52 protein-coding genes and 1 riboswitch (1 of these 53 only partly in view) are annotated in these 56,850 nt (G+C 65.3%); of the genes, 23 read left to right on the forward strand and 29 right to left on the reverse strand.

Annotated elements, in window-relative coordinates; translation table 11 throughout:
- The coding region (locus GEV06_02040) for a Tat pathway signal protein (protein ID MPZ16685.1) at positions 1–784 on the reverse strand (784 nt) is incomplete at its 3' end.
- Positions 785–1,007: 223 nt separating this feature from the next.
- Between GEV06_02040 and GEV06_02045 the strand changes: the two genes are divergently transcribed.
- The gene (locus GEV06_02045; GenBank protein MPZ16686.1) at positions 1,008–2,444 is read left to right on the forward strand and encodes a hypothetical protein; all 1,437 of its coding nucleotides are present in this window, start codon (positions 1,008–1,010) and stop codon (positions 2,442–2,444) included.
- Positions 2,445–2,621: 177 nt separating this feature from the next.
- Here GEV06_02045 and mqnE read toward each other — a convergent pair whose 3' ends face one another.
- Entirely contained in the window at positions 2,622–3,719 is a 1,098-nt protein-coding gene (gene mqnE / locus GEV06_02050; protein MPZ16687.1) for an aminofutalosine synthase MqnE, read from the reverse strand.
- Between the two features lie 196 nt (positions 3,720–3,915).
- A riboswitch (cobalamin riboswitch) is annotated at positions 3,916–4,180 on the forward strand.
- Between the two features lie 61 nt (positions 4,181–4,241).
- On the opposite strand from mqnE, the gene GEV06_02055 reads away from it, so the two are divergent.
- The 5 genes from GEV06_02055 to GEV06_02075 all read left to right on the forward strand — a co-directional run bounded on the left by GEV06_02055 (position 4,242) and on the right by GEV06_02075 (position 10,222).
- Positions 4,242–6,539: a TonB-dependent receptor gene (locus tag GEV06_02055; protein MPZ16688.1), complete on the forward strand. Its 2,298-nt coding sequence runs from the start codon at positions 4,242–4,244 to the stop codon at positions 6,537–6,539.
- Entirely contained in the window at positions 6,539–7,354 is an 816-nt protein-coding gene (locus GEV06_02060; GenBank protein MPZ16689.1) for an ATP-binding cassette domain-containing protein, read from the forward strand. Before GEV06_02055 ends, GEV06_02060 begins: the two co-directional genes overlap by 1 nt.
- Positions 7,183–8,370, forward strand: coding sequence for an iron chelate uptake ABC transporter family permease subunit (locus GEV06_02065; protein MPZ16690.1), 1,188 nt, complete (start codon positions 7,183–7,185; stop codon positions 8,368–8,370). The genes GEV06_02060 and GEV06_02065 overlap by 172 nt, the downstream gene beginning before the upstream one ends.
- Before the next feature lie 170 nt (positions 8,371–8,540).
- Positions 8,541–9,515, forward strand: a complete 975-nt coding sequence (locus GEV06_02070; protein MPZ16691.1) for an ABC transporter substrate-binding protein — start codon at positions 8,541–8,543, stop codon at positions 9,513–9,515.
- Positions 9,512–10,222: an ATP-binding protein gene (locus GEV06_02075; protein ID MPZ16692.1), complete on the forward strand. Its 711-nt coding sequence runs from the start codon at positions 9,512–9,514 to the stop codon at positions 10,220–10,222. The genes GEV06_02070 and GEV06_02075 overlap by 4 nt, the downstream gene beginning before the upstream one ends.
- Here the strand turns inward: GEV06_02075 and GEV06_02080 are convergent.
- From GEV06_02080 to GEV06_02090, 3 genes are read right to left on the reverse strand one after another with little or no spacing between them, the layout of a single operon-like run.
- Complete coding sequence (locus GEV06_02080) at positions 10,185–11,012, reverse strand: ABC transporter substrate-binding protein (protein ID MPZ16693.1); 828 nt, start codon at positions 11,010–11,012, stop codon at positions 10,185–10,187. The two genes, GEV06_02075 and GEV06_02080, sit on opposite strands and share 38 nt — an antisense overlap.
- A gap of 26 nt (positions 11,013–11,038) precedes the next feature.
- Positions 11,039–12,799, reverse strand: coding sequence for a CBS domain-containing protein (locus GEV06_02085; protein ID MPZ16694.1), 1,761 nt, complete (start codon positions 12,797–12,799; stop codon positions 11,039–11,041).
- The gene (locus GEV06_02090) at positions 12,796–14,088 is read right to left on the reverse strand and encodes a hypothetical protein (protein ID MPZ16695.1); all 1,293 of its coding nucleotides are present in this window, start codon (positions 14,086–14,088) and stop codon (positions 12,796–12,798) included. The genes GEV06_02085 and GEV06_02090 overlap by 4 nt, the downstream gene beginning before the upstream one ends.
- Before the next feature lie 55 nt (positions 14,089–14,143).
- Here GEV06_02090 and GEV06_02095 point away from each other — a divergent pair, with 55 nt between their 5' ends.
- From GEV06_02095 to GEV06_02110, 4 genes are all read left to right on the forward strand, one after another.
- Positions 14,144–15,481: a PDZ domain-containing protein gene (locus GEV06_02095; GenBank protein MPZ16696.1), complete on the forward strand. Its 1,338-nt coding sequence runs from the start codon at positions 14,144–14,146 to the stop codon at positions 15,479–15,481.
- Positions 15,482–15,507: 26 nt separating this feature from the next.
- Positions 15,508–16,734: a hypothetical protein gene (locus tag GEV06_02100; protein MPZ16697.1), complete on the forward strand. Its 1,227-nt coding sequence runs from the start codon at positions 15,508–15,510 to the stop codon at positions 16,732–16,734.
- A complete protein-coding gene (locus GEV06_02105; GenBank protein ID MPZ16698.1) occupies positions 16,731–18,077 on the forward strand; it encodes a transporter in 1,347 nt (448 codons plus the stop codon). The genes GEV06_02100 and GEV06_02105 overlap by 4 nt, the downstream gene beginning before the upstream one ends.
- A gap of 153 nt (positions 18,078–18,230) precedes the next feature.
- Positions 18,231–19,505, forward strand: coding sequence for a BamA/TamA family outer membrane protein (locus GEV06_02110; protein MPZ16699.1), 1,275 nt, complete (start codon positions 18,231–18,233; stop codon positions 19,503–19,505).
- Between the two features lie 51 nt (positions 19,506–19,556).
- Here the strand turns inward: GEV06_02110 and GEV06_02115 are convergent, their stop codons facing one another.
- Entirely contained in the window at positions 19,557–20,054 is a 498-nt protein-coding gene (locus tag GEV06_02115; GenBank protein ID MPZ16700.1) for a hypothetical protein, read from the reverse strand.
- Positions 20,055–20,092: 38 nt separating this feature from the next.
- On the reverse strand, positions 20,093–20,419 hold the full coding sequence (locus GEV06_02120; GenBank protein ID MPZ16701.1) for an iron-sulfur cluster assembly accessory protein: 327 nt from the start codon (positions 20,417–20,419) through the stop codon (positions 20,093–20,095).
- A 121-nt stretch (positions 20,420–20,540) separates the two neighbouring features.
- Between GEV06_02120 and GEV06_02125 the strand changes: the two genes are divergently transcribed.
- Complete coding sequence (locus tag GEV06_02125; GenBank protein MPZ16702.1) at positions 20,541–20,843, forward strand: hypothetical protein; 303 nt, start codon at positions 20,541–20,543, stop codon at positions 20,841–20,843.
- Between the two features lie 6 nt (positions 20,844–20,849).
- On the opposite strand, the gene GEV06_02130 is transcribed toward GEV06_02125, so the two are convergent.
- From GEV06_02130 to GEV06_02145, 4 genes are all read right to left on the reverse strand, one after another.
- On the reverse strand, positions 20,850–22,037 hold the full coding sequence (locus GEV06_02130) for an aminotransferase class V-fold PLP-dependent enzyme (GenBank protein ID MPZ16703.1): 1,188 nt from the start codon (positions 22,035–22,037) through the stop codon (positions 20,850–20,852).
- An 81-nt stretch (positions 22,038–22,118) separates the two neighbouring features.
- Positions 22,119–22,604, reverse strand: coding sequence for an Rrf2 family transcriptional regulator (locus GEV06_02135; GenBank protein MPZ16704.1), 486 nt, complete (start codon positions 22,602–22,604; stop codon positions 22,119–22,121).
- A gap of 222 nt (positions 22,605–22,826) precedes the next feature.
- The gene (gene moeB / locus GEV06_02140) at positions 22,827–24,290 is read right to left on the reverse strand and encodes a molybdopterin-synthase adenylyltransferase MoeB (GenBank protein MPZ16705.1); all 1,464 of its coding nucleotides are present in this window, start codon (positions 24,288–24,290) and stop codon (positions 22,827–22,829) included.
- A 117-nt stretch (positions 24,291–24,407) separates the two neighbouring features.
- Positions 24,408–24,851, reverse strand: coding sequence for a hypothetical protein (locus GEV06_02145; GenBank protein ID MPZ16706.1), 444 nt, complete (start codon positions 24,849–24,851; stop codon positions 24,408–24,410).
- A 112-nt stretch (positions 24,852–24,963) separates the two neighbouring features.
- Here GEV06_02145 and GEV06_02150 point away from each other — a divergent pair, with 112 nt between their 5' ends.
- Positions 24,964–27,600, forward strand: a complete 2,637-nt coding sequence (locus GEV06_02150) for a TonB-dependent receptor (GenBank protein MPZ16707.1) — start codon at positions 24,964–24,966, stop codon at positions 27,598–27,600.
- Between the two features lie 16 nt (positions 27,601–27,616).
- Here the strand turns inward: GEV06_02150 and rmuC are convergent, their stop codons facing one another.
- From rmuC to GEV06_02170, 4 genes are all read right to left on the reverse strand, one after another.
- Complete coding sequence (rmuC, locus tag GEV06_02155; GenBank protein MPZ16708.1) at positions 27,617–29,002, reverse strand: DNA recombination protein RmuC; 1,386 nt, start codon at positions 29,000–29,002, stop codon at positions 27,617–27,619.
- A 45-nt stretch (positions 29,003–29,047) separates the two neighbouring features.
- Positions 29,048–29,815: a DUF541 domain-containing protein gene (locus GEV06_02160; protein ID MPZ16709.1), complete on the reverse strand. Its 768-nt coding sequence runs from the start codon at positions 29,813–29,815 to the stop codon at positions 29,048–29,050.
- A 27-nt stretch (positions 29,816–29,842) separates the two neighbouring features.
- Positions 29,843–30,265, reverse strand: coding sequence for a hypothetical protein (locus tag GEV06_02165; protein ID MPZ16710.1), 423 nt, complete (start codon positions 30,263–30,265; stop codon positions 29,843–29,845).
- An 82-nt stretch (positions 30,266–30,347) separates the two neighbouring features.
- Positions 30,348–31,247 (reverse strand): methyltransferase domain-containing protein, encoded by a 900-nt coding sequence (locus tag GEV06_02170; protein ID MPZ16711.1) that lies wholly within the window; start codon positions 31,245–31,247, stop codon positions 30,348–30,350.
- A gap of 1 nt (position 31,248) precedes the next feature.
- Between GEV06_02170 and GEV06_02175 the strand changes: the two genes are divergently transcribed.
- Entirely contained in the window at positions 31,249–31,917 is a 669-nt protein-coding gene (locus tag GEV06_02175) for a metal-dependent transcriptional regulator (GenBank protein ID MPZ16712.1), read from the forward strand.
- 193 nt (positions 31,918–32,110) lie between these two features.
- Here GEV06_02175 and GEV06_02180 read toward each other — a convergent pair whose 3' ends face one another.
- Positions 32,111–32,794, reverse strand: coding sequence for an HAD-IA family hydrolase (locus GEV06_02180; protein ID MPZ16713.1), 684 nt, complete (start codon positions 32,792–32,794; stop codon positions 32,111–32,113).
- Positions 32,795–32,842: 48 nt separating this feature from the next.
- Here GEV06_02180 and GEV06_02185 point away from each other — a divergent pair, with 48 nt between their 5' ends.
- Positions 32,843–33,505, forward strand: a complete 663-nt coding sequence (locus GEV06_02185; GenBank protein ID MPZ16714.1) for a 7-cyano-7-deazaguanine synthase — start codon at positions 32,843–32,845, stop codon at positions 33,503–33,505.
- 27 nt (positions 33,506–33,532) lie between these two features.
- Here GEV06_02185 and GEV06_02190 read toward each other — a convergent pair whose 3' ends face one another.
- The 3 genes from GEV06_02190 to GEV06_02200 all read right to left on the reverse strand — a co-directional run bounded on the left by GEV06_02190 (position 33,533) and on the right by GEV06_02200 (position 36,193).
- The gene (locus GEV06_02190; GenBank protein MPZ16715.1) at positions 33,533–34,456 is read right to left on the reverse strand and encodes a DUF4097 family beta strand repeat protein; all 924 of its coding nucleotides are present in this window, start codon (positions 34,454–34,456) and stop codon (positions 33,533–33,535) included.
- A gap of 82 nt (positions 34,457–34,538) precedes the next feature.
- The gene (gene nagA, locus GEV06_02195) at positions 34,539–35,735 is read right to left on the reverse strand and encodes an N-acetylglucosamine-6-phosphate deacetylase (protein ID MPZ16716.1); all 1,197 of its coding nucleotides are present in this window, start codon (positions 35,733–35,735) and stop codon (positions 34,539–34,541) included.
- Complete coding sequence (locus tag GEV06_02200) at positions 35,732–36,193, reverse strand: hypothetical protein (protein ID MPZ16717.1); 462 nt, start codon at positions 36,191–36,193, stop codon at positions 35,732–35,734. Before GEV06_02200 ends, nagA begins: the two co-directional genes overlap by 4 nt.
- Positions 36,194–36,289: 96 nt before the next feature.
- Between GEV06_02200 and GEV06_02205 the strand changes: the two genes are divergently transcribed.
- Together GEV06_02205 and GEV06_02210 are read left to right on the forward strand one after the other, a co-directional pair.
- Entirely contained in the window at positions 36,290–36,730 is a 441-nt protein-coding gene (locus tag GEV06_02205; GenBank protein MPZ16718.1) for a hypothetical protein, read from the forward strand.
- On the forward strand, positions 36,723–37,451 hold the full coding sequence (locus GEV06_02210; GenBank protein MPZ16719.1) for a hypothetical protein: 729 nt from the start codon (positions 36,723–36,725) through the stop codon (positions 37,449–37,451). The genes GEV06_02205 and GEV06_02210 overlap by 8 nt, the downstream gene beginning before the upstream one ends.
- Before the next feature lie 11 nt (positions 37,452–37,462).
- Here the strand turns inward: GEV06_02210 and GEV06_02215 are convergent, their stop codons facing one another.
- From GEV06_02215 to GEV06_02245, 7 genes are all read right to left on the reverse strand, one after another.
- Positions 37,463–37,765 carry a BON domain-containing protein gene (locus tag GEV06_02215; GenBank protein ID MPZ16720.1) on the reverse strand — a complete coding sequence of 101 codons (303 nt, stop codon included), beginning with the start codon at positions 37,763–37,765 and terminating at the stop codon, positions 37,463–37,465.
- Positions 37,766–37,810: 45 nt separating this feature from the next.
- On the reverse strand, positions 37,811–38,587 hold the full coding sequence (locus GEV06_02220) for an SDR family oxidoreductase (protein MPZ16721.1): 777 nt from the start codon (positions 38,585–38,587) through the stop codon (positions 37,811–37,813).
- Between the two features lie 147 nt (positions 38,588–38,734).
- Positions 38,735–39,451: a hypothetical protein gene (locus tag GEV06_02225; protein MPZ16722.1), complete on the reverse strand. Its 717-nt coding sequence runs from the start codon at positions 39,449–39,451 to the stop codon at positions 38,735–38,737.
- Between the two features lie 219 nt (positions 39,452–39,670).
- A complete protein-coding gene (locus GEV06_02230) occupies positions 39,671–42,982 on the reverse strand; it encodes a glycosyl hydrolase (GenBank protein ID MPZ16723.1) in 3,312 nt (1,103 codons plus the stop codon).
- Positions 42,983–43,250: 268 nt separating this feature from the next.
- Positions 43,251–44,639, reverse strand: a complete 1,389-nt coding sequence (argH, locus tag GEV06_02235) for an argininosuccinate lyase (protein ID MPZ16724.1) — start codon at positions 44,637–44,639, stop codon at positions 43,251–43,253.
- Positions 44,640–44,901: 262 nt separating this feature from the next.
- Entirely contained in the window at positions 44,902–45,933 is a 1,032-nt protein-coding gene (locus tag GEV06_02240) for a hypothetical protein (GenBank protein MPZ16725.1), read from the reverse strand.
- A 33-nt stretch (positions 45,934–45,966) separates the two neighbouring features.
- Complete coding sequence (locus GEV06_02245; GenBank protein ID MPZ16726.1) at positions 45,967–46,485, reverse strand: arginine repressor; 519 nt, start codon at positions 46,483–46,485, stop codon at positions 45,967–45,969.
- 220 nt (positions 46,486–46,705) lie between these two features.
- Here GEV06_02245 and argC point away from each other — a divergent pair, with 220 nt between their 5' ends.
- From argC to argF, 6 genes are all read left to right on the forward strand, one after another.
- Entirely contained in the window at positions 46,706–47,707 is a 1,002-nt protein-coding gene (gene argC / locus GEV06_02250; protein MPZ16727.1) for an N-acetyl-gamma-glutamyl-phosphate reductase, read from the forward strand.
- Positions 47,676–48,566, forward strand: coding sequence for an acetylglutamate kinase (gene argB, locus GEV06_02255; protein MPZ16728.1), 891 nt, complete (start codon positions 47,676–47,678; stop codon positions 48,564–48,566). Before argC ends, argB begins: the two co-directional genes overlap by 32 nt.
- A 93-nt stretch (positions 48,567–48,659) precedes the next feature.
- Positions 48,660–50,000 carry an acetylornithine/succinylornithine family transaminase gene (locus GEV06_02260; GenBank protein ID MPZ16729.1) on the forward strand — a complete coding sequence of 447 codons (1,341 nt, stop codon included), beginning with the start codon at positions 48,660–48,662 and terminating at the stop codon, positions 49,998–50,000.
- The gene (locus tag GEV06_02265; GenBank protein MPZ16730.1) at positions 50,000–50,713 is read left to right on the forward strand and encodes a GNAT family N-acetyltransferase; all 714 of its coding nucleotides are present in this window, start codon (positions 50,000–50,002) and stop codon (positions 50,711–50,713) included. Before GEV06_02260 ends, GEV06_02265 begins: the two co-directional genes overlap by 1 nt.
- On the forward strand, positions 50,710–51,912 hold the full coding sequence (gene argJ, locus GEV06_02270; GenBank protein MPZ16731.1) for a bifunctional glutamate N-acetyltransferase/amino-acid acetyltransferase ArgJ: 1,203 nt from the start codon (positions 50,710–50,712) through the stop codon (positions 51,910–51,912). Before GEV06_02265 ends, argJ begins: the two co-directional genes overlap by 4 nt.
- A gap of 11 nt (positions 51,913–51,923) precedes the next feature.
- Entirely contained in the window at positions 51,924–52,940 is a 1,017-nt protein-coding gene (gene argF, locus GEV06_02275) for an ornithine carbamoyltransferase (GenBank protein MPZ16732.1), read from the forward strand.
- A 12-nt stretch (positions 52,941–52,952) separates the two neighbouring features.
- Here argF and GEV06_02280 read toward each other — a convergent pair whose 3' ends face one another.
- From GEV06_02280 to GEV06_02290, 3 genes are all read right to left on the reverse strand, one after another.
- A complete protein-coding gene (locus GEV06_02280; protein MPZ16733.1) occupies positions 52,953–54,230 on the reverse strand; it encodes an MFS transporter in 1,278 nt (425 codons plus the stop codon).
- A 306-nt stretch (positions 54,231–54,536) separates the two neighbouring features.
- Positions 54,537–55,670, reverse strand: a complete 1,134-nt coding sequence (locus tag GEV06_02285; protein ID MPZ16734.1) for a DGQHR domain-containing protein — start codon at positions 55,668–55,670, stop codon at positions 54,537–54,539.
- Positions 55,671–56,188: 518 nt separating this feature from the next.
- Positions 56,189–56,668 (reverse strand): hypothetical protein, encoded by a 480-nt coding sequence (locus GEV06_02290; GenBank protein MPZ16735.1) that lies wholly within the window; start codon positions 56,666–56,668, stop codon positions 56,189–56,191.
- A gap of 142 nt (positions 56,669–56,810) precedes the next feature.
- Here GEV06_02290 and GEV06_02295 point away from each other — a divergent pair, with 142 nt between their 5' ends.
- Positions 56,811–56,850, forward strand: partial view of a hypothetical protein gene (locus tag GEV06_02295; GenBank protein MPZ16736.1) — the beginning only. The gene runs 302 nt beyond the window's last position; only the first 40 of its 342 coding nucleotides appear in the window; it begins with the start codon at positions 56,811–56,813; its stop codon lies beyond the right edge, outside the window.

Here is a 56,850-nt window from a genome sequence, read left to right on the forward strand (position 1 = left end):
GGTAGGTATATCCGTACACGACTTTCGTGATCTTTCCGTTCTCCACCTTGGCGGATCGATGCCACGTCTGGACAATGAACTTGTCGGTCGCCTCGACGTCGCCAAACACGATGTGCTCGATGTAGGACTGAGGGGAGAGCTCGATCACGGTGCGGGCGGCTGGCATCCAGCCACCCACCAGACCTGCGGAGCGCTTCTCCTGCTGTTGTTGCCGTTGGCCGGGAACGGGTCGGAGCTCCGGAAAGTGCTGAGACGGTAACCAGGTGCGAGTGGAACCGGCAGCATAGACCGGCGTGACATCGTGGGCTTCCTTGGTGCCGACAAACGTGGTCCATCTGCCGCGGCCCCGCTCTTGTTGCGGCGCAGACCCTTGGGGCGGCGCCGCCGATCGCACCTGGACGGGATCCGGATCATTGCCACCCGCCAAGAGCTTGTCGGCGAGCAGGTCTGGACCGGAGAGGCCGATGTCGTCCATGCTCAGTCCGAGGTGTGGCGGTTCCGCTTCGGCGAAGCCGGCCTCGGTGCTCTTCGGCATGACGCGGGTCGTGCCCGTTGACGACACGAACGTCATGACGCCGTCGCGCGTGCGCAGATCCTCATAGGCCTTCCACGCCCGGTTGTTCTGCTCGAACTCGCAAATCAGTGTGTGGCCCTCGACGCTGACAGGTGCTGATCCACCGCTCGTGTCGCCCGCTGTCGCCTGAGCGGCCGGTGTCACCGGAGTCAAGGCCTTGACCGTTGCCGCCGCCGTCGCCAAATTCTGCAAGAAGCTTCGACGATCCATTGGTCTCTCTCCAGTTTTCGCGCGGCCTGAAGGCCGCGCGCTACGTACGAGGAAATGTGGGCCTAAAAGGCCGCGCCCTACGTATGAGGAAATGTCGAAACTTCACCTCCCGGTCAAGCGAATTGAAGTAATAGGACCATTAGCCCTTTTTCATCCCCTGACGGGCACTCGCGGTCGCCTAAAGAATCTGACAGCGGCGTGTGCCGCGAACACCCGATGATCCATGAGTTCACGGGAGCTCCGCGTGCGCCTGCACGATTTCGAAGGGGGAGGTATGCGACAGAGATCTTCGATCCCGTTCGTTTCCGCGGCCCATCTCGCGGTCAGGTCGACACCCGCGCGACTGTTCGTAGCGGCCGCAGCGTTGGTGGTTGGCGTTGACTCCGGCGGAAGCTTTGAGGCGTCTGAACAGGAGAAGCAGACCAACTACGTCGTCAAGAACCTGCCGTCGCTCGGCGGAACGAACAGCCGGGGCAGCAGCATCAACAACCTGGGTTGGATAGGAGGCTACTCCAACCTGGCGGAGGACACGAGCCGCCATGCCACGCTGTGGCTATACGGATTCGAATTCGATCTTGATACCCTCGGCGGCCCCAACAGCAGCGTGGCTTGGTCGTCGGCGATGAACAACCGGGGGCTGATCGCGGGGATCTCGCAGACGACCACACCCGAGCCGCTTGGACAACGGTTCAGCTGCTGGGTATTTTTCCCAGGGCCTAACAATTTCGGCCCTACCTGTCGTGGAGTCGTCTGGGAATGGGGCGAGATACGGCCGCTTCCGTTGCTCGACGGCGGCTACAACAGCTTTGCCACGGCGGTCAACAATCGTGGCGAGGTGACTGGATGGTCGGAGAACGGCGTCGTGGATCCAGAATGCGACCCGGAATCAACGCAGGTTTTGCAGTTCCGCCCGGTCATTTGGGGCCCTGGCAGAGACCAGATTCGGGAGATGCCGCTCTTCGGCGACGACACCTCAGGGACCGTCAACGCGATCAACGACCGCGGCCAGGCAGTCGGCATCTCGGGTGTCTGCGACCAGGCCGTGGGCAGGCACAGCGCCAAGCACGCGGTGCTCTGGGAGAACGGCACCGTCCGGGATATCGGCAACATCGGAGGTGACTGGTGGAACACGCCGACGGCCATCAACCAGCGGGGCGATATCGTCGGATTCCTCGGCCACCCGGACGATCCCGAGGGCGCACTGCAAGCGTTTCTGTGGACCAAGCATGGAGGCATGCAGCCCCTGGGCGTGCTTCCAGGACAAACGCCGGAGCACGTTCGGAGCGAAGCGTACGGCATCAACGAACGGGGCCAGGTGGTGGGCTTGTCCTGCGATGCGGAGTTCAATTGCCGCGCCTTCTTGTGGGAAGACGGTGTAATGAAAGACCTCACGATGCTGGCGCCTGGCTATGACGGTGTTCTCGTGCATGCTAGGGATATCAATGATCTCGGCATGATCTCGGGCATCGCCTTCGATCCCGACACCGAGGAGAGCGTGGCCTACTGGGCAATCCCCCGCCACCATCGGCGTGGCCACCACGCGACTTCGTCATTCGCATCTGGCCGCAGCCGTGCGACATCGCGTGTCGTCTTGCCGGATGATGTGAAGCGAGAAATGCTGCATCCACTGAGCTCTGGTCACGCGACGCCAGCTCGATAGTGCGTCACCGCCTGTAGTTGCGAGGGGCTTTTAGGCCTGGTTTCAACCACGAAGACACGAAGAGTCCACCACGAAGGACACGAAGAAGACCAATTGATTTGCTTCTTCGTGTCCTTCTTTACTTCGTGTCCTTCGTGTTCTTCGTGGTGAGATCTTCGTGTTCTTCGTCGTTCCGAGTCAGCTGGCGCGAAGGACCTTGTACATCGTGTCGCGCTCGCACGGCTCGAAGCCGGCGGCGGTGATGAGGCGGCGGATTTGGTCGGTCGAGAGGATGAAGGGTGTGTCGGACCCTGCCATGTGATAGATGCGCTCTTCTTGCACTGTGCCGTCGAGATCGTCCGCACCAAACCACAGCGCCGCCTGCGCCACATCGACGCCCGTCGCCACCCAGAACGCCTTGATGTGATCGATGTTGTCGAGAACGAGGCGCGACACTGCATGCGTACGCAGCGTGTCGGCGGCAGTCGGCGCGGGCAGCTTGCGCATGCGGTTGCCGTCCGGATGGAACGCAAGCGGAATGAATGCCTGAAAGCCGTTGGTCTCATCCTGCAAGGCACGAGCACGGAGCATGTGATCCACACGCTCGTCGTACCGCTCGATGTGCCCGTACAGCATGGTTACATTGCTCTTGATCCCGAGCCGATGCGCCACACGGTGGATGCTCAAGTATCGCTCACTGCCACATTTGTCCGAGGCGATCTTCCGTCGCACACGCTCGGCAAAGATCTCGGCGCCCCCGCCCGGCAGCGCTTCCAGACCAGCTTCCATGAGACGCTGGAGCACCTGCTCGTCGGTCATGCCATAGAGATCTGCGAAGAATGCGATTTCGACCGCGGTGAACGCCTTGAGCGTGACATCTGGTCGAATGCGCTTGAAGCCGCGGAGTAGCTCTGTGTAGTAGCTGAACGGCAGGTTCGGGTGCAATCCGTTGACGATGTGAATCTCGGTGATGGGCTGATCGGCGCGCTCGCGCAGCTTGTTCCACGCCTGATCGAGTGACATCGTGTAGGCGTCAGGATTACCTTCCTCGAGTCGGGCAAACGAACAGAACAAACAGGACGCAACGCAGACGTTGGTGGCCTCGAGACGGAGGTTGTGATTGAAATAGGTCCGGCGACCGTGACGACGCTGGCGCGCTCGATTCGCCAGCCATCCAAGCGCAAATAGGTCTCTGCACTCGAACAGCCTGACACCATCCTCCAAACCGAGACGCTCGCCCGCACGCAGCTTGTCGTCGATGTCGTCGATCCCCGCGGCAACAAGGCGGTCGCGCATAGCTCATTTGGATGGTACGTCATTGGAGAGCGGCGCGGCAACCGAGGCAAGAACAGTGGTCAGTGGTCAGTGGTCAGTGGTCAGTGATTCCCGGGCAGGTTTTTACCGTGGTGGCCGAAGGCGCCGGCCAGGGGTCCGGACGGAGGCGAGGCGTCCCTACCGCCCCTCTGGTAGGGCGCGTTCGCCGAACGCGCCGTGCTAGAATCCGTCTGCCAGTCCCGCTTGCCCGGGGAACGTAGGGAAGCTGGGTGAAAGTCCCACACGGTCCCGCCACTGTGAGCGGCGTAGGCTCGTCGCAGGACAACGGTCCCGCCACTGTGCTTCTTGCCCGGCCGAAGCTCGCTGCAAGCGAGCGAAGTCCGGCGGTATGGGAAGGCGCGATGAGCCGATCCCTGGTGCGGCTGTCCCGCATCCGGTGGATCCGCCGCAAGTCAGGAAACCTTGGCCCCGGTCGGCACTCACTCTGCGGACGGCTTTCTCGTCCGCAGTGCTCGGCGCGTGGAGACGCCGACAGGAGGCCAGATGTTCTTCGCGGCTCGCTCGCCTTCGATATCGCTGGTGTTTGCGTGCACGATTGTGGCAACCGCGCCAAGCGTCGTGCACGGTGCAACGTCACAGGCAGCCAACGACACACATCCAAAAGGCGGAAGCGTCCACGGCGGCGTCGTCGATCCGGACAATCGGCCGGTCGGCGGCGTTCGCGTCGTTCTCGACCGCGACGCCGCGCCGAATATCACCGACATGACCGACGCGCGTGGGCATTTTGCCTTCGACGGGCTCGACGCGGGCCACTACGAGCTGCGCGCGTTTGCCGACGGCTTCGCAGCACGACCGGTGTCACTCACGCTCCGCGGCGACGAGACGCGTGAGCTGACGGTCCGACTTCGCATCAGTCCAATCAACGAGTCGATGATCGTGTCGGCCAGCCAGGTCGAGCAGCCGCGCTCGGAGATCGGCGACAGCGTCAGCAGCTTCACCGATCTCGAGCTGCGCGCGCGACAGATCGACAGCGTCGCCGGCGCGCTGCGGCTCGTGCCGGGGGTCACGGTCGCACAGAGCGGCGGTCATGGCAGCGTCACGTCTCTCTTTCCGCGCGGTGGAGAATCGAACTACACGCTGGTGCTCGTCGACGGCGTACGGGTGAACGACTTCGGCGGGGCCTTTGATTTTGCGCACGTCGGCGTCACGGCGGTCGAGCGCCTGGAGGTGGTACGTGGGCCGCAGAGCGCATTGTTCGGCAGCGACGCTATCGGGGGTGTCGTACAGATTGTCACCAAGCGCGGCGGTCCGACGCGCGCGGCCGGAAGCTATGAGCATGGAACCCTCGACACGCGGCGGTTCGCGGCCGACGCGGCCGGCTCCGTAGGCACGTGGCGCTGGGGCGGCGGCGTGGAGCGGCAGTCGAGCGACGGCTTCACCGGCACGGCGCCGGCGACCGGCGAGCGTGTGAGTAACGATGACTACACGCGCACGATGCTGACCGCAAGCGGGAGTTATCACACGCGCCGGGATCAGGTGACGCTCGTGGGACACTGGGGTGAGAACGAGCGCGGCTTTCCGGGACCCTACGGGTCGGATCCGAATGAGACCTATCCCGGCATCGACCGAATCTCGCGCGGCGACAACGACACGTACGGCGCGGCGGTGGCGGCATCGCGGGCCTGGACGCCGGCGCTCAGAACCCGCGGAGAGCTATCGATGAGCGCGCGCGCGAGCGGCTTCGTCAGCCCATTTGGCACTTCCGCTTCGGACAACCGACTCACAAGCGTACGCCTCCAAAGCGACTATGTGATGAGCGCAGATCTGGCGCTCAGCGCCGGCGCGGAGATGCAGCTCGAGCGCGCCGGTAGCTCCTTCATCACCGGCCGCGCCGGTCAGCCAGTGGATGTCGATCGGCGCGAGACGGGTCTCTTCGGCGAGCTTCGCTGGACGACTGGTCCCGTCTCGCTCACCGCGGGCGTTCGCGGTGATCACTTCCATCGCGAACGGCTCGAAGGCAGCAACGACCCGTTCGAGCCGAGGCCAGGCTTTGACACGGACACACTTGTGTCGGTCAATCCCAAGGTTGCGCTCTCGTACCTGGTCCACGCATCGCCGGATGCCTGGACGCGTCTCCGAGGCAGCGCGGGCACCGGGATTCGGCCGCCCGACGCGTTCGAGATTGCGTTTACCGACAACCCGGCCCTGCGACCGGAGCGGAGTCGGAGCGCCGATGTCGGGATCGAGCAAGGTCTCGCCGGCGGGCGCCTCGTCATCGATGCCGCACTGTTCGTCAATCGCTACGACGACCTCATCATTCCGGTGGGCCGCTCGTTCCAAGACGCGAGCCAATTCCGGACCGATAACATCTCGAACGCCCGGGCCCATGGCGTGGAGCTGTCGGTGGCAACACGGCCCTCCGCGGGGTTTTCCGTCCGCGCGGGCTACACATGGCTCGACTCCGCTATCCTCGCGTCCGACGGCTCGAGCGGCGAGGCGCCGTCCCCATTCAACGTCGGTGACCGCCTGCCGCGACGCCCACGGCATCGAGGCTTTCTCGACATGGTGTACTCTGCCGGCCGGGTCGCGGCGTTCGCACGCCTCGATGCTCGGGGTGAATTGCTGGACGTCGACCCCACGAATGGTGCGTTCGGCGGTACCCTGAGCGCGGCCGGCTACGGTGTGTTCGATACGGGCGCAAGTTTCACGCTCTGGCGCGGCGTCGACCTGCTGGGGCGGTTCACGAACCTGTTCGATCGAGAGTACGAAGAGATTCTCGGCTTTCCCGCGCTCGGTCGCAGCTTGACCATGGGCGTGCGTGTCGATATTGGAACACGTTGATGCTGCAAGCTGCAGGCGTCTCATTCGGCTATCGCGAGATTCCCGTGGTCACAGACGTCTCGCTCACGGTCGAGTCTGGTCGCGTGCTCGGACTGCTTGGTCCAAACGGCGCGGGAAAGAGCACGCTCCTCAAGCTGCTCGCGGGCATTCTGAAACCCACCTTTGGCGCGGTCACGCTAGACGGGCTGCCGCTTGCCGCTTACTCGCGACGGCGACTGGCACGCCGGCTCGCGGTGGTGCCGCAAGAAACGCATCCGGCGTTCAGCTTCAGCGTGCTCGAGCTGGCGCTGATGGGTCGCTACCCTCATCTGGATGCATTCGAGCTCGAAGGGCCGGAGGATGTGGCAATGGCGCGCGCGGCGCTCGAGGCGACCGGCACGGCGCACCTGGAGGCGCGCGCATTCGCCACATTGAGTGGTGGTGAGAAGCAGCGCGTTGTGATCGCCAGCGCGCTCGCGCAGTTCGGGAATCAGGAGACGGGAAACAGAAGTCGTGTGGGCGAGCTATTGCTGCTCGATGAGCCGACGTCTTCACTCGATCTGCGCTATCAACTCGAAATTGCCGCCCTTCTGGTGCGTCTGAATCGGGAGCGCGGGACCACCCTCGTCCTGACGACCCACGACCTCGGCTTTGCGGCAAGCGTGTGTCAGGAGCTCTTGTTGCTGCGCGACGGGCGCCTGCTCGCCAGCGGGCCGACGGCCGCGGTTCTCACGCCAGCCAACGTGCGGGCGCTCTATGGCGTCGAAGTGGACGTTCGGTATCACGCAGACGCTGGCCACCTGATGGTAGTGCCGCTTGCCCTGAGCGGACCGTGACGACCGTCGCCTTCTCTCTTCGTCGACGCGCGCTCCTGGTGTACGGGGGGTTCGGTGCGCTGGCCCTCGCCGCGCAGCTCTTCGCTCCACTGATTGGATCGACGTCGATCAGCCTCACGCGCGCCCTGGACGGCTCGGTCCCCTTCGCGAGCAACGTGGATGCTCAGATCTTCTTCATCGCACGCCTGCCGCGGACACTCGCGGCCGGCCTGGTCGGCGCGTCGCTGGCGGGCTCGGGGGTGATGCTGCAGGCGCTGCTCCGAAACCCGCTGGCCGAGCCGTTCACGCTGGGCGTATCCGCCGGCTCCGCGCTGGGCGCCATGTCGGCGATGCTCCTCGCCCCGCCCATCCTGGTGCTCGGAGTGTCCGCGGTGCCGCTGGCAAGCTTTGCTGGAGCGGTGGGCGCGGTGGCCATCGTGTATGCGCTGGCCAGCGCCCGGCACCGCGGCTTCTCGACCGACGTCCTGCTGCTGACCGGCGTCACGCTGAACGCCTTCTTTTCGGCGATCATCCTCTTTCTGCAGTACCGTGCGGACCCGGCCGAGACCGTGCAGACGCTCCGTTGGCTCATGGGAGACCTCGACGTCAGCGGCTATGGGCCGATCGTCGTGGCATTACCGCTCATCGCCGCGGCCTTCGTGATCTTCTTGTGGATGCCGCGAGCGCTGAATCTGCTCACGATGGGATCCGAAAGCGCCGCTGCGCGCGGCGTCGACGTCCTCCGCGTACAACGACTGGCATTCTTCAGCGCGTCGATTGCCACCGGCGCCGCGGTGTCGCTGGCAGGTCCTATAGGATTCGTTGGCATTGTCGTCCCGCACGTCGTTCGGCTATTCGTGGGGTCTGACCATCGGCTGGTGTTGCCAGGCGCTGCGCTCTTCGGTGCGGCGTTTCTCGTCGGCTGCGACCTGGTTGCGCGGACGATCATGGCACCGCTGGAGCTGCCGGTCGGCATCATCACGGCGGTCATCGGTGGCCCCTTCTTTTTATGGCTCCTGTTCAGACGGGCACGATGATGATGCAGGTACGTGCGCAGGCCTTCCGCCTTCGCTAAAGCTTCGGCGGGCCGCCAGCCAGCACTGGCTTGTCGGGTCCCGACGGGACCCGACGGTGGCGGAGGCGGTCAGCCCTGCCAACATCGGTGCCGTACGACGAGCTTACCAGGGACCTCAGTGAGCACAACGTGGTGGTGAATCGTTCTCAGCGCGGTCGGGTGACGGTCGCGGGCCTTCTCCTCGTTGCCTTCATTGCAGCGGTTGCAGGCGGCCTCTGGTGGCTACAAACGAGCAGGCAGCCGGCGCGGCCGGGCCCGTTCTTTGAAGCGAGGCAGGAGGCAAGCCCGCAGTCGAGCTCGACGACCTCGGCTCGGCCGGCGCAGCGAGTGATCTCGCTCGTCCCAGCCGTGACGGAGATGCTGTTTGCGATCGAGGCGGGCCCGCAGGTCGTCGGTGTCAGTAGCTTCGACCACTATCCGGGGGCGGTTCAGCAGCTGCCTCGGGTCGGCGCTCTGGTCGATCCCGACCTCGAGCGTGTCCTCTCGCTCGAGCCCGATCTCGTCGTCACCTACGGCAGTCAGGAACAGTTGCAGCGGCAGCTCCAGCGCGCAGGCATCGACGCCTTGAGCTACCGCCATGGCGGTATTGGCCATGCGCTCGACACGATGCGCCTGTTGGGAGTGCGCACTGGCCACGACGAGGCGGCCATGCGAGCGACAGTCCGGATCAGCACCGCTCTTGCTGCCATTGGTCGGCGAGTCGCGGGCCGTCCGCGGCCGCGCACGCTGCTCGTGATTGCACGGGAGCCCTTCACGCTGCGCGGCATCTATGTCAGCGCCGCCCGGGGCTTCCTCCACGAGCTCCTCACGCTCGCCGGTGGTGACGATGTGATGGGGGACGTTCCGCGAGAGAGCGTTCAAGCCACGACCGAAGCGATCCTCGCGCGTGCCCCTGACGTCATTCTCGAGATTCACGGCGGCCCCAAGCCGGACGCCGCAACCATGGATCGCGAGCGACGCGTCTGGTCGAAACTGTCCGGCATACCGGCCGTGCGCACCGATCGCATTTACCTGCTCTATGACGATGGGCTGGTAGTACCGGGACCGCGCATGCCGTTCGCGGCGGAGCAGTTTGCGCGGGTCCTGCATCCAGGGGCGTTCCGATGAGTCGATCCCGTGTGCTGGTGTCGTGGAGCTCTGGCAAGGACAGCGCGTGGATGCTGCACGTCTTGCGTGAGCAGGGCGGGCTCGAGATTGGCGGGCTGCTCACGACGTTGAACGAAGCCTTCGAGCGGGTCGCGATGCACGGTGTCCGCCGGGTCCTCGTCGAAGCACAGGCCGCCGCGGCCCGCCTGCCACTGCGGCTCGTGCCGCTGCCCTGGCCGTGCACGAATGACATGTACGAGGCGCGCATGAGTGAGGCGCTTCGTGCGGCCGTGGCGGACGGCTTCACGCACGTCGCGTTTGGCGATCTCTTCTTGGAGGATGTCAAGCAGTATCGCGAGCGGCAACTTGCAGGCAGCGGCCTCTCGCCGATCTTTCCACTGTGGGGTCGCGACACCACCGAGTTGGCGCGTGAGATGCTCGACTCTGGGCTTCGCGCGCGGATCGTCTGCCTTGATCCGCGGGCCGTGCCGCGATCGCTCGCGGGCCGAGAGTACGATGACGCATTCCTATCGGCGCTTTCGGATGCGGGGACGATAGACCCATGCGGCGAGCGAGGCGAGTTCCACACCTTCGCCTACGCTGGTCCGATGTTCCACACTGCGGTGCCGCACGCGGTTGGCGAGACCGCCGAACGAGACGGTTTCGTGTTCTCCGATATCATGGCACCCACTACTCAGCGAACGCGGTCTCAACCGGACGCGGAATGAGCCTGAGCGCCCACGCTTCATCGAAGAAGCGCTGCACCGCGGCGCGCCCACGTTCACCGTAGTCGAGCGTCAGATCGTTCACATACATCCCGACGAAGGTGTCCGTGCGCTCGCGATCGAGGCCGCGACCAAACTGTTCCGCATACGCGATGGCTTCCGTGCGGTGGTCGAGCGCGTACGCAATGCTGTCACGCAGCAGCTTGGATACGCGGAGCATGTTGTCAGGACCGAGATCGCGACGAATGACGTTGCATCCGAGCGGCAGCGGCAAGCCGGCGGTCTTCTCTCTCCACCAGGCACCGAGATCGATGAGCTGACGCAAGCCGGCCTCCTCGTAGGTCAGCTGTCCCTCGTGGATGAGCAGACCGGCGTCCACCTTGCCATCGCGAACCGCTTCTAGAATCTGGTCGAAAGGTAGCACGCGATGCCTCAAGCCAGGTTGATACATCTGGAGGACCAGCCAGGCAGAAGTGCGCATGCCGGGAATCGCGACTTCCAAATCGTCCAACCGAGACGCTGCCTCCGCGCGAGTCACGACCATCGGTCCGTAGCCATCGCCCATACTGGCGCCATGCGGTAGCAACGCATACCGATCGCCAAGATAGGCGTAGGCATGAAAGGACACCGCGGTCACCTCGTAGCGTCCCTCGAGCGCCGCCTGATTCAATGATTCGATATCGGCAAGGACCTGGGTGACCTCGAGATCACCGGTATCAATCGCACCGGACGCGAGGCCGTAGAACATAAAAGCATCATCGGAATCAGGGCTATGTGCCACGGTTATCTTCATTGGGCTATTTTCTCATGAGTGGCCGTTCATCTTCGTCGCAACACCCGCTCGTAGATGCGCATGACATCCCGCCGTGAGACCACGCCAACAGGCATCGCGTCGGTCTCGCTGCGTACGACGACGAGCGCGTCGGAATCGGATTCGCTCAGCCGCGTGAGGGCCGTGACCAATCGGTCGGAGACCAGGATATTCGCCTCACTGGCGCGCGTCATGATGGCATCCAGCGACGCCGGACGCTTCTCTGCAACCGCGGCGGCCGAGAGCTGGTCCATGCTGACGACGCCGATGACACGGTGCTCGGCGTCGACCACTGGTAGCGCCGGTGCGCGTGCCTGCACCGCCACCGACAGGGCGCTCAGCACGCTCGTGCTGGGCGCCACAGCGGGCAAGTTCTTGCGCATCGCCTGCTCGACCGTGAATGCGTGCACGCGCTCGAGCTCCTGCCCGGCGTAATACGCGATGTTCTGCTGGCGAAGCTTGAGCGTGTAGATGGACTCGCCCACCAGACGGCGCGTCACGACAATGGCGACCACGGTCGCCAGCATGGAGGGCAGGATGATGCGGTAGTCGTCGGTCATCTCGAAGAGCAGGATGATCGCGGTGAGCGGCGCCAGCGCGGTGCCGCCGACGACCGCACCAATCCCCACGAGCGCGTATGCGCCGCTCCCGGCGGTGACCGTTGGAAACACCAAGTGGACCAGCCAGCCAAAGGCGCCACCCAGCACGGCGCCGATGTACATCGACGGGCCGAACACGCCTCCCGAACCGCCCGAGGCGAGCGTGAGTGACGTCGAGACGATCTTGAGCGGGACCAGGAGCGCGAGCAGCCACGCCGGGCCGAGCGTGCCCCATGTCGCACCCTGGATGGTCTCGCTACCGGTCCCGAAGATATCCGGCGCGAAGCGGCCAACGATCCCTACCATCAAGCCGCCAAGAGCGGGCTTCGACCACGCTGGCAGCTCCCATCGATCGAAGCGTTCCTCGAGCGCGTACAGCGTCCGAATGAAGCCGGTCGCGGCGAGCCCGGCCAACAGTCCCAGCAGGGCGTAGAACAGCATCTCCACATCGCTGACGACGTCGTACCGCGGAACGACGAACGAGGGATAGTTGCCGAACAGGCTGCGCGAGACCACCGTGGCACTGATGGATGACAGAATGACAGCGCCAAACGCCGGGGTCAGCTCGCCGGTGATGACCTCGAGCGCGAAAATGGCGCCGCCGATCGGTGCGTTGAACACCGCCGCGAGGCCGCCCGCGGCGCCGCAGGCCACGAACGTGCGCATGCGCTCCGCGGGAATACCGAGGCGATGGCCAAGCGCGGAGGCCAGCGAGGCGCCAATCTGCACCATCGGGCCTTCTTGGCCGGCCGATCCGCCCGAGCCAATCGAGATCGCCGAGGCCGCCGTCTTGACGACAGCGACGCGGCCCTGAATACGACCACCACGCGTCGCAACCGCCGTCATGACTTCAGGCACACCGTGCCCGCGTGCTTCCGGTGCAAACCGAGCGATCAAGGGGCCAACAATGAGCCCACCGAGCGCGGGAAGGAGTACGACGGCAGACGGGCCGAGCGCGCCAAGGCGTCCTGCCAAGGAATCGAAGAACAGGTGGTGGACGCCCCGCAAGGAGTACATGAACGCAGCCGAGCCCAGGCCTGCGAGGATCCCGACACCGATGGCCGCGAGGAGCAGATAGTTCTCCTCGGCCACGCGTGACAATCCCGTCAGCCGCAGGAAGGCGACCTGTACGCGCCGGCGCCACTGCCGCAGCCGGGCTCTCACCGTCATCGCTCGTCCTCCGCCTCGTTCGCGCCTTTCGTTCCCGTCACGCCAGCGGGACCGGAGAGGACGATGAAGTGACGCGTATCGCGCCGACGGACCGTCACCAGGTGTTGTCCGCCCTCGGCGAGCGCCCGAGCGAGGTCCGCTGCAGTCATGACCGGTTGCTTGTCGACCATTTCAACGATGTCGCCGGTCTCGAGCCCTGCGGTTGCAGCGTCGCTGCCCGGCAGCACGCGCACGGCCACGCCGACGGTTTCCGTGACGTCAACGCCCGCGTCATCATGCAAGAAAGTCCATGGCACCTGAAGATCCGCGATTTTGATCTCCACAGCATTCTCGTCGGACCCCGCACGCAGGAGTGTGAGACTGGCTGCGGCCGGCAGCGCATTGGCGACCGCCTCGGCTCGGTCGAGCGTCGCGTCGCCGACTCTGACCCCTTGCAGCACATCACCCGGCTGCAAACCTGCCTCGGCGGCCGGCGAGCCCGGGTCCACGTGAACGACGACGATGCGCCCCAGGGGAAACAGGGGCCGGAGCGCTTCGTCGATGGTTTGAAGGTCGGCACCAATCCAGGGATGACGATGCGAGCCGCCCTCGCCGAGGGCATCGAGGATCTCGTGAAGCAGCTCGACATCGAGTGGCTGTGCTTCGTCGACGCCGGAGGCGATGAAGCTCACCAGACCGCCGTCCAGGTCGACGACCGTGGCACCTGCCGGCACGCGATCTTGCCGAAGCCGTGTCCCGAGCTGCCATGCCGTGCCGGGCGCGGCAATGACGCGTGTGGAGGCCGTTCCCCCAGTCGGCTGAATCGCCAGAAACGGCCCCAGCTCGTCCGGGTCTTGGCGGGCCAACGCCACTCCCGCAACGTCGAACGGCTCGTTCGGCGTGAGCAGGAGCACGCCGTGCACGAGGTCGCGTCCTCGGACGGTGGCGCGCGCGACCCTGCCGTCGAGCGTTTGCACGGTCCAGCGCTCGCTCCCGCTCGTCGCGCCGACGAGCACGCCAAGGCTTTGTGCCAAGACAACGCCGCCGCTGGGCGCTCCGCTTGCGGGCGTCGCCAGAACCAGCGACGGCCGCAGCCCCTCCGCGAGGTGCGCGATGAACTCCGCTTGGTAAACGAGCGGCGTCTTGTCCAGTCCGCGCCGCGTCTCCGGAGCTTCGATGTTGAACGACTTGGCCGGCAGTGTAGGGAGCAGTGGCGGCGTATTGCGGGTCTGGCGCAGCACGTCGACGCCAATGACGATCAACGCACCAAGAGCCAACAGCCCCAGCAGCAGGCGCGTCCGGCGTGACATGTGACTAAGGGTATCGCGGTTGCATGGCGTGTGGAGCGCTGGATATGCTCGGGCGATGTCGCGGCTCTCCTTTCAGCGCGTCACGCGAGAGACCCGTCTGCTCGCCACCACGCTCGTCGTGTCGATTGTCGTGCTGTTCCTCCTGGCGCGCTTCCGGTATCCAGCGCCGGAACCGACCGGCGATGCCACTACACAACCGCTCGCTCGGCTGGCCGCCACCGCCTCCTACGAGGAGCTGGCCAACGCCATCGAGCGGCTCGGGCCGCGCGCCCTCCCGTTGCTCGTCACGCTGCGCGTCGATCCGGGTGAGACGCGCGACGATTTCGAGCCGTTCGCCTGGCGCGCACCAGCAGTCGATCTGCCCCGCTTCGTGCCTGCGCTGCGCGTTCGTGACGATCGTGCGATCGCCGTTCTGCCGCCGGGCGCACGCGTCCAGGGCATGATTGGCTCACGCGAGGTGCCAACCATCGTGAGCACCGACGCCATCCGGGGCGTGGTTCTACTCGAGGTAGCCAAGCAGTCTGCTGCCGTCATTTCGGTGTGGGACAGCGGCGCGCCGCTCGACACACCCCGGTATGTGGCAGCGGCGGAGGGCACGCGCGGTGGCCCGACACTGAGGCCGCTGTTCTTGGGGCGTACGGACCCCGTTCGCGACCTGCGGTGGAACACCGCCCTGCTGGCGCTGGGTGGAGCGGGCGCGGCGCCGATCGGCTCGTTCGTCTTCGCCCTCGACGGGCGCTTGGCCGGTGCGATCGTCGACACTGAAGGGGGTGCGGCGATTCTTCCCGCGGACGCGCTGATGCGCGTCTCGGATCAGCTGGCGGAGGGCGGTTCCCTCACGACAGGCGACCTCGGCCTGACAGCGCAAGTACTGACACCGGCGCTGGCGATGGCGACCGGCGCACGGTCCGGCGTCGTGATCGCGTTCGTCGATCCGACCGGCCCCACGGCCAAGACCGTTCGGGTTGGCGATGTGGTGTGGGCTATTCGGGGGGAGACCGTTTACTCGGCAGACGGCTTCGGCACGCGGGTCGCACGCATGCGGCCCGGGACGCCCGTCAAGCTCTCGCTGATGCGGGGAGGTCGGAAATTGGAGGTCGACGCGACGGTTCGCGCGCACGAAGGCGGAGCCTCCGCCGCCGCCCCAGCCGGTCTCGGTCTCGTGATGCGTCAAGCCGACGGGCTCGGTGCTGAGGTCATGCGCGTGCTCCCACGCAGTGCTGCCGCGTACGCAGGGCTCGCGCCAGGCGATCTCATCACCCAGATGGACAGCGAATCTGTGCCCACGCCAAGTACCGTCCAACGTCTCTACGGGCAGGCCAAGCCCGGGCGCTTACTCATCGTCGGCGTCGAGCGCCGCGGAAAGTTCATGGTGCTGGCACTCGCAAAGTAGTGGCCAGTGGCCACTGACCACTGAATATGCGTCGCCCCTTCGAAGAATCGCGTGAAATCGGTGGCGCCGACCCAATCGACGTCGGCATCGTGGCGCGCAGGCAGCCGCTGCGGGCGCTGCTCTCGGGGCTGTTGCGCCGGCGCGGCGCATTGGGACTGGCACCGGCCATCGCGCCAGCGGTCGTGTTCGTGCCGCTCGGTGTGGTGCTGGGGCCGGCGTTCCTGGGCCTGCTGTCGCGCAACGTGCTGGTTCACCTCGACGTGGTCGTCTCGGTCGGCCTCGCGGCACTTGGTGTCTTCGTCGGAACGGCGCTCAAGCTGCCGTCGGCGCGCGACCGAGCGCTGCTGGTTGCCGGATGTATCGAGTCATTCATCACGATTGGATTCGTGGCCGCGGCGCTCTGGTTTCTCCTCGTGCAGTGGGGGATGCCTCTTCTCTTGCCGCCGGCGCTGGTCGCGTTGACGCTGGGCATCTGTGCGGCAGCCTCGTCTGCCGGATCGGTGGAGAGCTCCTCCGACGAGAAGCATCGCACGGCGACGCGCATCGCGGACCTCGATGATGCCCTGCCCATCCTGATCGGTGGCGTCGCAATCGCCCTGGTCGCTTCGACGGGGGCCGCACCTGTCAAAGACGCGTTGATGTCGGCCGGGCGCACCGCTCTCGCGGGCCTGGCGATTGCGGTAGCTGGTTGGTTGCTCTTCGAGCGGGCGCACAGCAATACCGAGCGCGGCGTCTTCATTGTCGGCACACTGGTCCTGCTCGGCGGGAGCGCAGCATCCCTGTCGGGGTCGCCGCTCTTGGCAGGCATGGCCGCCGGATTGTTCTGGACCTGGATGCCAGGGCGTGCCGAGCAGATGGTCCGCGAGAGCCTGCGCAAGTTCCAGCATCCGCTCATCGTTTTGATGCTCCTGGTCGCCGGAGCGAGCTGCCGATTGACCATGGCGGCCATCTGGCTCTTCGCACCGCTGGTGCTCTTCCGGCTCGCGGGCAAGCTCGCTGGCGGCTGGGTAGCCGCGCGGTTGCGGGAGGAGGTCACACCGGGGGATCTGGGCACGTATCTGATCGCGCCTGGCTTGCTTGGCATTGCCTTTGCCCTCAACGTTCACCAGATGGGTGGAGCCGTGGGCGGAACCGATATCATCACCGCCACGTCGGCCGCGGCGCTGGCCAGTGAGGCGCTCGCGATTGTGCTGGTACCCACGAAGAGCGAAAGGCCGGACGCTCCAATTCGCACGGAGACGACGCCCGCATGAACCGGCTGCTTGCACTGCTAATCGTGTCGTCGGTCACGTACCTGATCACGAATCGGGTACTGCCGGCGCAGATGGCTGCCCGAGGCACGGCCCTCGCGCTCGGCTTCACGCTCATCGCCGCCGCGCTCGCCGGTGAAATCTTCGGGCGCCTGCGGCTGCCGCGCATCACGGGCTATCTGCTCTTCGGCATCCTCTGCGGGCCCTATCTCGGCGAGGTCATCAACAGTGCGATGGCCCGGGAGCTGCAGGTCGTCAACGGTGTCGCCGTGGCGCTCATCGCGTTCGTCGCCGGTACCGAACTCAACCTCCACCGCCTGCGCCCCAAGCTCCAGGCGATGCTCAAGATGGGCGGCGTGACCATCCTCGTCATGTGGACCGGTCTCTGGGTGGCGTATTGGGCGGCATGGCCGTGGCTTCCGCTCGTTCCCGAAGCGGACACGCTACAGCGCCTTGCGCTCTCCGCGCTCTTGAGCACGGTGACTGTGACCTTCTCGCCAACCGTGACGATCGCGGTCATTGCCGAGGGTCGCGCTCGCGGGCCACTTGCCGAGCTCGTTCTTGCCGTGGTCATCCTCGGTGACCTGATGCTCATCCTGCTCTTCACACTGTCTTCCGAGGCCGTGAGGTGGTCACTAGGTGGAACGCCCGCCGTCGGAGCCGGGCTCGTCTCGGGGCTGGCGTGGGAGATCTTTGGCTCGCTCGCGTTCGGCGCGCTGGTCGGATCCGTCTTCGCGTTGTATCTACGATGGGTAGGCCATGAGCTGACGGTCGTGCTGCTCGCCGTGTGCGTTCTACTCAGTCAGCTTGGCTCGGCACTGCATTTCGCGCCGTTGCTCGCGGCGCTGGCGACCGGCTTGGTGGTCGAAAACATCGCACCGCCCCAGGGAGATGCGCTTCGGGACGCCATAGAGCGCGGCGCCCTTCCGGTACTCGTCATCTTCTTTGCTGCCGCGGGGGCAAACCTGCAACTGGCCGCGCTCGCGCAAATCGGTTATCTGGCGATTGCGGTTTCGCTGCTCCGTCTCGTCTGCATCCGTGGGGGCACCACCCTGGGCTGCCGCGTCGCTGGCCTCGAGTCACCACAAGCACGGATGGTTTGGATGGGCCTCGTGTCGCAGGCGGGGGTCACACTCGGCCTTGCCGTCCTCGTAGCCTCGGAATTCCCTGGTTGGGGCGATCGGTTGGCCACTCTTACCGTGGCGCTCATCGCGCTGCACGAGATAGTGGGACCAATTCTCTTCCGCTCGGCCTTGGCATGTGCCGGGGAGCTCGGGAAGATGGATGAAGAGCGTGAGGGGCCGGATGTCCTCGACGACGTTCACGAAGCTGGGGCACGAGCTTGAAAATGGGGTCAGAGGAAAGGTCCAGATGGACGAGGTGGGGGAAGAATATAGGGTAAACAGCTCTTGCAACTTTGCCAGTATTCCCGTAGCTTATAAAAGTCCATTGGTGAGCAAAGCGACGTGCGACGTGTCGCCGAGTCGCGCTCGAAGAGCATGATCAAAGCTTGTAGATCGGCATCGTGCACGTGCGCCATGCTTGCGTCGCTCGGCCTGAATACTGCCGCTGCGGCCCAACCGGCCAGCGCGGCGCATCCCTCATCGCGCAGCGGCGAATCGAAGACGACGCCCGCCGCCCGGCCAGACGACGGCGGTGACCAGCGCCCTCAGGATCAGCAGTCCACGACCGCGGCCGCCAGCCGACCAGCGGGGCATGGCCCTTCCTGGCTGAGCCCGCTTCTGTCGCAAGTCAATCAGGCAGGTGACGGCTGGACACCCCGAGCGGGGCGAATTGTGAGCGGCGGTGGGTTGGCCTTGGGTCAGGCATACACGAAATCGATCTTCGAAGGCCGTGCCCGGGCCCAGGCCGAGATGCTCTTCTCGGTGAAGGGCTACCTGCAAGGCGAGCTGAGCCTGAGCTCTCGTCCGCTGGGTGCCGGTGGCCTGACGCTAGGAGGACGTCTTCGGTACTCGGATCTTCCTCAGGAGGATTTCTTCGGCTTCGGCCAAGCCTCGTCGGCGTCGATGCACACGAGCTATTCACATCGGATGACCGACGTCAGCCTGGTCGCAGCGTTGGCGCCACGACCCTGGCTGCAGATCGAGGGAACCGCCGGTTTCCTGAATCATGACCTCAGCCGAGGCCGCCAACCGGGCCTGCCGTCCATCGAGGAGCGCTTCACCGACGAGGCTGTTCCTGGGCTGGTCGGCACCACGCAGTTCATGCAGACCGGCGTGGCCGCCGTCGTGGACCTTCGAGACGTCGCCGAGGCGCCGCGGCACGGCGGGTGGTATAGAGCGTCGTTGACCCACTACGAGGGAATTGGTGGTAGCGGCGCGAGGTTCGCCAGCTTCGACGCGGATCTGCGGCAGTTCATCGCCATTCCGGGGACCACCAGACACGTGCTCGCGCTGCACGGCCAGGTCATGTCGACGGCGGGCGGCACGGACGCAGAGATACCATTTTTCATGATGCCGCGATTGGGGGGGAAATCCTTACGCGGATACGAGGTCTCGCGTTACACCGATCGCCATCTGCTGGCGTTTTCGGTCGAGCACCGGTGGGACGTCCATCCCAAGCTTCAGCTCGTGGGGTTCTTGGATGTCGGACAGGTGGCGCCCGCCTTGGGTGCCTTCGGGCTCGAGCGCTTCCGAAGCTCGGTCGGCACGGGCGTACGGTATCGCGTGGGAGGTCACGCTGCCGTTCGCCTCGATTTTGCAACGGGACGCGACGGCTCGCGCTGGCATCTGGGATTCGGGCCGTCCTTCTGACGCCGCGCCGAGGCGTCCGTCACGGCGCGCTCGGCGAGCGCGCGCTACCTTTCACTGCTCACGCTCGCGGCGCTCCCGCTCCTCTTTCTTCTTCTTCTCCGCAGCCCTCTTCTTCGCCCAGCTGGTGATGGCGATACCGACGTTCGAGAGGTTGGCTGCCGGGGAGCGGAACTCGCGCGGTGTCACGAGATCCAGGAACTCGCTGTGAGTCATAGCGCCGTATGGGGCTGGCGTGGTGGTGGACTCACCTTCGTTGAAGAGCCGAATTCGCGGAGCGACGCCATACACCTGAATATAGGCGCGGAGCCGCTGGCCGTCGAAGGTCTCGCGGGCGGTGGGGTTTCGTTCGAGGTCGCGCCTGATCCGCCCCAATGACAGGCCGAGCTGGTCCACGTCGAGCGAGAGAGGTTGAGAATCGTTACGGGTACTGCGAGGTGCTGGCGCACCGTTCGAGCCGGACGACGAGGGATCCGGCTCCTGCTGTGCTTGCGAGACCGTGACCGGAACTACCGCTAGCACAGCTGCCAAACCGAGCGCGAAGGGTCGCATAATCGGTTAGACGCTCGGCGGCGCCTCGTGGATGAAGGTTACACGGAAAACGACGTTCCGCAGCCACAGCTCGCCTTGGCGTTTGGATTCTCGACCACGAACCCCTTGCTGAGCAGGCTCGTATCGTAGTCGAGGACCGTGCCGGCCAGGAAACGGAGGCTCCTCGGATCGACGAAGACGCGCGTGTCGTGTGGCCCTTCGTACACTTCATCATCGGGCCGCGGCGCCTCTTCCCAAGCGAAGATGTAGCTCAACCCTGAGCAGCCGCCGGCCTTCACACCGACCCGCAGGGCGCCGTGCAACATTCCCTGTTTCTCGAGGAGCTTACGAATTTGCCTGCCTGCGTTCTCGCTGATCGCTATCATGCTGGTCGTCCAAGTTCGTCCGGCGGGGCCTTCGAGCCTGCGCGAACGACGGTAGTTGTTCCGCAGACTGTTTGGCTCTCCCGTAAACCTCTAAGTAGAATTGTACCTCAGGTGTCGACCAATGAGCACTGAAGAGGGACCGAAAAGCGCCTACGAGCTTGCAATGGCACGGTTGCGGAAGAAAGATGCCGAGGCAGGCATGGACGACCGACCGCTGAGCGAGGCTCAGCGCGCCTCGATTCTCGATATCCGCCAGTTCTATGGCGCCAAAACAGCTGAGCTCGAGATTCTTCATCAATCAGCGCTTGCGCGCGTCTGGGAGTCCTCGGAACGGGCGCGACTCGACGAAGAGTACCGGCGCGACATCCAGCGGCTCCGCGACGAGCGCGACGGGAAGATCGCGAAGATCCGAGAGAGCGACTGACGACAACTACCGGAGCGCCGCCTGTCGCGCACGCAGATGAGGCACGAGTCCGGCAAGGCGTGAGATCACGTACTCGATCTCCTCCGCCGTCGTGAAGCGCGTGAGGCCGAATCGAATCGACGCGCGCCCGAGATCTTCGTTCACGCTCAGGGCAGCGAGCACATGCGACGGCTCGGCGCTTGCGGTCGTGCACGCCGCGCCAGGCGACACGGCAATGTCGTCAAGCGCAAGAAACAGCGCGCTTCCCTCGATACCTGGGATGCTCACATGGAGATTGTGCGGCAACCGTTTCTCCATCGAGCCGTTCACCTGCAAGTCAGCGATCGCCGCTTCGAGCCCCGCCAGCAACCGATCTCGCAACAGGCGCAGATGCTCACTCTCCTCCCCCATCTTGCTGCGACTGATCGCACACGCTTTGCCGAAGCCGACGATGCCGGGCACGTTGAGGGTGCCGGAGCGCAAGCCGCGCTCGTGGCCACCGCCGTGCATCTGCGCTGCGAGTGCCGACTTCGCTTGGCGCCGCACGTACAGCGCGCCGATGCCCTTGGGCCCATAGATCTTGTGTGCCGTGCACGAGAGCAAGTCGATCTGCATCCGATCGACGTCGATTGGGATCTTGCCGACGGCTTGTGCCGCATCGGTATGAAAGAGCACGCCGCGCTCACGACAGACCGCACCAATCTCTGCGAGCGGCTGCAGCACACCGATCTCATTGTTGGCTGCCATGACCGACACCATGACAGTGTCGGACGCGATGGCTGCCTGCAGATCGTCGAGGACCAATAGCCCATCCGGCTGCACGGGCAAGCGCGTCACACGGACGCCGCGGGCCTCGAGCGCGGCGCACGAATCGAGCACGGATCGGTGCTCGGTGGCAACCGACACGATGTGACGACCACCTTCGGCGCGCAGACCGAGTCCTTCGGCGACGCCCTTCAAGGCGAGGTTGTTCGACTCCGTCGCACCGCTCGTGAAGAGGATGTCCTTGTGGTGGGCGCCTATGAGAGCGGCGATCTCCGCGCGGGCGGCGTCGACCGCCTCTCGTGCCCGCCATCCGAAGGCGTGGTGGCGGCTGGCGGCGTTGCCGAACGCCTCCGCGAAATACGGCTGCATGGCCTCCACGACCGCCGGATCGCAGGGCGTCGTCGCGTGCGCATCGAGGTAGATGAGATTCAAAATGGCGTGCGCTCCCAATGGTAGGGCGCGTTCACCGAACGCGCCTACCGGAGCCCCTGAGGTAACGGCCGCCTCGGCGAGACGGCCCTACCGAGAATCCTACTTAGGACTCATGACTGGTGACTTGAGCGCTGTACCGCGGTGAACGACCGTGACAGGGCTCGTCGGCATCAGCGGAATGGCGTCTTGTGCGATTTCGAGAAGGCTGCAGGTACCCAGCGCCTGGAGGATGCGATCCTTGATGCGCCACAGTGGATCGCGCACGTTGCATTTCGAGTACTGCTCGCAATCGTGGTCGTCGGTCGAGCACGCGGTCATCGTGACTGGGCCGTCGACAGCCTCGATGATGTCCGCGACAGAGATCCGGCTGGCTGGGCGTGCAAGCGTGTAGCCCCCGCGAGTGCCCTGGTGGCTGACGAGCAGATCACGACGCGCCAGCCGCTGGAGAACCTTCGCCATGAGCTCGACAGGAATGTCGTACTGCCCTGCAATCTCACGCGCGCTCGCCGAGGCGTGCTCGTCACTGAGCGCGAGGTGCTTCATCGCAATCAGTGCGTAATCGGCCTTCTTCGATAGCCTGAACATGGTGCCAGCCCGGCTATCCGAGCTATAGAAGCATGGTACGCCCTGGTACCGGGCGGGTCAAGTAACCGGTGGAAAGTTCGAGGTTTGAGGTTCGAGGTTCGAGGTTGGGGGGGTTGAGGTGTTCGAAGGCGAAGCTCGAAGAGCCCCGGAGCAACGAAGGAAACCTCCAGCATTGGCCCTTTCACCGTAAACCTTGAACCTCGAACCTCGAACCTTGAACCTTTAGTACTTCGGCTGTGAAGGGTCGACTTTGTCGATCCAGGCGAGAATGCCGCCCTTGAGGTTGACCGCCTTGTCGAAGCCTTGCCGCTGCAGAAGCGTCACAGCCTGCGCGCTGCGCGCACCTGATCGGCAGTGAACGACGAGATCTCGGCCTCGGTCGAGCTCCTGCGCGCGGCCTGGAAGCTGGCCTAGCGGGATGACAACCGAGCCGTCGATACGGCAGATCTGCACCTCATGCGGCTCCCGCACGTCGAGAATCACGAAGTCATCCCCCCGATCGAGCTTCTCCTTCACCGCTTCCGGGGTGATCTCTGGAACCGTTGACGTCGTAGGCGACGGTGCGGCAGACGCCGCCGGTCGCAAGCCGCAAAACTGCTCGTAGTCGATGAGCGCTTTCACGGTTGGATTGTCGCCGCAGACGGGGCACTCCGGATCGCGCCGCAGCTTCAGCTCGCGAAAGCGCATCCCGAGGGCGTCGTAGATCAAGAACCGGCCAACGAGCGGCTCACCGACGCCGAGCATCAGCTTGATGGCCTCGGTCGCCTGAACGAGACCCACGAGGCCCGGGAGCACGCCGAGCACGCCACCCTCCGCACAGCTCGGCACGAGACCCGGCGGCGGCGGCTCGGGGTAGAGGCAGCGGTAGCAGGGGCCGCCCTTCACCGCGAACACAGATGCCTGCCCTTCGAAGCGAAAGATGCTGCCGTAGGCATTCGGCTTCCCCAGCAGCACGCAGGCGTCGTTCACGAGATAGCGAGTGGGGAAGTTGTCCGTTCCGTCCACGATGACGTCGTACGGCTCGAAGAGGTCCAGCGCGTTTGCGGATGACAGCTGCGTCTGGTGCAAATCAACCTGAATATGTGGATTGATCGCTTGGATCTTCTCTCTGGCGGATTGGAGCTTTGGCCGACCCACGTCCGGCGTGCCGTGGATGATCTGCCGCTGTAGATTGCTGTGATCGACCACGTCGAAGTCCACGAGACCGATCCGACCAACACCTGCAGCCGCGAGATAGAGCGCTACCGGTGAGCCGAGACCACCCGCGCCGATGCACAGCACACTAGCGGCTTTCAGCTTTCGCTGGCCGTCCATGCCGACCTCCGGCATGATCAGGTGCCGGTTGTAGCGCTGGATCTCTTCCGACGAGAGGGCGGGCAGCTCCACGGGCGGCGATGCCGTCACAGCCTCGACGCCGCCTGCCACCGACGGGATGATGCTCAGCGAGTCACCGGCGCGAACCGGTGTCTCCTCCTTCTGCAAATACCGGATGTCATCATCATTGAGATAGACGTTGACGAAGCTCCGCAGCTTTCCTTCCTCCGTATAGAGGTGCCGGCGGAGATCGCCATACGTCGTGGCGAGATTCGCGAGCACCTCGCCAACCGTGGTGCCCTCGACTTCGACGATGTCGCGTTGGTCCGTGTAGGACCTGAGTGGGGTCGGAATATGAACTTTGTGTGCCACGTTCTGCCTCGTTAGCGGTCCTTGGTTCTTGGTCCTTGGTCCTTGGTGCGGCTGAGCAACCAGGCCATAGGCGCACCAAGAACTAAGGACCAAGAACTAAGGACTAAGGACTAAGGACTAAGGACTCTCAACAACTACCTCGTCGAATCGGGAACGGTCGTCCCGCAGCTGCCAGCCCGTCAGCTCCGCCGGCGCCCCGTCACGGACCGAGAGGATCACGTACACGAAACCAGGCCATGCCGCCGCAAGATCGTGCACCGAGGGCTGCGCTGGATGATCCGGGTGCGAGTGGTAGAAGCCGAGCAACTCTCGACCGGCTTCACGGACTCTCTGTTCGAGAGCACGATATTCGGCCGGGCTGACCAGGAAGCGACGCTGCTGGTTCTCGCCGCTCGTGTTGGGCAGCGGCCATGCCTCCTCCAACGCATCACCGTGGCCCACCAGCGCGCCGCAGCACTCGAGGGGGTAGGTCGTCTGGCCATGCGCGCGGATACTCGCCAGCGCCGCCGAGGACGCTGCAAGCCGCCGTGTTTGCACCTGCTGTCCTGCAGTCGTATTCATCGCTCGATCGTGGATCGGCCTGGCTGACTCGTCCGCCGAAGCGCGAAGCGCGAAGGCGGAAGGCCAGCCCTGTCGGTAGAATACCCGAACGTTCGAAACGGCCGAAAACCCCATGACACAGTTCCTCGTCCTTCTCGTGCTCGGTCTCGGCCCGCAAGATGCCGCGTCTCCCCCCGCCGCACGCGCGCTGGCGGGCATCGTCGAAGACCCGTCTGGAGGTACCGTCGCCGGAGCCGTTGTCACCGTCACCTGCGCGGATGTGAGCCGCAGGGCTCGAACCGACGCGATTGGCCAGTTCCGCCTGGAGCGCCTCCCGGCAGCGCGCTGCAGCGTCGACGCGACCGCCGAGCTGCTGCGTGCAGGCCGCGTGGAGGTCGATCTGACCAACCGCGGCTCCGGCTTCGTACGCCTGGTTCTGTCCCTGGCCGACCTGACCAGTGAAGTCACGGTGACGCCCGCCCGGGGCGAGCAGGAGCGAACCTTCGACGTCCCCGACGCGGTCTCCGTTGCCACACGCGAAGAGCTCGACACGCGGCCGCTACAGATTCTTCCACAGGCCTTACGAGAGGAGACCAGCATCCTGGTGCAGCAGACCACAACGGCCCAGGGCTCCCCGTTCATCCGCGGGTTCAGCGCGCAGCGTATTGTGTACCTCCTCGATGGTGTGCGCTTCAACACCTCGACGTTCCGCGCCGGCGCCACGCAATACCTTGGCTGGATCAATCCGTCGCTCGTCCAACGCATCGAGGTCGTCCGGGGGCCCGCCTCCGTGCAGTACGGCAGCGACGCCCTCGGGGGCACGGTGAACGTCCTGAGCCTGCGCCCCGAAATCTCGCCCTCCGGCACGCGCACCGCCGGCAGCCTGCAGCTCTTCGGCGGCTCGGCCGACCGCAGCATCGGCGCCGATCTGCTTGCCAATCTTCGCACGCCGTCGCTGGCGCTGCGCGGCGGCATCTCAACCCGCCGCGTCGGAGACCTGCGCCCCGGCCGCGGCGAGGACTCCCATTCAGCTTTGACGCGCTTTCTGGGCGTGTCGTCCCAGGAGCTCTATACGCGCCTGCCGGACACCGGTTTCGATCAGTCGGGCGGACACATCGCGGGCACGTTCCCCATCGGCAGCGGCGCGCACCTCGAGCTCCAGTATGGTCACGAGACGCAGTCGAACGTGAGCCGCTATGACCGGATCATTGGAGGGGACGGCCTTTTCCGCAGCCAATTCGACCCGCAGCGGCTCGATTTCGGATACGTCCGTCTGCAGCGTAGTCAAACGGGCCCATTCGATGCGGTGCAGGCGACGATTTCCGTCAATCGGCAACAGGACGACCGCCTCGAGCAACGCGACCCTGACACGGACATCGAGCGGGAGACCGGCAGGGTCACGGCGCTCGGCTATCAGGCTCAAGGCACCTGGCTGGTGAGAGGACGTCACGGCGTCACCGTCGGCGGCGAGCTGTTCGATGAGTTCATCGGGGCCAGCCGGATCATCGAAGATCCTGGAACCGCGAGCCGCCGCCCTGAGCGTCCCGAGATTCCGGATGGCTCGCGGTACACGAGCGCTGGCTTCTTCCTGCAGGACAGTGTTGATCTCCTGGACGGGCGCCTTGGCCTCCGCGGTGGCGTGCGAGCCGGTTATTTCTCGTTTCGCGTCCCCGAGGATCCCTCGCTCGGTGTCACGGCAGACTCGGTCACGATGAGCGACGTGACCTTTCAGACAGGCGCCGTGTGGCGCGTGACCGAGGCGCTCAACGCCACGCTGTCCATTGGACGAGGCTTCCGCGCAGCGAACGCCTACGACCTGGGAGCGATTGGCATCAGCGGCGGTGGGTTCGAGATTGCGCCAACCGCCGCCGCGCGTGTCGGCGCGCTCATCGGCTCCGACGACGGCACGGATGCGGTGGCCACGAACGCTCAGGTCGAACCACTCGGACCGGAATCGAGCTATGCGTTCGAGGGTGGCATGAAGGTGCGCACCTCACGCCTCACCGCGTCGGTCCTCGTGTTCGATCTCGAGCTCGTCGACATCATCCAGCGTCGCACGGCGATCTTCCCGACGAGCGTCGTGGGCGAAACGTTCGCCGGTTACACGGTCATTCGGCAAGACGAGGCTGGTCGTGCGATCATCGCTCAGGATCCGCGACCGCTCGTGACACGCGTCAACGTCGATCGGGCACGCGTCGTGGGCGTGGAGGCAGACCTGCAGGTACGACTCGCGCCCGCCTGGCTCGCCGGCGGATGGTGGTCGCTGGCCAACGGCCGAGAGATCGAGACGGACAACGTCCTTCGCCGGATGCCGCCACCCATGGGCGGGCTCAGGCTCAAGTGGGAACCTACCAACCGTGGCCTCTGGGCGGAGGGCACGCTCACCTTCGCGCGGTCACAGACGCGTCTGAGCGGCGGCGACCTCGGCGACGCTCGCATTGGCGCCCGCCGCACCGCCGATGACATCGCCGCCTTCTTCACCGGTACGGCGACCGATTTGGGCCTGGTTCGCGACGACCGCCTCGTCGCGACTGGCGAAACGCTGGCGGCAGTGCAAGCGCGCCTGCTCGGCAACGCAACAGCGGTGCCGCTCTACACGACGACGCCCGGCTTTGCGGTGCTCGGCCTGCGCGCCGGCGTGCGCCTCACGTCGCGCCTCGACCTCACGGTCATTGCCGAGAACGTGACGGACCGCAACTACCGCTGGCACGGATCAGGCGTCGACGCCCCCGGCGTGAACGTGCAGATCAGAACACAGTGGCGATTCTGAGAAAGACAGTGACGAGTCACTCGTCACTCGTCACTCGCGTTTCCGGCTCTGGCGGCTCGAGATCGAGCTCGGGCGGTGCCATCGTCCGCACGGCCGACTCGATTGGCTCGAGCTCGGCTACCGACCGCCTGCCGCCCGAGCCCAGCTCCTCGAACTTCCGTGCCGACGGCAGCACGCGAGACTCGAGGGAGCCCACGGCCCGGTTGTAGGCATCCACCGCCTTGCCAAGCGCGCCACCCACGCTGCCCAGATGCTCCACGAGGACGCTCATGCGTTCTGACAGCTCGCGTCCGAGCTCGCTCACACGTGCGGCGTTCTCTGCCATCTTCTCCTGCCGCCAGCCATAGGCGACCGCTCTCAGCAATGCAATGAACGTCGTCGGCGTCGCGATCACCACTTTCTGCCCGAGCGCCCATTCGATGACGTCCGGATCTTGTTCCGCCGCCGCAGCGAGGAAGGAGTCATTCGGAATGAAGAGCACGACGAACTCGAGGCCGTTCAGCGCATCGGCGTACTCCTTGGCCGCAAGGCGTGTGACATGTTGGCGGATCTGCTGCGCGTGGCGCCGCAAGGCCTCTCGCCGCGCGTCTTCGCTCGGCGCCTCCAGCGCCTCGAGATACGCCGTGAGGGGCACTTTCGAATCGACGACGATCTGCCGGCCGGCGGGCAAGGTGACGACCATGTCCGGTCTGATGCGGCCGTTCTCGTGGAAGAGGGATTCCTGCTCGGTGAAGTCGCAGTGCTCGATCATGCCGGCGAGCTCTGCCGTCCGTCGTAGCGCAATCTCACCCCAGCGCCCCCGCACGTGCGGCTGCCTGAGCGCGTTGACGAGGCGTGAGGTCTCCTGCGACAGCCGGCCCGTCGTCGTCATCACCTGTTGAAGCTGCTGATCGACGCTGCCAAATCGCGTTGCGCTGCGCTCGGCCAGCTCGCGCGCCTCCTTCTGATAGGCGCCGACGGCTTCTTGAAGCGGCGCGATGATGGCGGCGATGGTATCCGTCCGCTGCGTGAGGTCGCCCGCCGCCTGCTCCCTGAGCGACTTGAACTTCTCCTCGGCAAGCTGCAGCAAGCCCTGCGTGCTGCGGTCTAGCGCGTCCGCGGCCAGCGACTTGAACACGTCTCCCAGGCGCGCCTTCGCTTCTTCGAGCAACCGCTCCTGCTGCTGCATCTGCCGCGCGGCTTCCTGGACCCGCGTTTCCGCCACCGCCCGGTGATGCTCTGCGGTACGGAGTCGCTCGCGCAAGTCCGCGACCTCCGCTTCGAGCGCCTGGAGCTCTCGGTCGATCGTCTCGGCACGCGCCTCGGCCGCCGCCGCCCGGCGCAGAAAGAGTGCGGCGGCAACTGCTCCCGAGAGCAGGCCAACGAGCAGGGTAATCAGGGCCAGTAAGATCGGATCGCTCATGCGTTCCAAATCGGGCTTCTTCACGCCCGACCTAAAAGGTCGGGCCTACTTGAGCGTCGCGGTCAGCGAGACCCTGGCTTGAATCTCCATGACGCCCGGCGCGACGGGCGTTGGCGGCGCGGCCGCCACGGCATCTTCGCGCGCCCGAGCCGCAAATGGCATCGGCGGGGGCGTGGCCGGCCGGACCTGGTCGTCTATCCGAACGATGCGATCGAGAGTGCGGGCAGCGGCAGCAGCCATGGCTTCGGCGCGCGCGCGCGCATCGGCCACCGCCTGTGTCAAGGCCTCCCGCTCCAGCGCGTCTCGCTGCTTGAGCTCGAACTGAATACTGCTCACCTCCGTGGCGCCGGATGTCACGGCGGCGTCGATGATCTCACCGAGTCGCGCGATGTCGTCCACGCGCACCTCGATCGAGTTACGAGCCGCGTAGTCTCGAAGCCGTTGCTTGCCGTCAGCATAGTCGTACTGCGGTTGTAGGTCGATGCTCGTCGTTCGAACGGCGTCCGACGGAATGCCGAGCTCCTCGAGGCGCGCCTGCAACGCAGTCATCGCCTGCGCGTTCTTCTCTTGCGCGGCACGAGGAACGCGGTCCCGCGCCTCAGCGGTCACCGTGACCCGTGCTCGATCTGGTGCCGCCCGCACGATGCCCTCACCGGTCGCGGAGACGACGTCGCGGTCGAGCTGTCGCACCACGCCGCCTTCGGCCTCCTCGCTCGAGCCGCCGGGCGGCGGCTCCTGTGTCCAACCGGGCTGAGGGATGCCGACGATCATCGCTCCACAGAGAATCGCCCCTTGTGCCAGTTTTGCGCGCACGTGATCACTCCTTTGTGGTCTTGGTCATCACTCCACGAACGGTACGACAGCTTCCAGCAGAAAAGCCAGAACCTGCTCCTCGGTGATCGCCGCAATGGCGGCGCCCTCTGCGACGACGCGCTCGCTCACGACGACGTGCTGACCGCGTGTGTAGCTGATCTGGCCGACGACCGCTGCCGGGCGGCGCGCCGTATCGAGCGACAGCGCGATGTAGTCGGAGGGCCTTCGATCCGCGTCGAGCCGGAGCGCGCCAACCGGCGTCCCCAGCGTGAACGCGACGCGTTCGGCACGCAGCGCCTGCACGAACTGTCGAACGAGTGGCGTCGCCTGCTCGAGCACGCCCTCCCAGTCGCGCCGCGCGTCATCAATCGCCTGGCGACGCGACACGGACTCCCGGCGCACACGATCAACCGTCTGTCGTAACCGCTTCTTGATCTCACCAGAATCCATATCTCCCTACCTGCTGCCGGGGCCGGCCTCTCAAGGCCCAGGCTCATGGAATTGACACTCGTAGCGAAGGCCTCGGGACTCGTCATGGCGCCTTACGTCCCATATTGATGGCCATCAACCCTCCGAGGAGGGGCCGCCACTCAGTATCGACGAAACCGAGTGCCGCCATGCGCGCCGCCACGTCCGCGGCACCCGGATAGCGCGCGAGGCTCGCAGGAATATAGCGGTACGTATCGGCGTCACGGTGTAGCGCGAGACCCACGACCGAGCCGACAATCGTGAGGTACGCCAAATACACAGCGCGTACAACAGCGTTGGCTGGCTGGTTGAAGTCGAGGGCGAGCATCCGGCCGCCGGGCGCCAGCACCCGATAGATCTCGGCCAGGGCGGTGTCCAAGACTGCTGCATTCCGCAGCCCGTAACCGGCGGTGACGAGCGTCACACTGGCGTCGGGCAGCGGCAGCTTCAGCATATCGCCGACCACGAACGTGACGCTCGAAGCCCCGAGCGAGCGACGCGAGTCGACGGTTCGACTTCGCTCACCGTCGACCCTGAGCGCGGTCGAAGGGTCGAGGGGCGACCGGCGCGCCTTGGACCGCGCCAATCGCGTCATTTCCGGTGCGAAGTCGAGGCCAGCCACCCGCGCGCCGCGCGCCGCCAGGCCATAGGCAAGGTCGCCCGTCCCGCAGGCGAGATCGACCGCTCTCTCCCCAGGTCGAACGTTGGCAAGATCGACGAGCTCGGCCTTCCACCGGCGATCGCGCCCATATGACAGCAAGACCGTGATGAGGTCGTAGCGGTGCGCGATCCGTTGGAAAAGGGCCGATACATATCGTTGCTTGCGATCGGGAGTGGACAACGCATCGCGGAGCGAGGGGCGCCGTGCTGGCGTGCTAGTGGAGGGAGGGGTCATCTTTTCGCTAGGATAAAGGGGCCGCTGACAGACCGCTCGGCGGCCCGCTGTGACCGCGTCAACCGTCATGCTGCCATCGAGCACGGTCGAAAACTACCTCAAGGCGATCCACCACGGACAGAGTGATCTGCCCGATGGGCGGGATCTGGTGCCCATGGGTCAGCTCGCCGCAGCGCTGAACGTCGTGCCAGGGACGGCCACAACGATGGTCAAGGCGCTGGCAGAGGCGGGCCTGGTGGTCTACGAGCCGTACACCGGCGTGCGGCTGACGCAGGCAGGCGCTCGGCTCGCCGCGATGGTACTCAGGCGGCATCGCCTCATCGAGCTCTTCCTGGTCCAGGTGATGCGCATGAGCTGGACCGACGTGCACGACGAAGCAGAGCAGCTCGAGCATGTGGTGTCGGACCAGCTCATCGAGCGGATGGACAAAATGCTCGGCCGGCCATCGGTCGACCCGCATGGCGACCCGATTCCAAGCGCCGAGGGTGCGCTCGACCATCGCGAATATCACACGCTGCTCGATTGCCCGCTGGGCCGGCGGGCGACCGTGATCCGCGTTCTCGATCAGGATCCAGATTTCCTTCGTTTCGTCGAGCAGAGCGACCTCAAACCTGGTCAGCACCTCCAGGTGGAAGCGCGTGACAACGCTTCGGACAGCGTGCGGGTGAGCGTCAAGGAGCGTCGAGAGATCACGCTCGGTACGCGCGCCGCGTCGAAGCTGCTCGTCGAAGTCTCGTAGCCGCGCCCCGGCAGGGTGACCAGGTGACACGGTGACCGGGTGACACGGTGAGGGGGTTGCTTGGAGATCGGGGTGAGCGCCACCAGTCAGCCGGCTCTTCAGGCAAGCACATCGAACAACGTGGGTCGCGCCGTTTCGACCCCGATGTATCGACGCGCCCCTCACCCTGTCACCCCCTCACCCCGTCACCCCCTCACCCGCCACCCCCTGACCCTGTCACCACCCGCAGGAGATCCCCCGGCCGGTCGATCGTGGGCACACCGATGCGTTCGTCCGCTGGAATGTTTGCGAACCCAAAACCGTACCGCGCCAGGCACACGGCCGTTCCCGCCGCCCGCGCCGTGTGTAGATCGACCCACGAGTCACCGACCAGCAACGTCTCGGCGGCCGTGACACCGGCGCACTCGAGGAGATGTCGCAAGCCGTCTGGTGCCGGCTTTCGCGGAAACCGATGATCGGCTGCCACCACGAACCGAACGTACGGCGCCAAAGCGAGCATCTCGAGAAGGCGTTCGGTGGCTCGGTGCGGCTTGTTGGTCAGCACGGAAATGCATCGATTCGCGCCAAGGCGCTCGAGCGTGGGCACCATGCCGTCGTAAGGGCGAGTATGTATGGCGAGACGCTCCTCGTACAGCTCCAGAAACATCTCGAGCGCTTGGTCGGTCGAGACCGAGATTGCCGCGGCGTCGACGACTCGCTCGACCAGCTTCCGCGCGCCCTCCCCAACCATGCTGATAACGGCGTCGAGCGTCAGTGGCCGGCCACCGCAACGGCTGACGAGCGCGTTCGCCGCGTCCGCCAGATCTCGCTGCGAATCCACCAGCGTGCCGTCCAGATCGAAGACAATGTGTGGATAATGACCTTCTGAAAGTGGCATTGTGGAGTTCAGTTGTGAGTTTTGAGTTGTGAGTCCGATTCCTGATCCATGCCTATCGCCGTACTTTGCTCAGGCGGTCTCGATAGTGTCGTATTGCTCGCGCACCAGGCGCAGAGAGGCGAGGTCCAACCGATCTACGTCTCCGTTGGGCTCGCGTGGGAAGCGGAAGAGCGCCGTCGTCTGAACGATGTCATGGCCGCATTGACCGACCATGGTCAAATCCGGTCGCCGCGCGTGCTCGACATGGGCATGCGAGACGTGTATGCGCCCACCCACTGGGCGATTCAAGGCAACCCGCCCGGCTATCACACGCCCGATGATCATGTGTACATTATCGGCCGCAATGTGACGCTGTTGACCAAGGCCGCCATCTTCTGTGCGCACGCATCGATCCACGAGCTCGCGCTTGGACCGCTCGCCGGCAACCCGTTCCCGGATGCGACGCCGCAGTTCTTTCGCGCGCTCGAGCGAGCACTGTCGATCGGTCTCGCCCACGACATCACCATCTCGACACCATTTCGCGATCTTCACAAAGCGGACGTCCTGCGGCTTGGGCTTGCGCTCGGCGTGCCACTCCATCTCACGTTGTCGTGTATGAAGTCGGTGGGTGGGCTTCACTGCGGCCGCTGCAGCAAATGTCGAGAGCGGCAGGAGGCATTCGGACACGCGGGGCTCACCGACCCCACAGAATACGCTTCGAGGTCGGGGTGATCGATCGGCTCACGTGACGAGCGACTATCAGTCGACCGACTTGAGCGCAATCGAGCCGTCAGAGGTACGGATCTTCAGCAGATGTCCTCCGTCACCCAAACGCGTTCGCAGTGATTGACGAGATCGATCGCGGCCCTCGGCGTCCCGGTCGAAGCGCAGCTCCGGAACCAAGCCGGCGATACGGACACGGCCGTCGCCGGTAAACGCGTCGAGCTCCGCGTCGAACGACGCAGGAAGTATCAACACGACAGCGCCATCGCCGGTCTCGACATTCCAATTGGTTCTCATGCTGCTCCCCGGCAAGGCCCGCACGGTCACGGAGCCGTCGCCGGTGCGAACGTTCAGATCCATGATCCGCCCCCTCACGGACACGTTCCCATCGCCGGTGGTCAGGTCGCAGCGCCCCTCCACATCCTCGATCTTAATCCGGCCGTCCCCGGTGTGCGCCCGCACGTCTCCCTTGACCTTCAGGGCGGTCAGACTGCCATCGGCGGTGCGCAGCTCGATGGGTCCCTCGACCCCCTCCACGCTGATCGATCCGTCATCGCTGCGCACCACCAAGCGGCACCGTGCTGGCACCCAGGCGGTCACTCTTGCGCTCTGAGGGGCGCCCACGAAGTCCCATGTCCCCTGCGGCGACCGCTGAACTTGGACGTGAATGCGAGAGCCGTCCTGGTCGCTCACGACCTGGATGCCGTCGAGCAGCTCGGACGTGGCGCCCCGCTTTTCGACATCGACTGCCACCTCGGGCCGATCCCACGCGCGCACGTCGATTCTGCCGTTGAACGTGGAGAGCGTGACCTCCGGAATCCCGTCGACCTCGAAGCGCGCCTGCTCAGTGGCGACCTGACCTTCCGAGTCGACCTGAACCACGCAGCCGACGAGAAGCCAGGAGACCGCAAGCGTCGCCACGAGCGGCAGGCGGGAGAAGTCAAACCGTACAGATCCCATCTCGAATACGTAGACGGTCGAACGCAGCCCAAGGTTCTTGCGGGCCGCGCCCTAGCGAGGCGTCCTTTTCGGCCTCAAGGGTTCAGCTGGCGACAGTATTAGCAGCGTAGGCGAGCTGGCCTCCCACGTAGGTGCTGCGAACCTGCAAGTCGGCCCCGAGCACGGTGAGATCGGCAACCGCACCGGCGCGGATCGCACCGACATCGGCAAGTCCGAGCTGTTCCGCCTGATTGGTGGCGCACAGCCGGGCCGCGTCCACCACCGAAAGGCCTAGTATCTGTACCACGAAGCGAAACGCTCCATCCATGGTCAGCCGGCTCCCGGCGAGTGTCCCATCGTCCAGGAAGCAGGCCGTTTCACGGACGGTCACGCGCCGGCCACCGAGCTCGACGCGCGAGCCGACCGGGAGCCCCGCTCCGGCGGTGCCATCGGTGATGACCATCACGCGCGGCACACGCTTGGCGGCAATGGCTGTCCGCACCATGATCGGATGCACGTGATAGCCATCACACACGATCTCAGCCGCAACATCCTCGGATTCCAACACGGCACCAACGAGGCCCGGCTCCCGGTGATTGAGCGGCGGCATTCGGTTGAAGAGGTGCGTGGCCTGCCGCGCGCCCGCTTCGATGCCTGCACGCCCCTGCTCGAGCGTCGCACCGGAGTGCCCGAGCGAGACGTGGATGCCGCGGGAGACGAGCCTGTCGAGCAACGGCAGCGCATGCGGCAGCTCCGGCGCCAGCGTCACGATACCAACCTCGGGCTGGTAGGCATCTATTACTCGAAGAATCTCGTCACCGGCGGTATCCTCGCGCCGCTCCGTCGGCGACGGCGGCTCGCAGAGGTGCTCGAGCGGCTGTGCGCCACGATAGTCCGGGTTGATGAAGTTGCTCTCCAAGTGCGCCGGCAAGACGCGCGCTCCCTGCATCTCGGGTTGCCGCCGACGAGCCGCGCGCGTGGCACTCAAGGCGCGCTCGAGATCCTGCGGGCCGCATGCGATCGTGGTGGGGCAAAACGCGGTTACACCGTACTTCACGAGACGCGCCGCAATCTCCCCAATCGATTCGAGCGGCCCGAGAGCGTCGAGCCCTTCCACGCCGTGTACGTGGACGTCGATGAAACCAGGCACCACGAGATGTCCGCGAAGATCACGGCGGGTGGGGTCGGCCGGTATACCGCCTTCGCGGATCTCGACGATGCGCCCTTCGTCGATGACAAGGCTGCCATTCCGAACGATTCGATCTGGTAGGACGATATCCGGACCTGCGAGGATGATCATCGATCAGCGTCTGCCGTCAAACGGCTACCTGGGTACACGAGCAGCTTACGGCCTACCAGCGGTAGGTCGCGCGCCGTCAGGACATCACCGTCCGTGTTGCCTCGCTCGCACCGAAAGAGCCGGCGATCGAGGTTTCGGAGCAACAACGAGAGCGCACGCTCGTCGGGTGCCGACAGCACGATCACACCGCCACACTCGAGGGGTGGGAAACGGCGATCGTCGAAGTAGTCGCGGTCGAGCGTCAAGAGCGTGCGCCGCATCTCGCGGGCACGACGAAAGTGCTCGCTGTCACGTGCACGACGGAGATCGGCGTGCTCCATGACGAAGAACACATCCCAGCCCAGACGTTCACGCATGAACCCGACAAGGCCTGCCGGAAGATTGGCGTCCGCGTAGACGAGCGGGTTGCGCGACACACGTGTCTGCCAATGCCCAAGCTCTGATGTCAGGGTGCCCATATGGCTGGTAGTAGCTTACCAGACCTGATAGCGTTAAGTTGGCAGGGGATCAAGGGATCAAGGGATACAGGTCAGGGGTCGCTCGCGAGAGATACCATGGTCGATTCGACTTCGTTACCGCTGATATTGGTCGGGGTGTACATCGTCAGCGGCGGTCTGCTCATGTTGTGGCTGTTCCTGTATATCAAGGGTCGCCCGGTGAACGAAGGACAGGTATTTCGAGCAAGCCGTCTGAGCGCGGGCAACCGACTGCTTCCCACGCAGGTGGTCATCACGCCACAGAGCGTGGTGCGCTACACACCGCGCTGGGTTGGCCGCCACGAACACTCGATCCACATGGCCCACGTCGCTTCGGTGCGTATCGACACGAGACTGCTCTTCTCCGATGTCTACATCGAGACAACCGGCGGCACGAGCGCTATCGTGTGCACGGGTCACACGAAAGGTGCCGCGAAACGCATGAAGGCGCTCATCGAGGAGCACCAGTCCGACTACTACAAGAAGCACGAAGGCCCCACCAGCGCGACCCGTGTCTGATGTCCTGACCTTGACGCTCCGGAGCATCCGCGTCGCCACCTCCGCCACCCGTATCCTGGAAGCGGATCTCGGTAACACGCCCTTCCATTTCCGGGCGGGACAGGCTGTCGTCATGGGGCTGCACGGGGACCCGGTCAGGCAGCCGTATTCGATCGCGTGCGCGCCGGCCGATGTGCGGCGCACCCGGCGTCTCGAGTTCCTGGTGGCGGTGAATGGATCTGGACGCGAGGGCACGCCGCTCGCGGGCCTTCGGCCGGGTGCGAAGCTGGACGTCGAGGGCCCTTCCGGATCGTTCGTGCTGCCCGATGCACTGGATGCGCGCCCGCTCCTCTTCATCGGCGGCGGAACCGGCATTGCACCGCTCCGCTCGATGATCCGTGAGGCGCTGGCCCGACACCACCCGGCCCCCGTGACACTCATCTATAGTGCCCGGCGCACGGCGGAGTTCTCATACCTCGACGAGCTCCGTCGTCTCGTACGGCAAGGTCGTCTGCAGCTCTTGCTCACCGTGACGCGGCTCGCAGGTCCACGCTGGCGCGGTGAGCGCGGCCGGATCACGCGCACGCTTCTCGAGCACCGCGTCCAGCACTTAGGGGCGAGCGCACGAGACCTCGAAGCGTTTCTGTGCGGTTCGCCGACGTTTGTGAGCGACCTCGCACGGCTGGTCAGCCAGATCGGCATCCCCGTGGCGCGTATTCACACGGAGCGTTGGCACGACTAACCACAGAGGACCTACTTCACGGCCAGCTTCGACTCCACGTTCTTGACCCCGGAGATGGAGCGGGCCACCGTGAGCGCCTTCTGTGCTTCCGTTTTGGAACCGACCGGCCCCGACAGGGTCACGACACCATTGGTGACGGCGACCTTGATGGCGGACCCTTTCACCTCGGGATCGTTGAGCAGCGCCGTCGTCACTCGCACTTGAATCGTGGTGTCGTCGGCCGGCCGGCTCACGCGCTGCGCGCATCCAGCGGCAAGTGATGCGGTAATCGCGATCGCGAACAATCCCAGCACCAAACGATGGCTTAGATTCATCGATACCCCTCGTGCTAAGTACGCGTCTGGCCCAGGTTGTCGTTTCTACATGCCCATTGCGTGCAATCCGGCGTCCACGAAGAGGACCTCCCCGGTGATAGCGCGCGACTCGTGACCGAGCAAGAACAGCGCCGTGTCGGCCACCTCTGCGCCCACGATGTTGCGCTTGAGCGGCGCGCGATCGCGGGCCACCTGCAACATGCTGGAGAAGCCGGCGACCCCCGCAGAGGCGAGCGTCTTCACCGGGCCAGCAGAGACGGCATTCACACGAATGTTCTCAGCGCCGAGATCTGCCGCCAGGTACCGGACCGAGGCCTCGAGCGCAGCCTTCGCCACGCCCATGACATTGTAGTTCGGGATCACCCGCTCGCTACCGAGATAGGTCAGTGTGACGATGCTGCCGCCGCCACGCTTGGTCATGAGCGGTGCCGCACCGGCCGCCAAGGTGACCAAGGAGTACGCGCTCACGTCGAGCGCGATTCGGAATGCCTCGCGTGACGTCTGGACGAACGGTTCCGCCAACGCCTCGCGTGGGGCGAACGCCGCACCGTGGACCAAGAAATCGAGGCTCCCAAGCTCTTGTTCAATGGTCGCGAACAGCGCGCCCACCTGCTCGTCGCTCGCCACGTCGCACGGCAGCAGCAGCGGCGCCCGTGGCAAGGTCGCGGCAAGCTCGCGCACGTTCTCCTCGAGTCGCGCGTTCTGGAACGTCAGCACGAGATGCGCGCCAGCCTGAGCCGCCGCTTGCGCAATCGCCCAGGCGAGCGACCGTTTGTTGGCCACACCCACAACCAGACCTGTTCGACCGGACAAGTCACTCATGCAACACACTTATATACGAAAAGGGCTCCGTGAAAGGGGACAGCCCTTGTTTTCGGACACTGCTATTTTGGACAGCGCGTTTTTGGATACCGCGTTTTTGGATACTGCGCTGACGAAATCGAGGACAGCCTTCGCTCCCTCGTCCACCTAACGGGAGCGTCTCGGCCCTGGGGAGCGGCGGCCGTCGCGGTCAGGTCGCGATGAGCCCCGCGGCCGGGACGGTCGCGCGTTGAATCCGCCCTTACCGCCAGGCTTGGGGTCACCGGACCAGCCGCTGCCCTTGCCTCCGCCACGCACCCGGCGCCCGCCCTGCTTGGTGGGGCCGTTCCGCATGCGGTGCATCGTGAACTCGGGCGGCTGGCGGGTGCCTGTCTGCCCTTCGGGACGAGGCAGCGTGGCGCGAATGAGGGTCACGCGGTGATGGGGATGGGGGCCCTCGTCGGCCGCTTCCTCTCGAGGGACGGCGTCCAACGACTCTTCGGCGGCGCTCGTTTCGTCGCTCTCAGGCGAGAGCGCCGCCGCGGCGACGGCATCCGAGGCACGCTCGGCAGAGTCGACAGCACTGACGCTATCTGCGAGCTCGGTCACCGGTTCTTGCGACGACTCGGCTGGAGCAGGGAGCGCAGGCGGCTGCTCGGTCAGTCCCTCGAGCACCTCCTTGTAGAGCGCCTTTGGCTCCTCCTTCTTGCGACGGCGGGCCGGCACCCGTGCATGCTTGTACGGGTGCTCAGTGTCACACGTCGTGCACCGAGTCTTGATGATGTCGTCGCCGACCATGGCGACAATCACGTGATTACTCAAGCGGCGCTCGTGCGGACAGTAATCGTCCAGCACGTCACCGAGCCGAAGCCGGCGCTGTTCCATCAAGTCCCCCGGTTAGACAACGGCAGGCGGGAAAAGCCTAGATGCAAAAAGCGGGACACTCCGTTTTTTGCACGCTGTACTCAGGTTGAGGTTTTCTGAGCGAGCCTGTGAACGTCGTTTCAGCAGGCGACTTGTAACCTCAGAAGTAGGGCACGCTAAGTTTAGCAACATGTGAGCACAATTGCAATGCAAATTGCTCATCCAAAAGCGCTCATCCGCCTACGGCCGTTTCTCCGAGCCCTCGTCCGCCGGTGCCACGGCCGCAATAGCGTCGAGATCGTGTCGCTCGAGCGCCTGATTGAAAGCTGTCAGATCACGATCGATGAGTGTCTGTAGCTGCCGAAGCTCGGTATCCAGGCTGGCGCTGAGCTGCTCGAACAGCGCCTCGCTCTGGGCCGTTGGCCGCCCGTCGGCGCTCTCCACCACACCTTGCAGCGCGGCAAGCTTGTTGTTCAACCGAATACCGTAGTTGAGCGCATCCTGATTGCTCTTCAAGCGGTACTGGTAGATCGCGCCCTCGACCTCCGTCAGCTTCTGCGCGAGCGCCTTCGCGTCCGCCGTCAGATTCGCGTCGCCCGCCTGCTTCGTGCGATCGTCGATCTGCGCTCTAACATGGCGGATGTTGACGACGGCGTCGTGCGCTTCGCTCACCCGCTGATTGATCCGCTGAGCCAGCTCGAATTGCGCCGTCAGGTCGTCCGCCGTCATGTTTGCCCGGGGATCTGCCGCTGTCGAGAACGATGCTTCCTTCGTCTGGCCGTCTGCCGTGACGCGCACTCGATAGGTGCCCGGCAGCGCGAGCGGACCGCGTACGTTCCCCGCCCACATAATGAGGCCTTCGAACTTGCGAGCATCTTCATGCCGCATGTCCCAAGAAAGGCGGTTGACGACCGCCTTCGTTCCCACGCGAACGGGTGGTGCTCCGGGCCCACGCTCTTCTTCTTCCTCTTCCTCTTCTTCCTCTTCCTCCTCGCCCTCTTTCTGTTTCTCTTTCTCGCCTTCATCCGAGTCGCCCGACCTGGAGGTCGCGCCCGCACCTGATTGTTCGTCTTGTGCCTGTCCGGTCTTGTCTGTCTCCGATCCCGACGGCTCCTCTGCAGCCTCTTCGTCCGTATCCGATTCGTCGGTGCTCTCTTGTTTCGCCGTCGTGCTGCTGTATCGGCGTATCACCTGACCACTCTCGTCGAGGATCTCGACACTCACCTCTTTCGCATCTTCCGCAAGGTAGTAGTCGATGGTCACTCCGTTGTCGACTCGGCGAATCGCCTCGCGCGGCGTGAAGAGATGAAAGCTGCTCGTCGCCAGCTCGGGTCGCAGCTGCCGCAACACCTCGATGTCGTCGAGCACGTAGAACGACCGGCCATGCGTGCCGATCACGAGATCCTGCGCGGTCGACACGATGCCGTGCACCGGTGTCACGGGCAGCTTCAGACGCAGCCCCTGCCACGATCCGCCGTCGTCGAACGACACGTAGATCCCGTGCTCAGTGCCGAGGTACAGCAAGCCGGGACGCTCGATGTCCTCGCGGACGACGCGTGCGAAATCATCGGGTGGTAAGCCACCGACAATCGTCGTCCAGGTCTGACCATAGTCGTCCGTTTTGTAGACGTACGGCGCCCGATCGGCGCGTTGATACCGGTTGGCGGCGAGGTACGCGGTTCCGGCCTTGTGCGGCGATGCCTCAATCAGGCTGATCCGCGCGAACTCGGACAGGTCGGGCGGTGTGATCTCCTGCCAGCTCTTGGCGCCGTCGCGTGTGATGTGCACGACACCGTCGTCGGAGCCGACCCAGATGACGTCTGGCTCGTGCTTGGAGGGGGCGATGGTGAAGATCGTTGCATACGTTTCGACGCCGGTTTGGTCGAGCGTGATCGGCCCGCCCGACGGCTCCATCGTCGACGGGTCATGGCGTGTGAGATCCGAGCTGATGCGCTGCCAGCTCTGTCCCTCATCCGTGCTCCGCCAGAGATGCTGCGACCCCGTATAGAGCACATTGGCGTCCAATGGCGAGAAGACGATCGGATACGTCCACTGGAATCGCTCCGTAATCTCCCCGGAGCTGTGGCCCATCGGATTGTCGGGCCAAACCGTGACGGTGCGTGATAGGCGGGTGCGCCGGTCATAGCGCGTCATCGTGCCGCCGTAGCACCCGGCAAAGAAGACGTCCGAATCCTTCGGTGACTGCGCGATGTACCCGCTCTCGCAGCCACCGACCGGATAGAGCGCAGCCTCGCCGCCCCCACTGCCGCCTGGGCCGCGGCCCGGTGGCGCGCTCGACACGCACGCCGTCGAGTTGTCCTGCTGTGCGCCGCAGATGTGGTACGGGACGTCGTCCGTGACGAACGCGTTATAGAACTGTGCCGTCGGGAAATCCTGTTCCGTCCAACTCTCACCGCCGGTGACGGAGACGTTCGCCCCGCCGTCGTTGGCCTCGACCATGCGCTTTGGATCATCCGGGGCAATCCACAGGTCGTGGTTGTCGCCGTGCGGAACGCGAATCGTCTTGTAGGTCTTGCCCCCGTTGGTCGAACGGTAGAAGCCAGTGTTGAGCACGTAGACCGTGTCCTCGGCCTTGGGATCGGCGTAGATGCGCGTGTAGTAGAACGCGCGCTGCCGAAGCTTCCGATCGTCACTCATCAGCGTCCACGTATCTCCGCCGTCGTCCGACTTGAGCACACCGCCGTCCTCGGCCTCCACGATTGCGTAGACGCGGTTGCTGTCGGCGCCGGACACCGACAGGCCGATCTTGCCGATGACGCCCTTCGGCAATCCAGGGTTGCGCGTGAGCTCCGTCCAGGTCGCACCCTCGTCTGTCGACTTGAACAGACCACTGCCAGATCCGCCGCTGGAGAGCGAGTGCGGTGTGCGGAACACCTCCCACAGCGCTGCATAGACGATGTTGGCGTTCTGTGGATCGAGCACGAGATCGACCGCGCCGCTTTTGTCATCACGGAAGAGGACCTTCTCCCACGTCTGACCTCCGTCCGTGGATCGGTAGACGCCTCGATCGGGCGTGGCACGATACGGGTCCCCGAGCGCCGCGACGTAGACGATCTCTGGGTTCGTGGGATGCACCCGGACGCGCGCCACCGCCATCGTCTTTTCGAGCCCAACGGGCGTCCAGGTCTTGCCGGCATCGGTCGACTTATAGACGCCGTCTCCTTGGATGATGTTGCCGCGCAACTGTGTCTCTCCCATACCGACGTAGACGATGTCTGGGTTGGAGGGAGCGACGGCGACAGCGCCCACCGACGAGGTCTTGAACGCCTCATCGGACACGGGTTCCCAGGTCACACCACCGTCGGTGGTTTTCCAGAGGCCGCCTCCGGTAGCACCGAAGTAATACTCGAGCGTGCGCGAGCTCCCCGCGACTGCCGTCGAGCGCCCACCCCGATGCGGACCGACGCTTCGCCATTCGAGTGCCGAGAAGAACGCCGCCGGATACTTCGAGTTGCCGGCCTCTTGACCGGCAAGGATGGTCGTGGCACACACTACTATCAGAGCCGAGCTCAAGCTCAGGACTCGACGCATCGCTGTAGCCTCCTCCATCGACCCGGCCCGGGCAGAAGCGCAGAAGGTTCACTTGCTTCCATCAGGCCGGCCTCGTGGGAAACCCCGCAAGAAAGAGAACACACACCGGCGTGCCAGAACCCAGGCTGGCTGACACGCCTGACTTGCCCCGCCGAGGCGCTGAGCGCGACAGCGGACTTGTCTCGCCGAGGCACTGAGCGCGACAGCGGACTTGTCTCGCCGAAGCGGCGCAGCCGCGAAGGCGGACCGGTGGGGTGAGACGGGTATGCTAATGCGGCACCGACTCGTTGGCAAGCCAGGCACGAACGTCGGCTAGCTGAGCTGCGACCGCCTGTGGCGCAGTCGATTGCGGTGTTGTGCGCGCCGCAATCGAGGTCTGCGGCGAAACGACCTGGCCAATGTCGGCGCCGAACAACCCACTGAAGCGTTGCCAGTCGTCGATGCCGAGCATGTCGAAGCTGCGGCCATCGGCCACCAACTCGCGCACCATGTTGCCGACCGTCTCGTGCGCCTCCCGAAACGACATCCCTTTCTTGACGAGATAATCTGCGACGTCGGTGGCAAGAAGAAGCCCGGAAGCCGCCGTGCCCGTGACCTGGCGGTTCACACGGAGGGTCGAGACGACGGCACGCGCCGCGAGCAGACAGCCCAACAGCGTGTCCTCGGCGTCGAAGAGCGCTTCTTTGTCCTCTTGCAAGTCTTTGTTGTACCCGGACGGCAAGCCCTTCATCGTCGTGAGCCACCCGACCAACCGACCAATCACGCGGCCCGCCTTGCCGCGCGCCAGCTCCATCGGGTCAGGATTCTTCTTTTGAGGCATGAGGCTGCTGCCCGTGCAAATGCGATCGTCCAGATCGAAGAACGCGAATTCCTCGGAGCTGAAGAGAATCACATCCTCGGCCAGTCGGCTCACGTGCAGCATGGCGAGGGCGCACGCATGGAGGAAAGCAGCGACAAAGTCACGGTCTGCCGTGGCGTCCAGGCTGTTGGCGACGATGCGTGAGAAGCCGAGGCGGGAGGCCAACCGTGCCGGATCGACGCCGTAGGAGTTGCCGGCCACGGCACCGGAGCCCAGGGGCATGGCGTCTGCCTCGTCGCGAGCCACGTCGAACCGCGAACACGCGCGGCGAAGCGCCGCGGCATGCGCGAGCCAATAGTGGGCCTCGAGTATCGGCTGCGCCCGACGCAAGTGCGTGTAGGCCGGCATGAGCGCCATACCAGCGTCCTCGGCGCGTTCCGCAAAGCTCGCCACCAAGGCGCGCATCGCGTCCTGGACGACAGGAATCCTGCGCTTGACGTACATTCGGAGGTCCAGCGCGACCTGTTCATTACGGGATCGGCCCGTGTGCAGGCGCTTCCCACGCTCGCCGACGCGCGAGACGAGCTGCCGTTCCACGAACGAGTGCACGTCTTCGTCCGCGCCGCTGACAAACGACACGTCGCGCTGGCCATCTTCAAGCATGGCCTGAAGCGCATCGTCAATCGCCTGGTGCTCCTCGACGCTCAGCACACCGACGCGAGCCAGCTCCTCGGCCCACGCGAGGCTGCCTCGCACATCGTCTTCGAAAAGGCGGCGGTCGAAGCGGAATGATGCCCCCCATTCGAGAACTGCAGCGTCAGGTTCGCCGGCAAACCGGCCGGACCAGAGAGTAGGCATAGAAAGGTCTCTGCTTCAGCGACAGGTTCAGCGGGGTGACAAGGTGATGGGTGACAAGGTGACCCGGTGACAAGGTGACCGGGTAATTTGGTGCGCTGGCGGTTGGGCTCGGACGGTGTCTTGCATCGTTATCCCCGGCACTCATTGGGGTTGTCAATCGCACCGGCTGTAGCTGTCAGCCCGTCACCCCGTCACCCTGTCACCCCGTCACCCTGTCACCCCTTCACCCTGTCACCCCTCACCCGGTCACCCCCTCACCCGGTCACCCTGTCACACCCTCCATCACCCCTTCACCCCGGCTCGCCACCCTCGGTCGCGCCTCCTGGAGGAGAAGGTCGCCGCTCGACAGCTCGAAGCGCAGGGAGCCACTGACCGTTGCCAGCGCACGCGCGGTGAAGGCGTCGATCGCCTCTCGCTCGGGCGAGAACCACGCGCCGTCATGCAGAAGATCGATATAGGCACGTGCGAGCGACCGCCGCAATTCGAGGAGGCGCGGCGACAAGCACAGGGACTCGAGCGCTTTGAACGCACGGCTGAGGACCGTGGCCGCCGGCGCGTGCCAGCCGAATGCATCGACAGGCATGGCGCTCAGGATTGCGTCGAGGCTCCCAATGAGCTCGAGAAACGCCATCGACACGCCGTTGACCGCATCCGGCACGCCGTTCTGCACGCTGATCTCCACCACAGCGCGCTCGGTCGGCACGTGTACTACCGCCCCTTCCGCGCCGGGCGGGCGGCCCGTTTGGTCGCTACCGGCGGTCGCGAACACTGGTCGCCCCCACAGCGTGGACGCACTCCGCGGCCAATCAGCCTCACCCGCGTCTGCCAGACCGAGCTCGGCTGCCGCGCGCGCCCGCTCTTCGGGTGACATCGCGTCGGCGAGCGACGGCAGCACCGGCGTGGCCGTACGCGAAGCGAGAAGTCGTGGCACCCGCTCGGCCGTGCCGCCATGCGCGATCGCGGAGGCCTGCTCCATGGCCGCCACGTCGGCGACGAGCCACGCGACGAGCGGCGACGTGAGTGGCCTCACGAGCGGATCCTCGTGGTCGAGAGAGATCGCGCCAGCGCGAAGCGCCGGCAACACCAGCTGCTCCGCCAATCGGTCGCGGGCATCAATCACGTGCGCGCGCGCCGCGCCCGCGGCCAGTGCTTGTTCTCGCACGTCCGCGAGATTGGCCGGCTGACCGAGGTCCAGCGTGACGGTCACGACCTCAGCACTGTACCGGGTCGCGAGCCAAGGAATCGCGACGAGCGTCGGCGAGTCGCCATCGTGCGCAAGCAGAATACGGTTCACTGTTCAGACCTAAGGACTCGTCTGGAAATACGGTTACTCAGGGGTTGCTCCATCCACTTCCGCGACCGACCCACCTGCGGTCCAGCGCTTCATGCGTGCGACACAGAGATCCGCCTGGCGCGCATCGCGGGCAATGACCAGAATCGTATCGTCGCCGGCGATCGTGCCAACGACTTCCGGCAGCTCGGCGTGGTCGATTGCAAGGGCGAGCGGCTGCGCCTGTCCGGGATCCGTCCGCAGCACGATGAGCTGCTCCACGCGATCGAGCCGACGCAGGTACGACAGGACAGTCCGACGCAACGTCGCCTCCGCCGCGTCGGGCCTTCCGACCAGGTTCGGCCCAGGGCGCTTGTACGCGCCGTCGGAAGCCCGTTTGACGAGGCCGAGGTCCTTTATATCGCGTGAGAGCGTCGCCTGCGTGACGTCAATTCCCTGACGCAGCAATCGCATCCTGAGCTGTTCCTGGCTCGCAACGACCTCTCGGTCGACGACGTCCAGGATGACGGCCTGGCGAAAGGCCTTCGTGGCTCCGATGGCCGAGACTTCGGTCATGTCTGTAGGTCACGCAACGACATCGAACGGCCGCCTCGGCGAGGCGGCCCTACCGCCGCGTCCACATGCGGTGTAGGCCGCTCGCCGAGCGCGCCGTTGCCTGCATGTTTATACATGCCAACGCATAGTCTACACGAACGGCCCATTTGATACCTGAATATTTCTTGACACTGTCAACGGGGCGTGCGTATTATTGGGGTTCGTCCTGTATGAGTATTCCATGACAGAGCGCTCTTCGGTCAGTGTCGGCATCGTCGGTGCGACAGGCTACGCCGGTCAGGAGCTGGTGCGTCTCCTGGCAAGGCACCCGCAGACGGCGCTGCTGGCGGTGAGCGCGTCCGGTGAAACGAATGGCCCGCGCCGCCTCCCGGCGCTTGCGCGGATCTGGGACGGTGAGGTGACCCCGTACGGCTCGACCAGCTTCGACGGAATCGATGCCGTCTTTCTCGCCCTGCCAGAAGCCTTGGCTGCTGAGCTCGCGCCGACGCATCTCGACGCCGGTCGTCGCGTCTTCGATCTCTCCGGCGCTTATCGACTTCGGGACGCCGTCGTCCGGCAGCGCTTCTATCCGAGCACACCGGATCCGCTTCCCGAGGGCACGCTGTACGCGCTGCCCGAGCTGGCGCGCGACGGGCTGCCTGAGGCGCGCCTCGTGTCCTGCCCTGGCTGCTATCCGACCGCGGCGCTGCTCGGGATTGGTCCGCTCGCAAAGGGCGGCCTCCTGGAGGGCGACGTCATTGTCGACGCCAAATCGGGCATCTCGGGCGCAGGCAAGGCACCCAGCGAACGCACCCACTTCTCCGAGAATCACGGCAGCGTTGCCGCATACGGGCTCTTCACGCACCGACATGCGCCCGAGATGGAGCAGGCGCTGGGGCTGCCCGTGACGTTCGTGCCGCACCTGGTTCCACTCGACCGCGGCCTGCTCGCGACGATCTACGCGCGCGTCGCGCCCGGCGTCGAGGGTGCGGATCTTACGGTGTGCTACGAGGCGGCATACCGCGACGCTGCCTTCGTGCGTTTGACGGGAGACCAGCGTCTGCCCGAGATCAAGCACGTCGCGCACACGAATTTCTGCGACATCGGCTGGCGGCTGGACCGAGCGACACGACGCCTGACGGTCGTCGCTTGTATCGACAACCTGCTGAAGGGCGCCGCCGGTCAGGCGGTGCAGAACTTCAACCTCGCGTATGGGTTTTCGGAGTGCGACGGCCTGTTGTGAGACGTCGCCGGAGACCGAAGTGGAGACTGCAGTGCAGGTCGTGAAGCTTGGCGGCGAGCTCCTCGAGGAGCCGGCGCGTGTCGCCGCGCTCGCGGGGCGCTTGGCGCGGCTCGCACAATCTGCGCCGCTTGCGGTGGTGCACGGCGGCGGTCGTGAGATCGACGCCGAGCTCAGTCGCCGCGGCCTCGCGAAACGCGCGGTGGACGGGCTGCGCGTGACCGATCGGGCAACGCTCGACGCTGTGGTGGCGGTGCTCGGCGGTCTGGTGAACACGCGCCTTGTGTCGGCGCTGGTTGCTGAGGGCGCGCGTGCGGTGGGCTTGACCGGAGTCGATGGGGCATGGGGCCTCGCCGAGAAGGCCCCGCCGCACCAAGCAACCGATGGGCGCCTGATCGACCTTGGCCTCGTGGGGATGCCGATTGGCCAGTCGCGGACATCGTTATTGTCCGATCTCATCGGCCTGGGCTATGTGCCAGTCGTGGCGAGCCTCGGCGTGGACGCCGGTGGCCAGGTGTTGAACATCAACGCCGATACGCTGGCTGCACACGTGGCCTCGATCCTGTGCGCAAAGACGCTCTGGGTGGCAGGCAGCACGCCGGGCGTGCTCGACTCGACCGGCGAGACCATCGCGACGCTCACCGGCGACGAGGCGCACGCCATGATGGCGGACGGCTCGGCCTCGGCCGGCATGGTGGCGAAGCTCACGGCATGTCTCTCGGCGCTTGATTCAGGCGTGAGTGACGTTCGCATCATCGACGGCCGCGATGAAGAGCTCGATACGGCGCCAGGCACACGTGTCATGAGTGCCGATGGTGAGACGGGGCCAGAGCCCCGCCCTTCCTACTACCTACGTCGCTGAAGGTAGGGCGCGTCAGCCTCCCGCGCCGTCACGGCCGCCTCGGCGAGGCGGCCCTACCTAGATGTTTTCAGGCGGATCAGAAAGCGGACAGGAATGGCTTCAGTAACCCAACAGCATTCGACGTCACCAGTCGCGGCGAGCGACGTCCGGGCACTGGAAGCACGCCACATCGTGCAGACCTATCGCCGTGTGCCCGTCGTCTTCGTGCGTGGCGAGGGAGTGCGGCTCTACGACAGCGAGGGAAACGAGTATCTCGATCTGCTGTCCGGTATTGGAGTCGCCGCCGTGGGCCACGGCAACGCCCAGCTCGCAGACGCGCTATCGGAACAGGCGCGGACGCTGGCGCACACGTCCAACCTGTACTTCCATCCGCTCCAGGGTCAGGTGGCCGCCCGGCTTGCAGCTCTTTCTGGCTTGCCGCGTGCGTTCTTTTGCAATAGCGGCACCGAGGCGGTCGAGGCGTGTCTGAAGTTCGCGCGTCGCTATTGGCACACCGCCGGCACACCTCGTCACGAGATCGTCGCGCTCGAGCATGGCTTTGCGGGGCGCACGTTTGGATCTTTGTCCGTGACCTGGGACGAGCACTATCGCACGCCGTTCGAGCCTCTCCTCCCGGGTGTGCGCTTCGTGCCGGTTGGAGACGAGCAGGCGCTCGGCGCCGCCGTGACGGAGCGAACGGCCGCCATCATCGCAGAGCCGATACAAGGTGAAGGGGGCGTGCGCCCGCTGTCGAGCGCCTTCGCGGCCCTCATGACCGACGTCTGCAAGCAAACCGGCGCCCTGCTCATCGCAGACGAGATCCAGTGCGGCCTGGGTCGTACCGCGAGCCCGTTTTACTTTCAGGCGCTCGGCTTGCAACCGGATCTCGTCTCGGTCGGCAAGGCGCTGGGCGGGGGCATGCCCGTCGGAGCGGCCCTGCTCTCGGAGCGGGTAGCTTCGGCGGTGTCGTATGGCGATCACGGTACGACGTATGGCGGCAACCTATTGGCGTGTCGCGCCGCGCTCTTCGTCCTCGACGCGCTGACCGGAGCTTCGGACACGGCCACGCCGGCGGGAGGCTTGCTCGCACATCTCCAGCGACTAGCGCCGCGGGTAGAAACGCGCCTCCGGGAGATCGCGGCACGCCATCCAATGGTCGTTGATGTGCGTGGGGCTGGCCTCATGTGGGGTCTAGAGCTCGATCGTGACGCCGCACCCGTCGTGGAAGCCGCCTTCGCGCGCGGCCTGCTCGTCAACCGGACCGCAGAACGCGTCGTCCGATTGCTGCCTCCGTACGTCATCACGGAGGGCGACCTCGGAGTGGCGCTGACGCGCCTCGACGCCGCGTTCACGGCCGTAGAGTCGAGCTCGTCGCCGGGCGCTGTCGATTCGACACCGCAAGCCAGCCCGCAAGCCAGCCCGCGAGCCAGCACAGAGACGGAGGCGCAGAACTGATGGCTGTTGCCGCATCTGTGGCCCTGGAGGGTCTCCGGCCGGTTCGGGACAACGCAGCCGGTCTGGCGGTCTCACCGTCGAGCGGCAGCCTCGCGGCACCCCGTGTGTCGCGGCAGCTGGCGAACGGCTGCACGATTCGCACAGGAATGCCGGCGGACGCTCCCTTCGTGCATGCCCTCATTGGTTCCAACCTGGAGCTCGGCCACCTCCTGCCCCGCACGCTTGGCGAGTTGGAAATTCACGCCACGCGCTTCTCGGTCATCGAGCGAGAGGGGCGCGTGGTGGGCTGCGCAGAGCTGGCCTCATTGAGCTCCTCGGTCGCGGAGGTGCGGTCCCTCGTCGTAGCCCAGGCGGCGCGCGGTCAAGGGCTCGGCACGGCGCTCGTCGAGGAGCTGTCGGCGCGCGCACGACGCGAGGGCGTCTCGACTCTGTGCGCGTTCACGCACCACCCGGCGCACTTCGTGCGGCTCGGATTCTCCATCGTCCCGCACGTGTGGCTGCCGGAAAAGATCGCGCGCGACTGCACTGCCTGCGCGAAGTTCCGTACGTGCGGTCAGTATGCTGTCGTGTTGCACCCGGCGAGGACGCGTGCCGCGGGAGCGCACGCCACGCGGTCCAGCCGCGGGGAGACGAGCGTGCCCCGCGTAGGGCGCGCAATCGGCGCACGACCGCTGCGCATGGCGCGGGCGGCTGTGCGGGTCCCAGCGCGATGACCGTTGGTCTCGGACGCGGCGTCACCGCCTCGCGGGGGTTTCGGGCCGCGGGCGTCCCCTGTGGCATCAAGGCGGGCGGGCGTGATCTTGCCTTGGTGGTGTCGGAGGAGGTGGCAAGCGCGGCAGCACTGTTCACGACGAATCTGGCCGTTGCTGCCCCGGTGCTCATCTCGCGCGAGCATCTGCACGCCACCGGTGGTCGTGCGCGCGCCCTCGTCACGAACAGCGGCTGTGCCAACGCGTGCACTGGCGACGCAGGGCTCAAGGCCGCGGCGCTCATGGCGTCGGCGGTCGCCCGTGCGATTGGCTGCGAGGCCGAAGAGGTCCTCGTCGCCTCAACCGGCGTCATCGGCGTGCCGCTCGACGTGCACAAGGTCGCCGCGGGGATCAGCGCAGCGGCGGAGCAGCTCGATGTGGCCGGCGGCGGCGATGCCGCCGAAGCGATCATGACGACGGATGCCTTTCCGAAGACGCATGCGTTGGAGGTGTCGATTGGCTCGGGCAGGTTCCGCGTCGGCGGCATGGCGAAAGGCGCCGGCATGATCGAGCCGAATCTGGCCACGATGCTGGCCTTCTTGACGACCGATGCGGGCGTGGAGCCGGGGTTGCTACGAAGCGCGCTGATCGATGCCTGCGAGAGCACGTTCAACGCCATCACCGTCGATGGTGAATGCTCGACCAATGACTCGGTGTTCCTGCTTGCGAACGGGGCAAGCGGCGTCACGGTCGAGCGAGAGAACTACGATGCGCTCGTGGAGGGCCTCCGGGCCGTCTGCCGGCAGTTGGCGACCGAGATCGTGCGTGGGGCCGAAGGTGCGACCAAGCTCGTGACCGTGCGGGTGACGGGTGCACGCACGTACGAGGAGGCGAAACGCGCCGCCCGTGCGCTGGCCAATTCGCTGCTCGTGAAGACGGCGCTGCATGGCGGCGATCCCAACTGGGGACGTCTGCTGGCGGTGGCTGGGCGGGCCGGCGTGGCGTTCTCACTGCCCGCGGCTCGCGCTGCGCTCGGTCCGGTCGTCTTGTTCGAGCACGGGCGCTCGTACGACGAGCGGTCGCCGGAAGCGGCCCGCTATCTGCAGGGTCGTGAGGTGACGGTGACCGTCGATCTCGGCGCCGGCGGACACGAAGAGGCCACGCTGTGGACGTGTGACCTCAGCGCGGAGTACGTGCGAATCAACTCTGAGTATCGAACGTGAGGAGCGTCATCATGCGTCCTGGATCAGTGCCTACATCACGCACCGTTCCCTTCCGCACACGGGTGGCGAAGGCATCAGCGCGACCGCCGGTCGTGCGGCTGGCGCGGAAGGACTTCATCTCGGTGCTCGATCTCGACCCTGATTCGCTCGAGGCGTGCTTGCGCCTGGCGACCCACTTGAAGCAGGAGCGCCAGATGGCGCGCCGTGTGGCCTCCACGCAGGGACTCGCTGGTCATCACGTCGCGCTCCTGTTCGAAAAGCCATCCCTTCGTACCCGGTCGACGTTCGAGATCGCGGTGCGGGAGCTTGGCGGCGAGGCGATCTGCCTGGGCCAGGAGGTTGCCTTCGGCGGGCGCGAAGACGAGGCGGATGTCGCGCGGAATCTCGAGCGCTGGGTCTCGGCCCTCGTCTTGCGGACCTTCGCGCAGGCGCGGCTCGTCTCCTTTGCAGCGGCCGCGCCGCGCCTTCACGTTGTCAACGCACTGACCGACGAGGAACATCCTTGCCAGGCCCTTGCGGACGTGCTGACGCTCCGCGAGCATCTCGGCGACGTGCGCGGTCGCACGATTGCGTTCGTCGGCGATGGTAACAACGTCGCCACCTCGCTTGCGCACGCAGCCGTCATGCTTGGGGCACACGTTCATGTGGCCTCCCCGGAAGGATACGAGCTGCCCGAGCGAGTGCTCGCCGAAGCCGCGGGCGTTGCGCGCTTCGGCGCCGAGGTGCGGCGCTTTCGTGAGCCTCAGGAGGCAGTACGTGGCGCGTCGGCACTCTACACCGACACCTGGACGTCCATGGGCCAAGAGGCGGAGGCAGAGCGGCGCGCCCGCATCTTCGCGCCCTATCAAGTCAATGCGGCATTGATGGCCGAGGCCGGCCCGGATGCGCTGTTCATGCACTGCCTGCCGGCGCACCGGGGCGAGGAGGTGACCGACGAAGTCATGGACGGACCCGCTTCGGTGGTCTTCGACCAGGCCGAGAATCGCCTGCACGTGCAGAAGGCCTTGCTCCTGATGCTGCTGTCATAGAGACGCGCGCGCTCACGTGAGCTCACGGCCGCGGGTCTCTGGAATGATGAACCAGAAGAGCGATGCGGCCACGAACGCCGTCGCGGTCAACAGGAACGCGAAGGCGAATCCGCGCGTCTGAGAAAGCGACCCCACGGCGAACGGTGCAAACGCCGATGCGACCCGCCCGAGGTTGTAAGTGAAGCCCAATGCCGTGGCCCGTAGCGACGTCGGATAGATCTCGGCCGCCACGGCACCAAAGCCACTGAAGTAGCCGGTGCCGAAGAAAGCAACAAACGGACCGAGCAAGAACAACAGCGGCGGGGCCCCTGTAATCGCGTAGAGCGACATGAGCACTGCCGCCGTGAGCAAGTACGTCACATAGGTACGCTTGCGCCCGACACGGTCGCTGACGTACCCAAACGTGACATAGCCAAACCACATCCCCACCTGCATCACTACGACGAAGAGGCTCATCGTCTCGGTCGCCAGTCCTACCCCGCCGTCGGCCGACGGCAGCGACAGATACGCGGGGATCCAGAGGTTGAAGCCCCACCAGGCAAACAGGGTGCAGGCATTCATGAGCGTAAGGGCGAGCGTCAGACGAAGGAGTGGAGGGCGGAGGAAGGAAAAGGAACCGGGCGGGGAAAAGGGGACTGCCCCGTTTTTCGACGGCGTGAGTTCCCGAAAAAGGGGGCTGTCCCCTTTTCCCCGCGTGCCTTTTTCTCGCCAGATGGCGGGCTCGGGGATATTGCGACGGACCCAGAGCGTCAGGAGCGCTGGCAGGATGCCGACGAAGAAGACAGCGCGCCAACCCCATCGAGGCAGGACGACCGCCGTGACAAGGGCAGCCAGGGCAAAGCCAATGGCCCACGCGCTCTGCACCAGCGCGAGCGCCTTGCCGCGGTGCTTTGCAGGCCAGGTCTCCGACACCAGCGCCGCCCCGCACGCCCATTCTCCTCCCATGCCCAATCCGAGAAAGGCGCGGAATACGGCAAGCTGCCAGACCGACGTGGCGAGCCCGCAGAGCGCCGTGAACACCGAGTAGATGAGGACGCTCAGCGTGAGCGCACGGACGCGGCCCACACGGTCGGCCATCAGGCCAAACAGCGCGCCGCCAATCGCGGAGGCCACAAGCGTGATCGAGCCGAGCCAGCCGGCAGTCACATGGCTCAAGCCCAGGTCCTCGATGAGCGACGCCAGGACGAGCGCGTAGAGCATCACGTCGAACGCGTCGAGCATCCAACCCAGCGCTGCAGCGATGAGCGCACGCCGGGCGACTGCGCTCCCGCTACGCCACCAGTCGAGCATCGGTCGTGGTGCCAATCAAGGAGGCGAGGACCTTTCGGAAGGGAGTCTAGCCGAGCCGGAGTCGCAGGGCCAAAAAACAAAAGGGACACGGCCTGATGGCTGTGTCCCTCTGTTTGCCGCCGCCGGTCTCCCCAGCGAGTTGCGGCCCCACACCGCAGTGCCGGCCGACGACGAGTAGAAGAGACGCAACTCGCGTGCCAGCACTAAATTGGCCTAAGACCTTGAATCAGGTGTAATAACAGTATTACTCCCTTACAGTACTGTAAGATGCCGTCAAAAATGGGACAGCTTCTCGACCGCTCGACCTTAGAACGCGCCTTCTGGATACTGGAGGGCGAGGCGAAGCTCCTTGGCGAGCTGGTCGACGCCGGAGCCGTTCCGCGTCCAGGCACCCTCGGTCTCGAAGCGGAGGTCGCCAATGCGCCGGCCCCAAGGGGCGATGACGCGTCCAATGGCGCGGGAATCGGTCCGGTCTGCGCGCTCCTGGTCGAGCCGGCGAACGACGTCCGGTGCGACGCGGATGAATGCGCGGAGCGCCGGTGCGGTTCTAATGCTGTACTTGCGGCCGTTCCATGCGCCGTGGAAAATCTGGGCAATCTGCCGAAAGTAGTTGACGAAGAACCGCTTGGATTCGTCCCTGAACTCGCTCGCCTTTTGGCCGCCTCCGAATGCCTCTGCCTCGAGGAGCTTCTTGAGCTCTTGCGCGAGCGGGGCCTGTGCCACCTTGCCCGTACCCACGCCTAGGAGCTTGATCTGCCCGCGCAGCGCGGACTCCTCTCGCTCGCTCAGAGCGCGGATGACGTCGTGCCCGGCGGCCAGATTGTGGTCTGCGTAGAGCTGGCGGCCCGCCAGCGAGACCAGATGCGATGGATTGAGCCGCGTGTGCTTCGCGTTGATTGTGACGAACATCTGGACCACGTGGTCCTCGGGAAGACGATCGAAGATCACGGCTGGCACGGCGAACTGCTCATGGCCGAACTGCTCCAGATCGCTGTGCAAAGCCAGGAGCCGATGCTGGCCATCGATGGCACGTAGGATGCCTTCGCGCTCCGGCACTTTCAGGACGCCCAGGGAAGGCCAGTCTCCATCCATTGCCTCGAATTTGAGAGGCTCGTCGGACGAGATAATGACGGCCCCTGGAATGGAGGGGAGGTTACGAGCTTCGCGGCACTGCTCGTAGTACTGCACCAATTCCTCGATCTTCTTGCGGATGATCTGTCGCTGGTAGGCTTTCTCGTTTGCGCCGAGCCGCCGCTCCAGTAGATCCCACCGCACTTTCGACCGCGCTGGGCTCGTGCGGCCGCGCACCGCCGGGCCGGGCTGGTCACCATAGCTCAGCACTTCGAAGCGCACGAGCCGGCTCACATCCCGGGCGGTGAGAGATGCTTGGTAGAAGTGAACCCCGAACTGCTCCATCCGAATGGCGGCGACGTTGATCAACGTGACCCCCCCCTATATGTGTGTCGCGCGCGCATTGTATATCGAGGCGCGCGCTTCGTCTCACACCCGTTACCAGACGCCGCTAGCGGCTGCCCTGAGGCAGCCGAATTTCTGCTGCGTCTCGACCGGGTAGGTTCCATCGGGCTCTCGAGGGTCCCGGTGTCCCGGACCGACCTGTACCATGCCGCTACCCAGGTCTTGAGCATCGAGAGCCCCAGTACGAACAGGGCGAAGATGACGAAGCCCCCAGCGAGCCCGGCAAACACGAAGCCTGCCCAGGGAAATAGGGTGAAGTTCGTTCCCCTGGGTGAGGGACGAAGATACCACTCAGCGGCGTCTGGCAAGAAGCTGAGCATCTCCGAGCTGGACGACGGGCGGCCGGCCGCGTCCAGGCACCAAGCACGTGCGCCCCAATCATGATGACCACCGCCATGCCGCGCATCCAGTCGAGGTCGACACGCCGGGCGGAAAAGGGAACGCTTGATTCCTGGAACGTTGACGTCATCTGAGTCTCGAGGTCACGCTCCAACGACCTCGAAGGTCGTCTCGAGATCGATGTCCCGGCGCAGCGAGTGCCACACCGAGCAGTACTTGTCGCGCGAAAGCTGAAGCGCGCGCTCGACCGCCTCGTCAGGCACATCGCCCTTCAGGACGAAGTGCAGCCTCATCCGCGTGTAGTAGGCTGGTGGCCCTTGGGCGCGGTCGGCAGCCAGGCGAACTCCAAGCCCCGCGACGGCCTGTCGGCCGCGGGCGAGAATATGAACCACGTCAATTGCCATACAGCCCGCAAGCCCACAGGCGACCAGCTGCATGGGCGCCATGCCCACCGCGCCGTCACCGTCGATTACGAGCTGATGCCCGTCCGTCCGCGCACCGAAGCGGAGGTCCGATTCCCAGATAAGCTCTACATTGATTGGAGGTTTCTGTTCATCGGCCATACGGCCCCCCATTCTAGCGGGACGACGCTTGCGGCGCGTTCGGCGAACGCGCCCTACCATCGGTGGCAGGCCGCCTCGCCGAGGCGTCCGTTTCGGGGGTCTCGAGCGTTCTAGTGCGAGGCGTAAATGATCAAAGGGCCAGCTAGGTAGAGACCGGGAAGCCTTCGACGCGGTGTGATATGATCGCGAAAAATGAGACTGGATCTCATTCTCAGAGGTTCGTTACCGGCGTGACGTGCCGG

The sequence above is a fragment of the Luteitalea sp. genome, from assembly GCA_009377605.1.
Classification (GTDB): domain Bacteria; phylum Acidobacteriota; class Vicinamibacteria; order Vicinamibacterales; family Vicinamibacteraceae; genus WHTT01.

Coding starts and splice junctions, on each gene's coding strand:
- GEV06_02045 (MPZ16686.1), top strand. CDS start 1,008: ATGAGTTCACGGGAGCTCCGCGTGCGCCTGCACGATTTCGAAGGGGGA.
- mqnE (MPZ16687.1), bottom strand. CDS start 3,719: ATGCGCGACCGCCTTGTTGCCGCGGGGATCGACGACATCGACGACAAG.
- GEV06_02055 (MPZ16688.1), top strand. CDS start 4,242: ATGTTCTTCGCGGCTCGCTCGCCTTCGATATCGCTGGTGTTTGCGTGC.
- GEV06_02060 (MPZ16689.1), top strand. CDS start 6,539: ATGCTGCAAGCTGCAGGCGTCTCATTCGGCTATCGCGAGATTCCCGTG.
- GEV06_02075 (MPZ16692.1), top strand. CDS start 9,512: ATGAGTCGATCCCGTGTGCTGGTGTCGTGGAGCTCTGGCAAGGACAGC.
- GEV06_02080 (MPZ16693.1), bottom strand. CDS start 11,012: ATGAAGATAACCGTGGCACATAGCCCTGATTCCGATGATGCTTTTATG.
- GEV06_02085 (MPZ16694.1), bottom strand. CDS start 12,799: ATGACGGTGAGAGCCCGGCTGCGGCAGTGGCGCCGGCGCGTACAGGTC.
- GEV06_02090 (MPZ16695.1), bottom strand. CDS start 14,088: ATGTCACGCCGGACGCGCCTGCTGCTGGGGCTGTTGGCTCTTGGTGCG.
- GEV06_02095 (MPZ16696.1), top strand. CDS start 14,144: ATGTCGCGGCTCTCCTTTCAGCGCGTCACGCGAGAGACCCGTCTGCTC.
- GEV06_02100 (MPZ16697.1), top strand. CDS start 15,508: ATGCGTCGCCCCTTCGAAGAATCGCGTGAAATCGGTGGCGCCGACCCA.
- GEV06_02105 (MPZ16698.1), top strand. CDS start 16,731: ATGAACCGGCTGCTTGCACTGCTAATCGTGTCGTCGGTCACGTACCTG.
- GEV06_02110 (MPZ16699.1), top strand. CDS start 18,231: ATGATCAAAGCTTGTAGATCGGCATCGTGCACGTGCGCCATGCTTGCG.
- GEV06_02115 (MPZ16700.1), bottom strand. CDS start 20,054: ATGCGACCCTTCGCGCTCGGTTTGGCAGCTGTGCTAGCGGTAGTTCCG.
- GEV06_02120 (MPZ16701.1), bottom strand. CDS start 20,419: ATGATAGCGATCAGCGAGAACGCAGGCAGGCAAATTCGTAAGCTCCTC.
- GEV06_02125 (MPZ16702.1), top strand. CDS start 20,541: ATGAGCACTGAAGAGGGACCGAAAAGCGCCTACGAGCTTGCAATGGCA.
- GEV06_02135 (MPZ16704.1), bottom strand. CDS start 22,604: ATGTTCAGGCTATCGAAGAAGGCCGATTACGCACTGATTGCGATGAAG.
- GEV06_02145 (MPZ16706.1), bottom strand. CDS start 24,851: ATGAATACGACTGCAGGACAGCAGGTGCAAACACGGCGGCTTGCAGCG.
- GEV06_02150 (MPZ16707.1), top strand. CDS start 24,964: ATGACACAGTTCCTCGTCCTTCTCGTGCTCGGTCTCGGCCCGCAAGAT.
- rmuC (MPZ16708.1), bottom strand. CDS start 29,002: ATGAGCGATCCGATCTTACTGGCCCTGATTACCCTGCTCGTTGGCCTG.
- GEV06_02165 (MPZ16710.1), bottom strand. CDS start 30,265: ATGGATTCTGGTGAGATCAAGAAGCGGTTACGACAGACGGTTGATCGT.
- GEV06_02170 (MPZ16711.1), bottom strand. CDS start 31,247: ATGACGGTTGACGCGGTCACAGCGGGCCGCCGAGCGGTCTGTCAGCGG.
- GEV06_02180 (MPZ16713.1), bottom strand. CDS start 32,794: ATGCCACTTTCAGAAGGTCATTATCCACACATTGTCTTCGATCTGGAC.
- GEV06_02185 (MPZ16714.1), top strand. CDS start 32,843: ATGCCTATCGCCGTACTTTGCTCAGGCGGTCTCGATAGTGTCGTATTG.
- GEV06_02190 (MPZ16715.1), bottom strand. CDS start 34,456: ATGGGATCTGTACGGTTTGACTTCTCCCGCCTGCCGCTCGTGGCGACG.
- nagA (MPZ16716.1), bottom strand. CDS start 35,735: ATGATCATCCTCGCAGGTCCGGATATCGTCCTACCAGATCGAATCGTT.
- GEV06_02200 (MPZ16717.1), bottom strand. CDS start 36,193: ATGGGCACCCTGACATCAGAGCTTGGGCATTGGCAGACACGTGTGTCG.
- GEV06_02205 (MPZ16718.1), top strand. CDS start 36,290: ATGGTCGATTCGACTTCGTTACCGCTGATATTGGTCGGGGTGTACATC.
- GEV06_02215 (MPZ16720.1), bottom strand. CDS start 37,765: ATGAATCTAAGCCATCGTTTGGTGCTGGGATTGTTCGCGATCGCGATT.
- GEV06_02220 (MPZ16721.1), bottom strand. CDS start 38,587: ATGAGTGACTTGTCCGGTCGAACAGGTCTGGTTGTGGGTGTGGCCAAC.
- GEV06_02225 (MPZ16722.1), bottom strand. CDS start 39,451: ATGGAACAGCGCCGGCTTCGGCTCGGTGACGTGCTGGACGATTACTGT.
- GEV06_02230 (MPZ16723.1), bottom strand. CDS start 42,982: ATGCGTCGAGTCCTGAGCTTGAGCTCGGCTCTGATAGTAGTGTGTGCC.
- argH (MPZ16724.1), bottom strand. CDS start 44,639: ATGCCTACTCTCTGGTCCGGCCGGTTTGCCGGCGAACCTGACGCTGCA.
- GEV06_02245 (MPZ16726.1), bottom strand. CDS start 46,485: ATGACCGAAGTCTCGGCCATCGGAGCCACGAAGGCCTTTCGCCAGGCC.
- argC (MPZ16727.1), top strand. CDS start 46,706: ATGACAGAGCGCTCTTCGGTCAGTGTCGGCATCGTCGGTGCGACAGGC.
- argB (MPZ16728.1), top strand. CDS start 47,676: ATGGGTTTTCGGAGTGCGACGGCCTGTTGTGAGACGTCGCCGGAGACC.
- GEV06_02260 (MPZ16729.1), top strand. CDS start 48,660: ATGGCTTCAGTAACCCAACAGCATTCGACGTCACCAGTCGCGGCGAGC.
- GEV06_02265 (MPZ16730.1), top strand. CDS start 50,000: ATGGCTGTTGCCGCATCTGTGGCCCTGGAGGGTCTCCGGCCGGTTCGG.
- argJ (MPZ16731.1), top strand. CDS start 50,710: ATGACCGTTGGTCTCGGACGCGGCGTCACCGCCTCGCGGGGGTTTCGG.
- argF (MPZ16732.1), top strand. CDS start 51,924: ATGCGTCCTGGATCAGTGCCTACATCACGCACCGTTCCCTTCCGCACA.
- GEV06_02280 (MPZ16733.1), bottom strand. CDS start 54,230: ATGCTCGACTGGTGGCGTAGCGGGAGCGCAGTCGCCCGGCGTGCGCTC.
- GEV06_02290 (MPZ16735.1), bottom strand. CDS start 56,668: ATGGTAGGGCGCGTTCGCCGAACGCGCCGCAAGCGTCGTCCCGCTAGA.